Here is a 56234-nt window from a genome sequence, read left to right on the forward strand (position 1 = left end):
TGTTAAAGAGCGGTTGGTTAAGATCTTTCGTCTCAACCGAGGCGCGCATTCTACAGCAGCCTCTGTTGCTGTCAAGCGGTTATTTTCAGAAGTTTTCAAAGTTTCCCGTAAGAAACATCAGCAACTTCAACCACTTGCGCTTCCGATCTCTCGTTAGCGGGAGGCGAATTCTACAGCGTTAGTCGCTGCTGTCAACACCTCTTTTTCTCCGCTTTCGACCGAGAAGATCGAACCGTCAATAAGGCGACAATACCCTGCCTTACCAACTCCTTCTGGCTTCGATGAACTGAAGCGTAACCGCTGCCGAAAACTGCGTAACTCGTTGTTTACCAAGGAGTTTTCCGTTTCGACTGCGCCGGAAGTGGGGCGAATTATAGACGTCCAGAATCTGCCGTCAACCTCTAATTTCACATTTCTGTCATATCGGTCAAAACAGCCCGAAAACACAAAGGCCGACCTCAAGAGGTCGGCCTTCTGCCCTTCTACTTACAAGCTAGGGAATGCGAATTGCGAAGCTTCATGGCTTGCCCGTTGCGGCCAGCGCTGGGTAATAGCCTTGCGACGGGTATAGAACCGCACGCCATCCGGGCCATAAGCATGCAGATCGCCGAACAGCGAACGCTTCCAGCCGCCAAAGCTGTGATACGCCACTGGCACCGGCAACGGTACGTTGACGCCGACCATACCCACTTCGATCTCATCGCAGAACAACCGCGCCGCTTCCCCATCACGGGTAAAGATGCAGGTGCCATTGCCATACTCGTGATCATTGATCAGTTGCATCGCCTCTTCCAGGCTGTTGACCCGGACGACGCACAGCACCGGCCCGAAGATCTCTTCTTTATAGATGCGCATCTCTGGCGTGACGTTATCGAACAGGCAGCCACCCAGGAAGAAGCCGTCCTCATGACCGGCCACGCTCAGACCACGACCGTCCACCACCAGCTTCGCACCGGCGGCTACGCCGTCTTCAACATAACCGCTGACCTTGTCCCGCGCCTGACCGGTGACCAGAGGCCCCATGTCCAGGCCACAAGTTGTACCAGCGCCGATTTTCAGTGCCTTGATCTGCGGTGTCAGTTTGGCCACCAACGCATCCGCCACCTGGTCACCGACACACACGGCCACCGAAATCGCCATGCAGCGCTCACCGCACGAACCGTAAGCGGCGCCCATCAACGCGCTGACCGCGTTATCCAGATCTGCATCCGGCATCAATACCGCATGGTTCTTCGCCCCGCCCAGCGCCTGGACGCGTTTGCCGCGCTTGGTGCCTTCGGCGTAGATGTATTCGGCAATCGGCGTCGAACCGACGAAGCTCAACGCTTTGACTTCCGGCGCTTCAATCAGCGCGTCCACTGCGGCCTTGTCGCCATGCACCACACTCAGCACGCCTTTCGGCAGGCCGGCTTCCAGCAACAATTGAGCGATCAGCAGCGTGGAGCTTGGATCGCGCTCGGACGGCTTGAGGATAAAGCAGTTGCCACAGACGATCGCCAACGGATACATCCACAGCGGCACCATGGCCGGGAAGTTGAACGGGGTAATGCCGGCCACCACGCCCAATGGCTGGAAATCCGACCAGGCATCGATGTTCGGCCCGACATTACGGCTGTACTCACCCTTGAGGATTTCTGGTGCCGCGCACGCGAACTCGACGTTCTCGATCCCGCGCTTCAATTCACCGGCAGCATCTTCCAGGGTCTTGCCGTGTTCTTCGCTGATCAGTTGTGCGATGCGGGATTCGTTCTGTTCCAGCAGTTGCTTGAAACGGAACATCACCTGAGCGCGCTTGGCCGCTGGCGTATTGCGCCAAGCCGGGAACGCAGCCTTGGCAGAGTCGATGGCTTTCTGAATGGTTTCGCGGCTGGCCAACGGCAGCTTGTGGATAACCTGGCCGGTGGACGGGTTGAACACATCGGCCGTGCGACCGTCTTCGGTCACCAGTTCGCCATTGATTAAATGCGGGATGAGGCTCATGCGGGGCTCCTGAAATTGTCCACAGGCGTCCTTTGAAAGGACGCCTTTATATAGAAGAGGGAATCAGTCGATCTTGTTCAGCACTTCGCCGACCGCATCGAACAGACGATCAAGGTCCTGTGGCTTACTGTTGAAGGTTGGGCCGAACTGCAGGGTGTCGCCGCCGAAGCGCACGTAGAACCCGGCTTTCCACAGCGCCATGCCAGCTTCGAACGGACGCACGATGGCATCGCCGTCGCGAGGTGCAATCTGGATCGCACCGGCCAACCCGTAGTTGCGAATGTCGATGACGTTCTTGCTGCCCTTCACACCGTGCAGTGCGTTTTCGAAATGCGGTGCGACTTCGGCCACGCTCTGCACCAGGTTTTCCTTTTGCAGCAGGTCGAGTGCCGCCAGGCCTGCGGCGCAAGCCACCGGGTGGGCGGAATAGGTGTAGCCGTGCGGGAATTCCACCGCGTACTCAGGCGTCGCCTGGTTCATGAAGGTCTGGTAGATCTCGGAGCTGGCAATCACCGCGCCCATCGGGATCGCGCCGTTGGTGACTTGCTTGGCAATGCACATCAGGTCCGGGGTCACGCCAAAGCTGTCGGCACCGAACATCGAACCGGTACGACCGAAACCGGTGATCACTTCGTCGAACACCAGCAGGATGTTGTGCTGATCGCAGATCTCGCGCAGACGCTTGAGGTAACCCTGCGGCGGAACCAGCACGCCAGCGGAGCCGGCCAATGGCTCGACGAATACCGCGGCGATGTTCGAGGCATCGTGCAGTTCGATCAACTTGAGCAATTCATCCGCCAGCGCGATACCACCCTGCTCCGGCATGCCACGAGTGAAAGCATTGCTCGCCAACAAGGTGTGCGGCAGATGATCGACATCCATCATCGCCTGACCGAACAGTTTGCGGTTGCCGTTCACGCCGCCGAGGCTGGTGCCGGCGATGTTCACGCCGTGATAACCACGAGCGCGGCCGATCATCTTGGTCTTGGTCGCCTGGCCTTTCAGGCGCCAGTAGGCACGCACCATTTTCACCGCGGTATCTGCACATTCGGAACCCGAATCGGTGAAGAACACGTGATTCAGATTGCCCGGGGTCAGGTCGGTGATTTTCTCGGCCAACTGGAACGACAGCGGGTGACCGTACTGGAAGCCCGGCGAGTAATCGAGAGTGCCCAATTGCTTGGCCACCGCCTCCTGGATTTCCTTGCGGGTGTGCCCGGCGCCGCAGGTCCACAGACCCGAGAGCGAATCGTAGACCTTGCGGCCCTTGTCGTCTGTCAGCCAACTGCCCTCGGCCGCCACGATCAGGCGCGGGTCGCGCTGGAAATTGCGGTTCGCGGTGTAGGGCATCCAGTGAGCGTCAAGCTTGAGCTGGCTGGCCAGGGAAGTCGGGGCGTTTTCAGGCACGTTCATGGGCAAAACCTCGCAGGGCAAAATAAGCGGCGTGGAGATCAAAAGCGTTCTTGCAGCTAAATTGCCACGGGGATAAAGTCGGTGAAATCCAACTTTTCTAACCTTCAGTCAGGCCCGGACTAAACTATGAGTACCCGTCGCCCCGATCCGCTGGCGCAAGTCAGTGACTTTGATATCCGCCTGCTGCGGATTTTTCGCAGCGTGGTGGAGTGTGGCGGCTTCTCCGCGGCGGAATCGGTGCTGGGTATCGGTCGCTCGGCCATCAGCCAGCAAATGAGCGATCTGGAGCAACGCCTGGGGCTGCGCCTGTGCCAGCGAGGTCGCGCGGGTTTTTCCCTGACCGAAGAAGGCCGTGAGGTCTACCAATCTGCGTTGCAGCTATTAAGTGCGCTGGAAAGTTTCCGCACCGAGGTCAACGGCCTGCACCAACACTTGCGCGGCGAATTAACCATCGGCCTGACCGACAACCTGGTCACCCTGCCCCACATGCGCATCACCCACGCCCTGGCCCAATTGAAGGAACGCGGCCCCGACGTGCAGATCCAGATCCGCATGATTGCGCCCAATGAAGTCGAACAAGGCGTGCTCGACGGTCGCTTGCATGTCGGCGTGGTGCCGCAAGCCAGCGCGTTGTCGGGGCTGGAGTATCAGCCGCTCTACAGCGAACGCTCGCTGCTGTATTGCGCGGTCGGCCATCCGCTGTTCTATGTCGACGACAAACAACTGGATGATGAGCGCCTCAACAGCCAGGACGCCATCGCCCCGACCTTCCGTTTGCCCGCCGAGATTCAGGCCCATTACCAGGCGCTCAATTGCACCGCCAGTGCGTCGGATCGCGAAGGCATGGCCTTTCTGATCCTGACCGGGCGCTACATTGGTTACCTGCCGGATCACTACGCCAGCCTCTGGGTGCAGCAAGGCCGTTTGCGTGCACTGAAACCCAAGGCGCGCTTTTATGACCTGAGCCTGGCATCGGTTACACGCAAGGGCCGTCGCCCGCATCTGGTTCTGGAGAGTTTTTTGGAGAGTCTGGCGGCGACTCGCTGAAAGCTTGTGGGAGCGGTACCCAAGGTTTTATCGCCATAGGACTTGTCTGAGGCCCGTGGGTGCGCTATCAACGCATCTGGTTGCACCCATCTACCTGTTCGGAAGTGCCTATGACCTTTGAAGTCCCAGCCCACGGCGGCAAACCCGCCGGCCGCATTCGTCAGAAGAACGAAGAGACCATCATCAAAGCCGCCGAAGACGAGTTCGCCCGTCACGGGTTCAAAGGCACCAGCATGAACACCATCGCGCAGAAAGCCGGGTTGCCCAAAGCGAATCTGCATTACTACTTCACCAACAAACTCGGTTTGTACGTGGCGGTGCTGAGTAACATCCTTGAATTGTGGGACAGCACCTTCAATACCCTGACCGTCGAGGACGATCCGGCAGAAGCATTGACGCGATACATTCGCGCCAAAATGGAATTCTCCCGGCGCCAGCCACAAGCTTCGCGGGTCTTCGCCATGGAGGTCATCAGCGGCGGTGATTGCCTGACCGAGCATTTCAACCAGGACTACCGCACCTGGTTTCAAGGTCGGGCCGCGGTATTCCAGGCGTGGATCGACGCCGGCAAAATGGACCCGATCGACCCGGTGCACCTGATTTTCCTGCTGTGGGGCAGCACCCAGCATTACGCCGACTTTGCCACGCAGATCTGCCGTGTCACCGGGCGCACCAAGTTGACCAAGCAAGACATGGAAGACGCCGGCAGCAACCTGATTCGCATCATTCTCAAAGGCTGCGGCCTGACGCCGGCTATTTAAGACACCCATGCCTTTTACCCTCAGCGGTTTTTGCGAATACCGCGAAGAGATTCGCAAAAGCCGCTTCATCGCCCTCGCCGCGCCGATCGCCAGCGCAGCCGATGCCCAGGCGTTCATCGAGCAACACAGTGATTTGAACGCCTCGCACAATTGCTGGGCCTGGAAGCTCGGCGATCAATACCGCAGCACTGACGATGGCGAACCCGGTGGCACCGCTGGCCGGCCGATCCTTGCGGCGATTGAAGCGCAGGATTGCGATCAGGTCGCGGTCGTAGTGATCCGCTGGTATGGCGGCATCCAGTTGGGCACCGGCGGCCTCGCCCGAGCGTACGGCGGCAGTGCCAACAAATGCCTGCAAGGGGCACCGAAAGTCGAGTTGATCAGTCGGGTGCCGGTCAGTTGTGCCTGTGCATTTGGCGAGTTGGCGTTGGTGAAGCTTCGGGTCGCGGAGCTGGGTGGTTTGGTGGTGGAGGAAACCTTCACGGCCAATGGTGTGGAACTGCAATTGGCGATTGGCGACGGGCAGATAAGTACGCTGCAAACGCAGCTGGCGGACTTAAGTCGCGGGCGTATTTTGTTGCAGCGTTAAGATCAAAAGATCGCAACCTTCGGCAGCTCTACGCGCCTGTGGCCGCTGCGATCTTTTGGGGCACCCCGATTTTCTTTGCTCTCGACACTTGCCCACATCTGCTGTGCACCCGGCTGTGGATAACCTGAGCACATTCTGCTGTAACCCTTCTGTCATGCGGCTTTGCGGGCTTTGCTCATTTTTTGTCCAACTTGCCAGCCGCGACGTTTATTCCATGTAAAAACAATCAGTTAGAGCGGTTTATCGCCATTAGAAGAAAGCCCCTCAGTGCTTATGCCCACACGGCCGGCTTGCGCACAGATACTGTGGAACAAGCTGTGGATAACCCGTTCATGGCTGGCGCAGCCCCCTGTTCGACATAGCTTTCAGCTTATTGCTCGTTTTTTGACCAATTGATCACGCGCAAAACCGGAGCCTGATCAAAAGGCTTGCCCTCAAGTGGTGCCTCTCCAGGAATTGGAATAGGTCGAGGCAGCGTCCGCAACGCCTGTGCCAACAGGCTTTTGCCGATTTCCTGACTCAATGGCCAGGAAATTGCTTTATCCACAGGCATATCCTTTTGCGACCCGAGCCTGTCATGTCCAACCCCGCGCCTCCCCCCGATCAAACACCCCGCCTGCAATTGCGCAGAATCAGCAAACGTTACCCCGGTTGCCTGGCCAACGATGCCATCGACTTGAGCATTGCGCCCGGTGAAATCCACGCCCTGCTCGGCGAAAACGGTGCGGGCAAAAGTACCCTGATGAAGATCATCTACGGCGTCACACACGCCGACTCAGGGGAGATGATCTGGCAGGGCCAGCGCGTGACCATGCGCAATCCGGCCCAGGCCCGCAGCCTCGGGATCGGCATGGTGTTCCAGCATTTCTCGCTGTTCGAAACCCTGAGCGTGGCGCAGAACATCGCCTTGGCGATGGGCGCTGCGGTGGGTACGCCGAAGCAGCTTGAACCGAAAATCCGCGAGGTGTCCCAACGCTATGGCATGGCGCTGGAACCGGAGCGACTGGTCCACAGCCTGTCCATCGGCGAGCGTCAGCGGGTGGAAATCATTCGCTGCCTGATGCAGGACATCCGCCTGCTGATTCTCGATGAGCCGACGTCGGTACTGACCCCGCAAGAGGCCGACGAATTGTTCATCACGTTGCGCCGACTGGCCGCCGAGGGCTGCAGCATTCTGTTCATCAGCCACAAGCTCGGCGAAGTGCGTGCGTTGTGCCACAGCGCCACGGTGTTGCGCGGCGGACGAGTGGCCGGGCATTGCGTGCCGGCCGAGTGTTCGGACCAGCAACTGGCGCAGTTAATGGTCGGTGAAGCCGCTGAGCTGATTACTGACTATCCGAAGGTCAGGGGGGCTGATGCGTTTCTGAACGTGACTGGATTGTCCTGGCACAACCCGGACCCGTTCGGCTGCTCGCTCAAGGGCATTGATCTCGAGGTGCGCAGCGGCGAAATCGTCGGTGTCGCCGGGGTGGCCGGCAATGGCCAGGATGAGTTGCTGGCCTTGCTTAGCGGTGAAGAACGGCTGCCGGGAAATGACGGGGCGAAAATCAGTTTCGGCGGGCAACCGGTGGCGCACCTGCGGCCGGATGCACGACGCAAACTCGGCCTGGCCTTCGTCCCCGCCGAGCGTCTGGGCCATGGCGCAGTGCCGGAACTGAGTCTGGCGGATAACGCCCTGCTCACCGCCTTTCAACAGGGGCTGGTCAGCAACGGGCTGATCCAGCGCGGCAAGGTCGAGGCACTGGCCGAAGAGATCATCCGCCGCTTCGGGGTCAAGACACCCGATGCCCAGGCAGCGGCTCGCAGCCTGTCTGGTGGCAACTTGCAGAAATTCATCCTCGGCCGAGAAATCCTTCAGCAACCCAGATTGTTAGTGGCCGCGCACCCGACCTGGGGCGTGGACGTCGGCGCCGCCGCGACCATTCACCGAGCGCTGATTGCCTTGCGCGACGCCGGCGCGGCGATCCTGGTGATCTCCGAAGACCTCGACGAACTGTTCCAGATCAGCGATCGCCTCGGCGCCCTGTGCGGCGGCCGGCTGTCAGCACTGCAAGCCACCGTCGACACCCGCCTGATCGATGTCGGTGGCTGGATGGCCGGCCAGTTCGACGTACCTCAATCACCTGCACCCGTAACGCTTTAACGGAGTTTCACATGCTGCTTTCTCTCGAACCCCGTGGCCAGCAATCGCGCCTGATGTTGTGGTGCTCGCCGTTGCTGGCGGCTGTGTTGACCCTGGGCTGTGGCTCATTGTTGTTTATCGCGCTGGGCCACGACCCGTTGCTGACCTTGCACACCTTGCTGATTGCACCGATCAGCGACCTGTACGGCGTCTCCGAACTGTTGGTCAAAGCGTTGCCGATTCTGCTCTGTGCGTTGGGCCTGGCAGTGGCGTATCAGGCACGGATCTGGAACATCGGCGCCGAAGGTCAGTTGCTGCTCGGAGCCCTGGCCGGTAGTGCGTTGGCGGTGAACATCATCAGCCTGCAAAGCCGTTGGGCGCTGGTGTTGATCCTGCTCACCGGAACCCTGGCCGGTGCCGCGTGGGCCGGGCTGACCGCATGGTTGCGCACACGCTTCAACGCCAATGAAATCCTGACCAGCATCATGCTCAATTACATCGCTTTGAACCTGCTGCTGTTCTGTGTCCACGGACCGCTGAAGGACCCGGCCGGGTTCAACTTTCCGGAGTCGGCGATGTTTGGCGATGCCAGTCGTTTGCCGTTGTTGATGGAGGACGGTCGGGTTCATGCGGGCGTGTATTTCGCCTTGCTCGCGCTGGTCGCGGTATGGGTGTTGTTGCAGAAGAGCTTTGTCGGTTTCCAGATCAAAGTGCTCGGGCTGGACAAGCGCGCGGCGGGTTTTGTCGGCTTTCGCGAGAAGCGGCTGATCTGGCTGGCGCTGTTGATCAGCGGTGGCCTGGCGGGGCTGGCCGGGGTTTGCGAAGTCACCGGGCCCATCGGCCAACTGGTGCCGCAGGTTTCGCCGGGTTATGGCTATGCGGCGATCACCGTGGCGTTTCTCGGACGGCTGAATCCCATCGGCATTCTGTTTTCCAGCCTGTTGATGGCGCTGCTGTACATCGGTGGCGAAAACGCGCAGATGAGCATGAACCTGCCGCAAGCCATCACTCAATTGTTTCAGGGGATGATGCTGTTTTTCCTGCTGGCCAGTGACGTGCTGATTCTCTACCGACCACGTTTGAACCTGCGCTGGGTACGGCGCACCTCGACCACCGCCGTACAAGCTGGAGCCTTGTGATGGATATCGATCTGCTGAGCAATATTTTCTATGCCATGGTTCGCTGTGGCACACCGCTGTTGTTGGTGGCGTTGGGCGAGTTGATCTGCGAGAAGAGCGGCGTCCTCAATCTTGGGCAGGAAGGCATGATGCTGTTTGGGGCGGTGATCGGTTTTATCGTCGCCCTGAACAGCGGCAATCTCTGGCTCGGCGTGTTGCTGGCGATGTTCGCCGGGATGCTGTTGTCGTCGCTGTTCGCCCTGGTGGCGCTGGTGTTCAACGCCAACCAGGTGGCGACAGGGTTGGCGTTGACGATCTTCGGCGTGGGCCTGTCGACCTTCGTTGGCGCTGCGTGGGTCGGCAAACCGTTGGCGGGTTTCGAGCCGCTGGCGATTCCTTATCTGAGTGAAATTCCGCTGATCGGGCGGATGCTGTTTGCCCAGGACCTGTTGGTGTATCTGTCGTTTGCCCTGTTTGCGCTGGTGGCCTGGGTGATTGTGAAAAGTCGCGTAGGGTTGATTATTCAGGCGGTCGGCGAAAGCCCGGACGCCGCCAGTGCAATGGGCTTGCCGGTGTTGCGCGTGCGTACGCTGGCGGTGCTGTTTGGCGGGGCGATGGCGGGGTTGGCTGGGGCATATTTGTCCTTGGCCTATACGCCGATGTGGGCAGAGAACATGAGCGCCGGTCGCGGCTGGATTGCCCTGGCGCTGGTGGTGTTTGCCAGTTGGCGAGTGTGGCGGTTGCTGCTTGGAGCGTATCTGTTTGGTCTCGCCAGCATCCTGCATTTGGTGGCGCAGGGGTTGGGGCTGGCGATTGCGTCGAGTCTGCTGGCGATGCTGCCGTATGTCGCGACCATTGTGGTGTTGGTGCTGCTGTCCCGGGATGCCGTGCGCACACGATTGTATGCGCCGGTGTCGTTGGGGCAGCCGTGGCGGGCGGGGCATTAAATGGTGGCCCGTGAAGGCGTCCGAACCGGCAACACCTGAGCCACGCCCCACGCCAATTCAAAGAACAGGAAAATCGCCAATAGCGAACTCGCCCCATGGGCCAGGGCATAAGCCTGCCAAGCCGAAAACAGAAACCTCCCCACCGCGTCATATCGCCCAAACACCGGCTGCGGATCGCGAATCCGCAGCACGGCCCACACGCACACAATCGAACCCAACAGATTGGCCATCAGCATGTGCATCGGCTCGAACGGCGGTAGCTCGCCGGGCAGATTGAAAGTCTGACTCAGGTTTAACAGCACGCCATGCAACGCCGCAAAACTCCACGGCGTGGCAAATGCCGCCGTGACGATCAGGTCGTACCACCCGCTGCCACGCACCAGTTGACGATATTGCGTTGAAGTCCACATTGGCATTGCTCCATACATTCAGGGAGCAACAAGGCTAAAGCCTGGAGTATGCTCCAGGGTCAAGCCCTCTCAAGACATCAAGGAAGCCATTCATGTCCACGGCAAAAACCGCACTCATCATCGGCGCCTCCCGGGGACTGGGCCTCGGTCTGGTGAAAACCCTGCTGGCCGACGGCTGGCAAGTCACCGCCACCGTGCGCAACCCACAGGGTGCCGAAGCCTTGCAGGCGTTGGGCAAGGTACGGATCGAAAAACTCGACATGGACGACCAGCAAGCGGTCATCGCCCTCAGCCAGCAGCTCAAGGGCGAGGTGTTTGACCTGTTGTTCGTGAATGCCGGGGTCAAGGGGCCGGAGGTCCAGACGCCGGGTGGCGCGACCCTGGCCGAGGTCGGTCAACTGTTCTTCACCAACGCCGTGGCGCCGATCAACCTGGCCCAGCGTTTCGTCGCGCAGATTCGTGAAGGCAGTGGCGTGCTGGCGTTCATGAGTTCGGTGCTGGGCAGCGTGACCATGCCCGACGCGCCGGAGCTGGCGCTGTACAAGGCCAGCAAAGCGGCGCTGAACTCGATGACCAACAGCTTCGTCACGCAATTGGGCGAACAGAAACTCACCGTGCTGTCGCTGCACCCGGGCTGGGTAAAGACCGACATGGGTGGCGAAGGTGCCGACATCGATGTGGAAACCAGCACCCGCGGGCTGATCGATCAGGTGAATGCGTATGCCGGCAAGGGCGGGCATCATTTTGTGAACTACCGGGGTGAAACCATTCCCTGGTAATCGGGTGTTGGATTTGACGCCTTCGCGGGCAAGCCTCGCTCCTACAGGTCCGACGCATGACTCCGTAGGAGCGAGGCTTGCCCGCGAAGCTTTTTTGATTGAAACTCCGCACCTCGCCCCCCGCGGCGACCCTGGATCAGCAGACAGGGCAACACTGAGCTGGCAACCCTGAACCCCACTTTCAGAGGAGCCGGCCACTATGCCTGCGACCCGTACCTGGTTAAAAAACCCCCTCGCCATTTTCACGGCCAACGCGCTCGATGCCCGTGGCGGTCTGGTGCTGCAAGACGGTTTGATCGTCGAAGTGCTCGGCGTCGGCCAGCAGCCGTCAGCCCCCTGTGGACAAGTCTTCGATGCCCGCGAACATGTGATCCTGCCGGGGCTGATCAACACCCATCACCACTTCTATCAAACCCTGACCCGCGCCTGGGCGCCGGTGATCAATCAGCCGTTGTTCCCATGGCTGAAAACTCTCTATCCGGTCTGGGCGCGGCTCACGCCGGAAAAACTCGCCCTCGCCACCAAAGTCGCGTTGGCCGAGTTGCTGTTGTCCGGCTGCACCACTGCGGCCGATCACCATTACCTGTTTCCGGAAGGACTGGAAAATGCGATCGACGTGCAGGTCGAGAGTGTCCGCGAACTGGGCATGCGCGCCATGCTCACTCGCGGTTCGATGAGCCTCGGTGAAAAAGACGGGGGGCTGCCGCCGCAGCAGACTGTCCAGGAAGGCGAAGTGATTCTCGCCGACAGCCAACGCTTGATTGCCGAGTACCACGAACGCGGTGACGGCGCGCAAATCCAGATCGCTTTGGCGCCCTGCTCGCCATTTTCAGTAACCCCGCAAATCATGTCCGCCAGCGCCGAACTGGCAAACACCCTCGACGTGCGCCTGCACACTCACCTGGCCGAAACCCTCGACGAAGAAGACTTCTGCCTGCAACGCTTCGGCCTGCGTACCGTGGATTATCTGGACAGCGTCGGCTGGCTCGGCCCACGCACCTGGCTGGCCCACGGCATTCATTTCAACCCCGACGAAATCGCCCGCCTCGGCGCGGCCGGCACCGGTATTTGCCATTGCCCGAGTTCGAACATGCGCCTGGCTTCAGGGATTTGCCCAACCATCGAGTTGACCGACGCTGGCGCGTTGCTGGGCCTGGGCGTGGACGGTTCGGCGTCCAACGACGCCTCGAACATGATGCTCGAAACCCGACAGGCGCTGTACATCCAGCGTCTGCGTTATGGCGCGCAGAAGATCACCCCGGAACGCGTATTGGGCTGGGCCACCAAGGGTTCGGCGCAGTTGCTCGGGCGCAGCGACATCGGCGAACTGGCGGTGGGCAAGCAAGCGGATCTGGCGCTGTTCAAACTGGATGAACTGCGCTTCTCCGGCAGCCATGATCCGGTGTCGGCGCTGCTGCTGTGCGGCGCGGACCGGGCGGACCGGGTGATGATCGGCGGCAAGTGGCGGGTGATCGATGGGCAAGTCGAGGGGCTGGATCTGAAAGGGTTGATCGCCGATCACAGCCAGGCGGCTCGGCAGTTGATCGCCGGTACCTGACACACTCCCCCGCTCCCACAGCTTTGTGTGAGCTGTCCGCACCAGCGGATGGCATGAGTTGGAGCCTCTGCACCGGGTTGGCTCCGGTGATGTATTGAACATCAAAAGATCGCAGTCTTCGGCAGCGCCTACAGAGGCGTGAGGTATCGAAGGCTGCGATCTTTTTATTTTGTTGTCCTGTTGGTCAGCAATTTGCATTGACCCGATACACCTCACAACAAAATGGAGTTCCAGTTCATGCACAAACGTCCGTTGAAGCAGCTGCTTTGCGCTGTCGCCGCAGCCATCGGTTTGAGCGCCAGTCTGACCGCCAGTGCTGCCGCCCCGCTGAAAGTCGGCTTCGTCTATATCGGCCCGATCGGTGATCACGGCTGGACGTATCAGCATGAACAGGGGCGCAAGGCGCTGGCGGAGAAGTTCGGTGACCAGATCACCACCAACTACGTGGAGAACGTCGCCGAAGGCGCCGATGCCGAGCGGGTGATCCGCAACATGGCCAAGGACCAGTACGACCTGATCTTCACCACGTCTTTCGGCTACATGAACCCGACCCTGAAAGTTGCCAAGCAATTTCCCAAGGTGACCTTCGAACACGCCACCGGCTACAAGCAGGACAAGAACCTCGGCACTTACCTGGCACGCACTTACGAGGGCCGCTACGTCGGCGGTTTCCTTGCGGCGAAGATGACCAAGACCAAGAAAATCGGCTACGTCGCTTCCTTCCCGATTCCAGAAGTGATCCGCGACATCAACGCCATCCAGCTGGCGCTGAACAAGTACAACCCGGGCACCGAGATCAAAGTGGTGTGGGTCAATTCCTGGTTCGATCCGGGCAAGGAAGCCGACGCCGCCAATGCGCTGATCGATCAGGGCGTGGACGTGGTGTTCCAGCACACCGACAGCCCGGCGCCGATCCAGGCAGCAGAACGGCGTGGCGTGTATGCCGTCGGCTATGCATCGGACATGGCGCACTTCGGGCCGAAAGCGGTGTTGACGTCTATCGTCAACGACTGGGGCCCGCACTACATTCAGGCGACCCAAAGTGTGCTCGACCATGCATGGAAATCCCAGGATTACTGGGGCGGTTTGCAGGAAGGCACGGTTGAGCTGCCAATCAGCGACCTGGTGCCGGCCGCGGTGAAAACCGAAGCCGAGCGGATCATTGCCGACATCAAGAGCGGTGCGCTGCATCCATTCACCGGGCCGATCAAGGATCAGGCTGGCGTGGAGAAAATCCCGGCGGGCGTGAGCGCGACCAATGCGCAACTGGCGTCGATGAACTACTACGTGGAAGGCATGAAGGCCGAGATGCCGAAGTAATTCCGGTCAGGAACACAAAACCCTGTGGGAGCGGGCTCGCTCCCACATAACAGCTCATCTGCTGGATGCAGGACTTCGCATGAACCAACTCCCGATCATCGACATCGCCCCGCTCTACAGCGATGACGCTCAAGCCTGGCAATCGGTCGCCACAGGCATCGACCGCGCCTGCCGCGAATGGGGCTTTTTCTATATCAAGGGCCACCCGATCGCCCCGTCGCGCATCGAGGCGGTGCTCGAACATGCCCAACGCTTCTTCGCCCTGCCCGCCGCCGAAAAACTCAAGATCGACATCACCCGGACCCGCCACCACCGCGGCTATGGCGCCATCGCCACCGAACAACTCGACCCGAGCAAACCCAGCGATCTGAAAGAAACCTTCGACATGGGCCTGCACCTGCCCGCCGATCATCCCGAGGTGCTGGCGGACAAACCCTTGCGCGGACCCAACCGTCATCCGTCGATGCCCGGTTGGGAATCGCTGATGGAGCAGCACTACGTCGACATGCAAGCACTCGCGCAAACCCTGCTGCGAGCCATGACCCTGGCATTGGGCATCGAGCGTGACTTCTTCGATAGCCGTTTCAAAGAACCGGTCAGCGTGCTGCGGATGATCCATTACCCGCCGCGCCACACTGCCAGCTCCATCGATCAGCAAGGTGCCGGCGCTCACACCGATTACGGTTGCATCACCCTGCTCTATCAGGATGCCGCTGGCGGACTGCAAGTGCGCAACGTGCGGGGCGAATGGATCGATGCGCCACCGATGGAAGGCACGTTCGTGGTCAACCTCGGCGACATGATGGCGCGCTGGAGCAACGACCGTTACCTGTCGACGCCACATCGGGTGATCAGCCCGCTGGGAGTGGATCGGTACTCGATGCCGTTCTTTGCCGAGCCACATCCCGACACCCCCATCGAGTGCCTGCCCGGTTGCCAGGACGAACAGCATCCGGCGAAGTATCCGGCCACCACTTGCGCCGGCTTCTTGCTCTCGCGCTTTGCCGACACCTACGCTTATCGACGGGAACAGGAAGCCGTGTAATGAACCGGCTGGTCAGGTTTTACTCATTGTTTCGGCGGGCATCTGTAGAATGCCCTCATTGCACTTGATGAGATTTCAAAAATGTACGACTGGCTGAACGCTCTGCCCAAGGCAGAATTGCACTTGCATCTGGAAGGTTCGCTGGAGCCTGAGCTGCTGTTCGCCCTGGCCGAACGCAACAAGATCGCCCTGCCGTGGAGCGACGTCGACACCCTGCGCAAGGCCTACGCCTTCAACAACCTGCAAGAGTTTCTCGACCTGTATTACCAGGGCGCCGATGTGCTGCGCACCTCCCAGGATTTCTACGACCTGACCTGGGCCTACCTGTTGCGCTGCAAGGAACAGAACGTGATTCACACCGAACCGTTCTTCGACCCGCAAACCCACACCGACCGTGGCATCCCGTTCGAAGTGGTGCTCAACGGCATCGCCGCCGCATTGAAAGATGGCGAGCAGCAACTGGGGATCACCAGCGGTTTGATCCTCAGCTTCCTGCGCCACTTGAGCGAAGACGAAGCGCAGAAAACCCTCGACCAAGCGCTGCCGTTCCGTGATGCGTTCGTAGCCGTGGGCCTGGACAGTTCGGAGATGGGCCACCCGCCGAGCAAGTTCCAGCGCGTATTTGACCGTGCCCGCCACGAAGGCTTCCTGACCGTGGCCCACGCCGGTGAAGAAGGCCCACCCGAGTACATCTGGGAAGCCCTCGACCTGCTGAAAATCCAGCGCATCGACCACGGCGTGCGCGCCATCGAAGACGAGCGCTTGATGCAGCGGATCATCGATGAGCAGATCCCGCTGACGGTGTGCCCGTTGTCGAACACCAAGCTTTGCGTGTTCGATCACATGTCCCAGCACAACATCCTCGACATGCTCGAACGCGGCGTGAAGGTCACGGTGAACTCCGATGACCCGGCGTACTTCGGTGGCTATGTCACCGAGAACTTCCACGCGCTGTACACCGATCTGGGCATGACCCAGGATCAGGCCAAGCGTCTGGCGCAGAACAGCCTGGATGCGCGGTTGGTGAAACCTTAAAGGTCAGCCGATAAACCTGTGGGAGCGGGCCAGCCCGCTCCCACAGGTTCGGTGATTAATTGATGATTACCGGCTCGCTCAATTCTTCCAATGTCTTGCCCCGGGTTTCCATCCCGAAGATCCACACCACTGCCGCCGCAATCGCAAAGCACATCGCCCCCAGCGCAAACACCCCGCCCTGCCCCGTCATCGGGAACACCAGCCCGGTCACCATTGGCCCGAGCAGCGAACCCACGCGGCCGATGGCCGAAGCGAACCCCGAGCCCGTGGCCCGTGCCGACGTCGGGTACAACTCAGGGGTGTAGGTGTAGAGCACCGCCCACATGCCGAACAGGAAGAACTGCATCAGCAGTCCCGAGGTGATCAACAGGCTGACGTTGCCGCCGAACACCGCGCTCTGACCATAAAGAAACGCCATCACGCCGCCGCCGAGCAAGGTCACGACGCACACCGGTTTGCGCCCCCAACGCTCCACCAGCCAGGCGGCCATGAGGAACCCGGGAATCCCGCCGAGGGAAATCAGCACTGTGTAATACACCGACTGGGTCACGGCGAAACCCGACTGTTGCAGCAGCGCACTGAGCCAGGACGTCAAGCCATAGAAACCCAGCAAGGCAAAGAACCACACGCTCCAGATCATCATCGTGCGCCGGCGATACTGCACCGACCAGATTTCCCGCAGCGCGGAGAAGAAGTTGCCCGGTTGACTCGCCACCCGTGGCAGGCGAATCGGCTCAGGCAGATCCGAACGGCCCAATGAAGCCCGAACCCGTTCTTCGATGCGGTGTAAAACCGTGTCCGCTGCATCATGATGCCCGGCCTGTTCCAGCCATCGCGGTGACTCGGGTATGAAAAAACGAATCGCCAGGACGAACACCGCCGGCACCGCCAACACCAGAAAGATGTCGCGCCAGCCAATCACCGGCAACAGGAAGTACGACAGCACCCCGGCCGCGACGAAACCGAGCGGCCAAAAGCCGTCCATCAATGCGATGTAACGCCCACGCCGCTTGGCCGGAATCAGCTCCGACAGCATCGACTGCGCAATTGGAAACTCCATGCCCATGCCGATCCCCAAGAGGATTCGGAACAACGTCAGCATTTCGACGTTCTGCGCCGTCGAACACAGGTAGCTGGCAATGCCCCACAACACAATGCTCCACTGGAACACCGGTTTGCGCCCGAAGCGGTCGGCCAGCATGCCGGACAGCGAGGCGCCCACCACCATGCCGAAGAAACTCGAACTGGCCAGCAACCCGGCCTGCGCCGTACTCAGGCCGAACTCGGTTTTGATCGAGCCGAGCAGGAAGGTCATCATCGCCAGGTCCATGGAGTCGAAGAAAAACGCCAAGGCAATGATGATGAAAATGATGCGGTGATAACCACTGATGGGTAGCCGTTCCAGTCGTTCCGCCGCGCTGAAGCTTCGTGTTTCCATGCCACATTCCCCCAATCCGAAAGTCCCCGGATCGAGTGTGCGCGATAGCGACTGGGGGTTATTGCTGGATACGACCTGCCCACAGCTCTGAACGACGCCTGAAGCCAAGAATCCCGGACATCGCCCCCCAATGGCTCTAAAGCGCCATTTCCAGCTCGGTTTCCTTGGCGAAACGATGGATTTCACGTTGCCCCGTGGCCGTGATCTGCAAGGCTCGAGAATCACTGGGCAGGCTCAACCAGCCGGACTGCATGAACAGTTGCAACAAGGCCGCCCCCAAGGAACCACCCATGTGCGGGCGTCTTTCGCTCCAGTCCGGGCATGCGCAGGCGACTCTGCCGTTGCGATGGGCCAGCGCCTGGATGAACACACCGCGTGCTGCCAATTGCGTGGAACCCTTGTGAGTGATCATGACCCGCTGATCGAGTTGCTCGATCCAGCCGGCATCCAGCAGACGCTGGTAAAGATCGGCGGCCAGGGTGCCGCCCAGATGGTCGTCACAAAGCCTGGCCCGTAGCAGTGACGAAGGCGCCGCCTGAGGTTTGGCGATAGGACTCGTGCGTTTGAACACCTCTGGAATATCCCGAGGCGCACTGGCCAGGGTAGCGCTGGCCAAGGCTTCTATCGCGGCGCCGACTTCGGGCGCGGCAAGCCGGAAAAACCGTTTGCGCCCACGGGTTTCGACTTTCAACAGACCGCCGGTGGACAAGCGCCCCAGATGCGCACTGGCCGAAGACGGCGACAGGCCCGCCAGCAACGCCAGCTCCTCAGTGTGCCGTGCCGTGCCGTCCATCAAGGCCCACATCATTGCGCTGCGCTTTGGGTCAGCCAGCAACGTGGCAATCTGGCTGATGCAAGGTGCATGTTCCATGTATTCACTCCCTGTTGAATCGTTTCGTCTACTGCTCAGAGACATCTTGACCAGTAATGTGTCTTCGGCCAAGACGCGAAAACCGCCATAAGCCGGGCAAAGCCACCCACTCACCCAGGCCATTGCTTCGCGGGTGCAGCGAAGGTCCGGTGACGACCGTAGGGTCTGACCGACTCGAACGTGGACTCGCCATTGCGAGATCGACGGCGCGTACATGAGGCGGGCGCTAGTATAAGCGGGTTAACCGCCGGTTCCTGCCCTCGGGAATCCATTGGTGGTGATAGTTCCTGACAGAAATTTCGCTATTTGCCTGCGACTAATGATCGACACCCGATATCGTCGGAAATTGACTGCTTATCCGAGCGCATCGGCTGGCAAGCATTTCCCGCAAAAGGTTCACCGGCTTACTCAATTGTGCGCGATGGGCGCACAGTAAATTCAGCGGTGCGCGCTCACACAGCAATTCAGGCATCAGCACTTTCAAGCGACCGGCGAGCACATCGGTGGCGACATCGAGCCAGGACTTATACGCAATCCCCGCTCCCGCCACGGCCCACAGCCGCACCACATCGGCATCGTCACTGAAGCGATCGCCGCTGACGGTCAGGCTCACCTCGCGTTTGCCGTCATGAAAACTCCAGTGATCGTGGACCCGGCTACCGAGCATAAACAGCAGGCAATTGTGCTGCGCCAATTGCTCCAGCTGCCGTGGTTCGCCATGTCGGGCCAGATAACTCGGCGCAGCACACAGCACGCGACGGTTCTGCGGGGCGATGGGCAACGCCACCAGGCTCGAGTCTTCCGGCTCGCCGTAACGCAGAGCGATGTCCACCGGTTGGCGGAACAGGTCGGCGATGCGGTCGCCCAGCAGCAACCGTACGGTGAGTTTCGGATGCTCGCGCTGAAACTCGTCGAGCCATGGCAACAGCAGGTTGCGCCCGAAATCCGAAGGCGCCGACAGCTGCAAAATCCCACTGACCTGATCCTGCCCACTGGCCAGCAAGCGGCGACCTTCATCGAGGTTGCTCAAGGCAGCCCGGGCGTATTCCAGAAAGCCCTCGCCTTCGGCCGTCAGGCGCAGGCTGCGGGTAGAACGGGTGAGCAAGCGTGCGCCAAGTTGTTGTTCGATGCGCTTCAACGCCGCGCTGGCCACCGCCGCCGACATATCCATCCCCCGTGCCGCCGCCGACAGACTGCCCAGGTCCGCCGCCCGAACGAACAACTGCAAGTCATCGAAACGCAACATCTTTAGCCCCGATTATCAAAAAAATATTGAAAGAGACTGCTCTTTTAGCGGGTTTTATCTTGCAGAGAAATAACCAATCATCTGTGCCATCGAAATCATCTCTCTCCCAGGACCCCACTATGAAAGCCATTGCCTACTACGCCTCCCTGCCGATCAGCGACGAAAAATCCCTGCAAGATATCGAACTGCCAGAACCGGTCGCCGGCCCGCGCGACCTGTTGGTGGAGGTCAAAGCCATTTCGGTCAACCCGGTGGACACCAAGATTCGCCAGAACGTGCAGCCTGAAGCTGGCGCGGCCAAAGTGCTGGGCTGGGACGTGGCGGGTGTGGTCAAGGCTGTTGGCAGCGAAGTGACCTTGTTCAAGGCCGGCGACAAGGTGTTCTACGCCGGCTCCATCGTCCGTGCCGGCGGCAACAGCGAGCTTCATGTGGTGGATGAGCGCATCGTCGGCCATATGCCGAAGACCCTTGGTTTCGCCGAAGCCGCCGCCCTGCCGCTGACCGCCATCACCGCGTGGGAACTGTTGTTCGAACGCCTGCAAATACGCGAAGGCAAAACCGATGAGGGTCAGAGCCTGCTGATCGTCGGTGCCGCCGGGGGCGTTGGTTCAATCCTCACGCAATTGGCCAGCCAGCTCACCGGGTTGAAAGTCATCGGCACCGCGTCCCGTGCCCAAACCCAGAGTTGGGTGCGTGACCTGGGTGCCAATCAGGTGATAGATCACAGTCAGCCGCTGAGTGAAGCACTCAAACGTGCCGGGTTCGAGCATGTGACCCACGTTGCCAGCCTGACCCAGACTGACCAACACCTGGATCAATTGGTGGAGGCATTGGCACCACAAGGCAAACTGGCGCTGATTGATGATCCGAAGGCACTGGACGTGACCAAGCTCAAACGCAAGAGCCTGTCGCTGCATTGGGAGTTCATGTACACCCGCTCGCTGTTCGAAACCGCCGACATGATCGAGCAGCACAAACTGCTCAACCGCGTCGCCGGGCTGATCGATGCCGGCACACTGAAAACCACGGTCGGTGAGCACTTCGGAACCATCAACGCCGCCAACCTGCGTCGCGCCCATGAACGGCTGGAAAGCGGCAAGTCCAAGGGCAAGATTGTGCTTGAAGGGTTCTGACCCGAAGATCAAAAGATCGCTGCGCCAGCGATCTTTTGCCGTCAGTCAGAGAGTTGATCGTTGTCACAATTGCGATCGTATTCAGGTCTACAATCGAAAACTCTGCGAACAATCTTTTACGTGATGTCTTTTGCGAGACGTCTTTCACAAGAGGAACTCAGCAATGAAGATCCTGATAAAAGAATTGGCAACATCCCGCTGGCAGGTTCGCCTGGATCAACACGCTGTGACGTTCCGTAGTGAAGCCGAAGCCCTGGCCTTCACTAAAACGCTTGAAGCGCGCTTGCTCGCGCCCCATCAGATTCCCGGCCGTCAGCAGCGCACTGCTGGCTGAGTCCGTCCTCAGGCCTGGGCTTGTTCCAACGCCCGGGCATTCTGCAAACGCCGGGTGAGCATCGCCACGCTCACCACCACAATTGCGCACAGGCTGATGACCATGGCCATCGGCATGGCACTGCCATCGTGCAAAACACCCACCAGCGCCGCGGCCCCGGCGGCGACACTGAATTGCAGGCAACCGAGCATCGCCGAGGCACTGCCCGCCCGTGCACCCTGGCCGCTCATCGCGCAGGCCGAGGCGTTGGGCACGATACAACCCAGGCTGGCGATGCAGACAAAAAGCGGAATCAGCAACGGCCACAAGTGCGCAGGGTGCAGCGAGCTGACCGCCAACAGGGCCAGGCCGCCCGCCAGGTAGAGCCAGACAGTGCGCGCCAGCAAGAAGGCCGGACCGCGTCTCGCCAGCAACCGGGCATTGACCTGGGCCACCAGGATGAACCCCGCCGCGTTGATCCCGAACAGCCAGCCGAAATGCTCGGCCGGCACACCATAGAGTTTGATGAAGACGAACGGCGAGCCCGCGATGTAGGCAAACATCCCGGCGATGGCGACACCACCGGTCAGGGCATGACCGAGGAATATCGGGTCCGCCAGCAACCGACCATACTGGCGTAGAGCGCCCGACAACGGTTGGCGCGGCACATGGGCCGGTAGACTTTCCGGTAGCCCGAGGGCCACCGCCAACCCGGCCAGCGCACTGAAACCGGTCAGCACGAGAAAGATCGACTGCCAACCCGTCGTGTTGACCAACAACCCGCCCAGCATCGGCGCAAGAATCGGCGCCAGGCCCATCACCAGCATCAACTGCGAAAAGACCTTCGCCGAACCCACCGCATCGCATTTATCGCTGACCACTGCCCGGGCGATCACCATGCCCGCGCAACCACCCAGCGCCTGGACAAAGCGGGCGCCGATCAGCCACTCAAGACTCGGCGCGTAAGCACAGGCCAATGAGGCCACAGTGAATAAACCGACACCGGTCAGCAAGGGAAGCCGTCGCCCAAAGCGATCCGCCACCGGGCCGTACGCCAGTTGGCCGATGGACAGCCCGAGGAAATAGGCCGCCAGGGTCAGTTGAACGTGTTTTTCGTCGGTACCGAAAGCGAGCGCCATCGCCGGGAAGGCCGGCAGGTAGAAATCGATCGCCAGGGGACCGAAAGCGCTCAAGGCGCCGAGAATCAGGATTGTGCGCAGGTTCATCAGGCGTCCAGGTTGGGCAGACAGGTTAGCCATGGATCGGCAGGCTGACAGTCTAGCCGGACGTGGACGCCTTGAACATTCCGTTAGGTCGCTAACTATTAAAAATAGCTCTATTAAAAATAGCTCAGACCAGTTTTACCCCGTAACCCTCTTCAGTGATGGCGGCGATTACCTGATCGGCTGTCAGCACACTTTCTACGCCGACTTCTTTTGCCGCCAGATCGATGCGTACGCTGGCTGCCGGATCCTTGGCTTGCAGCGCCTCAGTGATAGCCTTGACGCAGTGACCGCAGGACATGCCTTCAACGTTGAACACTTGCATGGGACGTCTCCTTTAATGAAGCCCTTATATGAGGGTTGCGCGCAGTCTCGAGCTTGCCACCATGGCAAGGTCAAGTTCTGAATCAAGCTGCCGGGCTGGCAATCGGCGTCGCGCTCGGCCAAGCTGCGTCCATCTATGACTCGACATCAGGAGATTCAGCCATGCGCTGGTCAGCTCTCAGCCTGTTTGGCTTCCTCAGCCTCTTTGCCGCGACACCTTCGGTTCAAGCCGCCGGGGAGGACTACGGCGTGCTGATCATTTCCCGCGAGCGCCTGGAAGTGTCGACTTCCTGCGAGATCGGCGTGTACATCCAGGATCAGTTGGCCGGGCGGCTGTTCCAGGAACAGAGCACCTCGTTCAACCTGCCGCCGGGCAATGTGTCCCTGCGCCTCAAACTGCTGCCGGGTCAGGCGCCGGGCTGCAACCCGGGCATGCTCGCGCCGGGGTCGCAGGACATCAAACTCAAGGCTGGGGATGTGTTGAAGTTCCGGATTGCGATGACGCAGGAAGGGATGTACCTCAAGCCTGCGGCTTTGGAATACTGAGTCGGCTGCGATCTTTTGATCTGAGACATGGCACTTGACCTTGCCAGCATGGCAAGGTTGATCCTGTAGGCAATTTCTACAGGGAGCGTGACCGATGTCCGAATCCACCACTTTCGATCTGCCGATTGCCGGCATGACCTGCGCCAGTTGCGCCGGGCGTGTCGAGCGTGCCTTGAGCAAAGTCATCGGCGCCACGGCCGTCAGCGTCAACCTGGCCACCGAACAGGCCCGGGTGCAAGCGCCCAGTGACAGCCTGCCAGCCTTGATGGACGCCGTGCAGCGGGCTGGTTACAGCGTGCCGCAGCAGACCCTCGAATTGAGCATCGACGGCATGACCTGTGCGTCTTGCGTCGGCCGCGTCGAACGGGCGCTGGCCAAGGTGCCGGGGGTGAAAAGTGTCAGCGTCAACCTGGCCAACGAACGGGCGCACCTTGAGCTGCTCGGCCAGGTCGATCCGCAAACCTTGATCGGCGCCGTGACCAAGGCCGGTTATTCCGCCCGCGTCTGGGAAGTCGAACACCCGCAAACCGATAATCAACAACAACGCCTGCAGCGCGAACGCTGGGCCTTGCTGGCGGCCATCGCCCTCGCCTTGCCGCTGGTGCTGCCGATGCTGCTGCAACCTTTCGGTGTGCACTGGATGCTCCCGGCGTGGGTGCAGTTCGCGCTGGCAACGCCGGTGCAATTCGTCTTCGGCGCCCGCTTCTATGTCGCTGCGTGGAAAGCCGTGCGCGCCGGTGCCGGCAACATGGACTTGCTGGTGGCTCTGGGCACCAGCGCTGGCTACGGCTTGAGCGTTTACGAGTGGACCACCGCTGCCGGTCGCATGCCGCACCTGTATTTCGAAGCCTCGGCGGTAGTGATTGCCTTGGTGTTGCTGGGCAAATACCTGGAAAGCCGCGCCAAGCGCCAGACCGCCAGCGCCATCCGCGCCCTCGAAGCCTTGCGTCCAGAGCGAGCCATCCAAGTGATCGACGGCCGCGAGCAGGAGGTTGCGATCAGTGCCTTGCGCCTCAACGATCTGGTCATGGTCAAACCCGGCGAGCGCTTCCCAGTGGATGGCGAAGTGGTGGAAGGCCAGAGCCACGCCGATGAAGCGTTGATCAGCGGCGAAAGCCTGCCGGTGCCAAAACAACCGGGCGACAAGGTCACCGGCGGTGCGATCAACGGTGAAGGTCGGCTGCTGGTGCGGACCTTGGCGCTCGGCGCGGAAACCGTGCTGGCGCGGATCATCCGCCTGGTCGAAGACGCGCAGGCGGCGAAAGCGCCGATCCAGAAACTGGTGGATAAAGTCAGCCAGGTGTTCGTGCCCGTGGTGCTGCTGATTGCACTGGCGACCCTGGTTGGTTGGTGGCTGTATGGCGCGCCGCTGGAAACTGCATTGATCAACGCCGTCGCGGTGTTGGTGATCGCCTGTCCTTGTGCGCTTGGGTTGGCCACACCGACGGCAATCATGGCAGGCACCGGTGTGGCGGCGCACCACGGAATTCTGATCAAGGACGCCGAAGCCCTGGAACGCGCCCACGAAGTCAGCGCCGTGGTGTTCGACAAGACCGGCACACTGACCTCGGGCACGCCGCGCATCGCGCATTTGAGTGCCATTGAGGGTGACGAAGCCGCCTTGCTGCAAATGGCCGGCGCGCTGCAACGCGGCAGTGAGCACCCGCTGGCCAAGGCGGTGCTGGATGCCTGCGCCGAACGTGGCTTGACCGTGGCCGATGTCAGCGACAGTCAATCGCTGACCGGGCGCGGCATTGCCGGCAGCCTCGATGGTCGGCGATTGGCCCTGGGCAACCGGCGCTTGCTGGAAGAAAGTGGCTTGAATGCCGGGCCATTGGCCGACTCCGCAAGCGCTTGGGAAACCGAAGGCCGGACGCTGTCCTGGTTGATCGAGCAAAGCCCCGAACCTCGGGTGCTGGGCCTGTTCGCCTTCGGTGACACGCTCAAGCCCGGCGCCCTGCAAGCGGTGCAACGCCTAAGCGCCCGCAATATCAGCAGCCACCTGCTGACCGGCGATAACCGCGGCAGCGCCAAAGTCGTCGCCCAAGCGCTGGGCATCAAGGATGTTCACGCCGAAGTACTCCCGGCGGACAAAGCCGCCACCGTCGCCGCCCTGAAAAAAACCGGCGTGGTGGCGATGGTCGGCGACGGCATCAACGACGCCCCGGCCCTGGCTGCTGCTGACATCGGCATCGCCATGGGCGGCGGCACGGATGTCGCCATGCACGCTGCCGGCATCACTCTGATGCGCGGTGACCCACGGCTGGTTCCGGCGGCGCTGGAGATCAGTCGCAAGACCTACGCGAAAATTCGCCAGAACCTGTTCTGGGCCTTCGTCTATAACCTGATCGGCCTGCCACTGGCGGCATTCGGCTTCCTCAACCCGGTGCTGGCCGGCGCGGCCATGGCGCTGTCGAGCGTCAGCGTGGTCAGCAATGCATTACTGTTGAAAACCTGGAAGCCCAAAGACCTGGAGGACAACCGATGAACATTGGCCAAGCGGCCCGCCAGAGCGGTCTGAGCGCGAAGATGATCCGTTATTACGAGTCCATCGGCCTGCTCAAGGCGGCCCATCGCACCGACAGTGGCTACCGCGTCTATGGCGACGACGACCTGCACACCCTGGCGTTCATCAAGCGCTCTCGGGACTTGGGTTTTTCACTGGAAGAAGTCGGCAAACTACTGACCCTCTGGCAGGATCGCCAGCGCGCCAGTGCCGATGTGAAGGCCTTGGCCCGTCAGCACATCGACGAGCTGAACCAGAAGATTCGCGAACTTGGTCAGTTGCGCGACACCCTGCAAGACCTCGTAGAACACTGCCACGGCGACCACCGCCCGGACTGCCCGATTCTCAAGGAGCTGGCCTCGGGTTGTTGCGTCGAACCCGCTCACTCTTGAGCGCCAACCCCTTCACCACCAGCAATAGGGTGAGGGGAATGCCGTGGAACAACAGCACCACCGCGCCGGGTGTCCACCAGGAATAGAACGGCGCGGCGATCAACATGCCGACACCGAACCCGGTCATTTGCAGCAGCGTCAGAAAACTGAAAATCGGCAGGCGCAGGCTGTCCGGTTCACGTTGCAGGCGCGACATCAGGCCGACCTCCGAAAAACCGTCGCCTATCCCGGCGGGCAACGAAAACAGCAGCAAACCGTACAGGGTCTGCTGCTGAAACGTCAGGATGAAGCCGCAGGACATCAGCAACACGCCAAAGAAAAATCGCCGCTCAAGGTGCGCGTTGTCCGTGCCTTTCAGGCGACTGGCGATTCGCGCACCGATGAACTTGCCGCAGGCCCACACCGCCAGCATCAGGCCCAGGGTGGTGCTGGCCGACTCGGGTGTGAGCAGTTTTGAAATGATCGGAAGACCGACGTTGTGCGCGGCGCTGCCCAAGGTGTCGGCCATGGCGACGGCCAGCATCGCCGCCAGTACCGGCGCCGTGCGCAAACCCTGGCGCAAGGCCTGCCATTCGCCCTGTTTGTGAAGAGGTTCATCACAGCTGGGGGCCGGTCCGCAAAACCGCAGTGGCACAATCAACAGCGCCGCCAGCAGGTACGTGACCACGTTCAATGCAAATACCGTTTCAAAGCCAAATCCCGCCACCAACAACCCAGCCACCAGACTCCCGCTGACCATCGCCGCAGAGGACGCTGAGGTTATCCAGGCGTTGGTCTTGAGTAATTGCGCCTCTTCGATCAGGTGCGGCAATTGGCTGTTGAGGCCGATGGCGAACATCGAATTACCAAACCCCAGGCCAAACGCGATCAGCGGCAATAGCAACGCTTGTTGGCTGACCGGCAGCACCAGCAGCAGCCCCAGCAAACCGGCACGCAGCAGATCGAAGGCAATCAGCGGCAGGCGCCCGGCCCAGCGGCGATAGAACCGGGTACCGATCAGGCTGGCCAGGATCCCCCCGGCGACACGGCTGGCGAGGAAGATGCCGACGCTCATGGCGCTATTGCTGAGCAGGTAGACGTAGGTAGCCAGGGCGACCATGTTGAGGAAAGCGCCGAAGTCCGAAATCAGCCGGGCGGCGACGATCAACTGAGCATTGCGGATGGAGTTCACATTCAGTCCTTGAGTGTGCGGGGCATTGCTGGTGTAAAAAACCCGGCCAAAGCCGGGTTTTGGGTCAACCGATCACTGCATCCACGGCGGAGGCGGTTCTTCGGCTTTGCTTGGTGGCGCATCGTCCGCCGCCCGAATCGCTTGGCGACGCTCTTCGTCGAGACGAGCCGCCTCGATCTCGCGCATGATCCCGCCGACGTCCGCCAGTTCTTCCGGCTCGTCGAACTCGCCGGTCAACACGCTGGCCGGGTGCAAGGTGCCGGCTTCGTACAACGCCCACATTTCCTTGGCATACTTGGTGCGTTTCAACTCCGGTGCAAAACGACCGAAGTACGACGCCATGTTGCCCACGTCCCGCTCCAGCATGCTGAACGCGTGGTTGTTGCCCGCCGCATCCACTGCTTGCGGCAGGTCGATGATGACCGGGCCGGTCGGCGTCAGCAGCACGTTGAACTCGGACAGGTCACCGTGCACCAGACCGGTACACAACATCAGCACGATTTGCGAAATCAGGTAAGCGTGATACTCGCGTGCCTGGTCCGGCTCCAGCACCACATCGTTCAGGCGAGGCGCGGCATCGCCGTACTCGTCAGCCACCAGTTCCATCAGCAGCACGCCTTCGAGGAAGTCATACGGCTTGGGCACCCGCACCCCGGCACTGGCCAGGCGGAACAGCGCCGCCACTTCGGCGTTCTGCCAGGCGTCTTCGGTTTCCTTGCGGCCAAACTTGGAGCCCTTGGCCATTGCGCGAGCCTGCCGGCTGTTGCGCACCTTGCGGCCTTCCTGATACTCGGCCGCCTGACGAAAACTGCGTTTGTTCGCCTCCTTGTAGACCTTGGCACAACGCAGCTCGTTGCCGCAGCGCACCACATAAACAGCTGCTTCTTTACCACTCATGAGTGGGCGCAGCACCTCGTCGACCAGACCGTCCTCGATCAGGGGTTCAATGCGTTTTGGAGTCTTCATCAGCTTTTATTGTGGGTCCTTTATTACCAAACACGCGAAAGTCATTCGTTATACGGCAATCCTCTCATTCGGGGGAGGGGTTGCCGACCTATGAACGTTCCCATGAACATCAAGATGCACACAATGTGCCGGATTAATCAGGCAAAACTCATCGACCGCCCAGGATCATAGCTGAGCGAGAACCACTTGTTGACGACGGAGTGCCAAGGTATTTGCGACAGAATCTAACCTCGATCCCTGGCGTTCGCAGGATTTTTCTCAAAAGACCTCAATTTCCCCGCGCTTCAGCCGAAGTCATTAGAGAGAAAAGGAATTGTCTGACAATCGCCTCAACAACAATCAAGAAGGCGCGCTCAAGGATCGGGACATATCAAACGTTTTCGGCTGCCAATAATCCGCGAGTCATCAGCACTGCGTGGGCCTACAAGAAAAACTGGAGCGCGGATGAACATCAAACAGAAGTTGACCTGGGCGTTTGCAATCATCGCCTGCTTGCCCGTGGTGCTGGTCGCCACCCTCGTCGTGCTGAACTTGCGCAGCGACGCCAAGGACAATTTTGTCGACGGCAGTGGCCGCGAGATTCGTCAGGTCAGCAATGCCATGCAACTGTTCTTTGATGGCATCAGCCAGAACGTTGAGTACCTGGCGACCCAACCGCTGATCAAGAACTCCGACGACAGCCTCAAAACCTACATGAGCGCCAACGCCGAGAGCATTCCCCAAGGCGAAATGGACAAGAAGGTCTTCGCCCTCCTCCAGGATCTGGGCAACAGCCATCCGGCCTACGCCTATGCGATTCTCGGGACGGCGGCGGGCGGTTACGTGTCCTGGCCGGACGATGCGAAGCTGAGCAATTACGACCCGCGCCAGCGCCCTTGGTACAAGGCGGCCCAGGCCAAGCCGGGCAAGCCGCTTCGCACCGAGGCCTATTACTGGGCTCAGGATGACGCGACCTACGTCAGCACCGTGCGCACCATCGATAACAAACTGGGCAGCAATGGCGGCGTGGTCAGCATCGACGTGACGCTCAAGCAGCTCACTGAAATCGTCAAACAGATCAAACTCGGTGAAACCGGCTACCTGATGCTGGTGGAAAACACCGGCACCATACTGGTCGATCCCAAGCAGCCGGAACACAACTTCAAAGCCCTGAGCAGCCTCGGCGACGGCTACGCGCAACTCGGCAAGGCTGGCAAAGGGCTGGTTGAGGTTGAGCTCAATGGCGAGCGCTACATGGCCAACATCTGGCCGTCGGAGCAACTGGGCTGGACCTTTATCGGCCTGATCAAGCAGACCGACGTGATGAGCTCGGCCACTCAACTGACCTGGCTGATCGCGATCATCGCAGCAGTACTGGCGGTGTTCTTCGCCATCGTCGGCGCCAGTTTCGCCAGCCTGATCGTGCGGCCGATCCGCAGCGTGGCCAGCGGTCTGGAAGGCATCGCCCAGGGCGAAGGCGACCTGACCAAGAACCTGCACATCCGTGGCAGCGATGAAACCGCGCAACTGGCCAACTGGTTCAACCAGTTTCTGGCGGCGATCCGCAACCTGATTCAAAGCATCGGCGGCGCCGCGACCAAGATCCTCGCCACCTCCAAGAGTTCGACCCAAGTGTCCAGCGACATGGCCGAAGCCGCCGGGCGTCAGCGTGAAGCGGTGGACATGGTGTCCACGGCGTTCCACGAAATGGTCGCCACCGCCAACGAAGTCGCGCGCTCTTGCAGCCAGGCCGCCGAGTCGGCCGACAGCGGTCAGCGCCAGGCCCGTGAAGGCCAGCAGCAGATCGATGCCGCGGTGAGCAGTGTCGATCGCTTGAGCCAGGAAATCGAACAGTCGGCGCAATCGATGCAACAGCTTGAGCGCGACAGCAACGACATTCAGTCGATCCTCGGGACCATCCGTTCCATCGCCGAACAGACCAACCTGCTGGCCCTGAACGCTGCCATCGAAGCAGCCCGGGCCGGTGAACAGGGTCGTGGCTTTGCGGTGGTGGCGGATGAAGTTCGCGCCCTGGCCAAACGAACTGCCGACTCCACGGCGGAAATCGACGGCCTGCTGGGCAACCTGGCCAAGCGCACCAGTCAGGTGACACAGCAGATGCATGCAAGCCTGGAGGTGTCTCAGCAATCGGTGACCCGCATCGGTGAAGCGCGCAGCAGCTTCGGGCAGATCCGTGAGTCGGTGGATGTGATTCGTGACATGAACACTCAAATCGCTACGGCGGCTGAGGAACAGCATCAGGTGGCCGAGGACATCAATCGGCATATCAGCCAGATTCATGGCGATGCGCAGTTGGTGGCGGAATTGGCAAACTCGGCGCGGCTGGACTCTCAGAGCCTGGCAGGGTTGTCGAATGAGCTGGACGGGTTGGTTCGCCGCTTCAGAACCTGAAGTCACTGATCCAACTGGTCGAAATAGATACCTGTGGCGAGGGAGCTTGCTCCCTCGCCACAATTACTGTTTGAACAACTCACCAGGGGTAAACCCGAACAACCCCTTGAACGCCGCAATAAACGCCGACGTCGAGTCATACCCGCAAGACAGCGCGGCATTGGTCACGCTGTCCCCCTCCTCCAGCAAACTCAACGACGACAGCAGCCGCATGCGCTGCCGCCAACTGCGGAAGCTCAACCCGGTCTCGCGCTGAAACAGCCGCATCAGGGTTTTCTCCGACATGCCCAAACGCTCGGCCCATTCCTGCAAGGTCACCGTGCACTCAGGACTTTCGATCAGTTCGTTGCACAAACCCAGCAGTCGCTCATGCCGGGGCAGCGGCAAGGAAAACCCCACCTCCGGCAGACTCGCCAACTGATCGAGCAGCACGCCCACCAATCGCGCCTCCTGACTGTCGCCCTGTGGATACTCCACCGGCAACTGGCAAAAGCGCTTGATCAGCTCCCGCGCCAAAGGCGTGACTTCCAGTACCCGGCAACGCCCGTCCGCCCATTGGCAGTCCTCGCGGCGCACATACAGGCTGCGCATTTCGGCACGCATCGAGGTCACGACCTGATGCTCGAGATCCGCCGGAATCCAGATGCCCCACTGCGGCGGCGCAAAGAAACTGCCTTCGGCGGTGTGCACGCCGAGAACGCCGCTGATGGCGTAGGAAAACTGCACCCAATCATGACGATGAGGCGGCGTCCACGAACCGGCGTTCAGGCTTTCCGCCCGCGCATACAACGGACGCGGCAACACCGTCAGCGCCGGGATGGTCCGCTCGAGGGTAAGTTGTCCGTTAGTCGGCATTGATTGGCCTTATGTCGCAAGACGGCTGATAGGGCCGACGTTAGGCTAAGTCATCAATTCTTACAAATGGATTCGGTGCCGGTTATGCATGCCTTCAAACACCTCAAACGCGTGGTCACCGACTGGTTCTTGTGCGGCATGCTGATCGCCACGCTGCTGGCGTATTTCTTCCCGACCTTCGGCGCCACCGGCGGCGGGATGCATGCCGAGTGGGTGATCAACATCGGCGTGTTCCTGGTGTTCTTCCTGCACGGGGTCAACCTCTCCAGCGAGCAGATCCGCCACGGGCTGAAAAACTGGAAGCTGCACGTGATGGTCCAAGCCTTCACCTTTGCGGTGTTTCCGTTGATCTGGCTGCTGAGCGACACACTGCTGGGCTCACACATTCCATCGTTGCTGATGCTCGGTTTCCTCTACCTCTGCGCCCTGCCCTCGACCATCTCTTCGTCCGTGGCCCTGACCGGCAGCGCGGGCGGCAACGTACCGGCGGCGATTCTCAACGCGAGCCTGTCCAGTGTGCTGGGGATTTTCCTGACACCGTTGCTGGTGAGTTTCGTGGTCGGCAGCGGCGCTGGCGGCATCGACCTGGGTTCAACCCTGCTCGATCTGTGCGCGATGCTGTTGTTGCCGCTGGTGCTTGGGCAATTATTGCGGCCGTTGCTGGGAAAAATTTTCGCCCGGTACAAGCGCTACACCAACATCGCCGACAAACTGGTGATCCTGCTGCTGGTGTACTCGGCGTTCTGCAACTCGATGGTCTCGGGGATGTGGCAGCAACAGGGCAACAGCGTGATTCTCATGGCGTTGATCGGCAGTGCGATTCTGCTGGCGATCATTCTGTGGATGACCACCCGCACCGCCCACGCGCTGAAGTTCAGCCCCGCCGATGAGATCGCCGCGGTGTTCTGCGCCAGCAAAAAATCCCTGGCGGCCGGGGCACCGATGGCGGCGCTGATCTTCGGCGCCAACCCCGGCCTTGGGTTGATCCTGCTGCCGATCATGATCTACCACCCGTTGCAGCTGATCGTGTGCTCGGTGATGGCCGAGGGTTACGCCAACCGCAACCGGCAACTGGCCGCGCAGCAAAACGCGGCAGTGCTTAGCCCTCAATAATCAGCGCTCGATAATCGCCGTCACGCCCTGACCGCCGGCGGCGCAGATCGAGATCAACCCTCGGCCCTTGCCCGCCGCGTCCAGCAGCTTCGCCAGGTTGGCGACGATGCGCGCACCGGTGGCGGCAAACGGATGCCCGACGGCCAGTGAACTGCCTTTGACGTTGAGGCGACTGCGGTCGATGGAACCCAGCGGCGCGTCGAGGCCGAGACGGGTTTTGCAGTACTCCGGATCTTCCCAGGCCTTCAACGTGCACAGCACCTGCGCGGCAAACGCTTCGTGGATTTCGTAGTAATCGAAATCCTGCAAGGTCAGGCCGTTGCGCGCCAGCAATCGCGGCACCGCATACACCGGCGCCATCAGCAGCCCTTCGGCACCGTTGACGAAATCCACCGCCGCCGCCTCGCCATCGCGCCAATAGGCAAGCACCGGCAAACCGCGCTCCTTCGCCCATTCCTCGCTGCCCAACAGCACCACCGATGCACCATCGGTGAGTGGCGTGGAGTTGCCCGCGGTCAGGGTGCCCTTGGCACTTTTCTCGAAGGCCGGTTTCAGTGAGGCGAGTTTTTCCAGGGTCAGCTCCGGGCGCAGGTTGTTGTCCCGGGGCAGGCCGAGGAACGGCGTCATCAGATCGTTGTGCCAGCCTTCGGCGTAGGACGCCGCCAGTTTCTGATGGCTTTCGAGGGTCAGCCGATCCTGCTCGTCACGCGGGATGCCCCAGGTCTGGGCCATCAATTCACAGTGTTCGCCCATCGACCGGCCGGTGCGCGGCTCGCCGATACTTGGAAAGTCCGGGATCAGGTGTCGGGGACGCAATTGCAGGAAGGTCTTCAGTTTGTCAGCGGTGCTTTTGGCACGGTTGGCTTGCAAGAGAATCTTGCGCAAGTCTTCGTTGACGCCGATCGGTACGTCCGAGGCCGTGTCGACACCGCCGGCAATGCCGCATTCAATCTGCCCCAGGGCGATTTTGTTCGCCACCAACAACGTCGCCTCCAGCCCCGTACCGCAGGCCTGCTGGATGTCGTAGGCCGGCGTCGTCGGCGACAACCGCGAGCCCAATACGCATTCGCGGGTCAGGCCGTAGTCGCGCAAATACTTGAGCAAGGCCCCGGCCGCCACTTCGCCCATGCGCACACCGTGCAGGTTATAGCGCTCGATCAAGCCTTCCAGCGCTGCGGTGAACATCGCCTGGTTACTGGCAGTGGCGTACGGCCCGTTGGACCGGGCAAAAGGAATACGGTTACCGCCGATAATCGCGACGCGGCGCAGCTGAGTCATGAAAAAAGCTCCTTCTGATAGTCAATGGTGAACACACATCCCTGTGGGAGCGGGCTGCAATTCCTGAAAGACCTGCTAAACCCAAGCTCAAACCAACCTGCAATGTTCAAGCGTAGGCCTTATCTCGTGGATCGAACGACTAATTGCCATTCCTGGTCCACACTTTTAACCCCGGCTTCTGGAGCGTGATTCATGTCTGACCGCTATATCGACTTCGCCAATTCGTCCATCGGCCATCGTGTGGTCGGTGCCCTGGGTCTGCCGTCGCCGGTACGGCTGGAACGCTGGCAAGCAGGCCGATTGCGGCCTGTCGAGGGGGCGCTGTTGATAGGCGGTGGCCCGCTGACGGAAAAAATCAGCACCCTCGCCAACCGCTTGACCGACACGATTTACAGCTACGGCACCGACCCGACCCTGGCCACCGCGTGGATTCCCGGCCACGGCCAGAAACTCAAAGCCGTGGTGTTCGACGCCAGTGACCTGGTGCAGGTCGATCAGCTGAAACAGCTGCGCGAGTTCTTCCAGCCACTGATGAAAAACCTCGATCACCATGCGCACCTGGTGATTCTCGGTCGCGCGCCGGAGACCTTGAGCGACCCGTTCGCCGCCAGCACCCAACGGGCCCTGGAAGGGTTCAGCCGTTCGCTGGCCAAGGAACTGCGCAACGGCGGCACCTTGCAGCTGATCTATGTCGGCGAAGGGGCCGAAGATCAACTCGAAGGCCCGTTGCGGTTTTTCCTCTCGCCCAAAAGTGCGTTCATTTCCGGACAAGTCATACGTTTGAAGGCGTGTGCGACGCAGGTGATGGACTGGACACGCCCCTTGTCAGGGCGCAAGGCACTGGTAACCGGGGCAGCCCGGGGGATTGGCGCCTCGATCGCCGAAACCCTGGCCCGGGACGGTGCCGAAGTGATCCTGCTCGACGTGGCGCCGGCCAAAACCGACCTCGACGCCCTGGCCGCGCGCCTCGGCGGGCGCAGCATCACCCTGGACATCTGCGCCGAAAACGCCGCCACGCAACTGATCGAACACTTGCCCGACGGCGTCGACATCGTGGTGCACAACGCGGGCATCACCCGGGATAAAACCCTGGCCAACATGACCCCGGAATTCTGGGACGCGGTGCTGGCGGTCAACCTCAACGCGCCGCAAGTGCTGACCAAGGCGCTGCTCGACAGCGGCACCCTGCGCGACGACGGCCGAGTGATCCTGTTGGCGTCCATCAGCGGCATCGCCGGCAATCGCGGGCAAACCAATTACGCCGCGAGCAAGGCCGGGCTGATTGGCCTGGCCCAGGCCTGGGCGCCACTGCTGGCAGGGCGCGGCATCAGCATCAACGCGGTGGCACCAGGGTTTATCGAAACCCAGATGACCGCGCATCTGCCCTTCGGCGTACGCGAAGCCGGGCGGCGCTTGAGTTCGTTGGGCCAAGGCGGCCTGCCGCAAGACGTCGCCGAAGCCGTGGCCTGGATGGCACAACCAGGCACCGGAGCGTTTACCGGGCAAGCACTGCGCGTGTGCGGGCAAAGCGTGTTGGGAGCCTGACCATGACCACCGACTGGCACACACTCAATAGCGAACCGGGCCTGCAGACGCTGTATTTGAGAGCGGCGACGCGACGCAAAATCACTGGCACCGCACTGCCTGAGCTGGGTTATCACTGTTGGGTCAACGTCGATCCGAAACGCCTGGAGGCTTATCGCAAAGTGTGTGGTTTCGCCGACAACGGGCTGCTGCCACCGACGTATCCACACATCCTGGCGTTTGCCTTGCAGATGCAACTGCTCACCGCCAAGGCGTTTCCCTTCCCGCTGCTGGGGCTGATTCACTTGAGCAATCGCATTCGAGTCATGCGCCCCATGGGCGGCGTGAGTCGCGTGCGGGTCAGCGTGAAGGTGCAGAACCTGCAACCCCATGCCAAGGGCGCGACCTTCGAATTAGTGACGACGCTCGACGACCAATTGGGGCTGCTGTGGGAAGCTGAAAGCCAGATGCTCTGTCGCGGGGTCAAACTGGCAGGCGAGCCTGTCGAGCAAGCGTTTGCATCGACGCTGGCGCTGACCGAAGTGGCCCACTGGAAAGCACCGGCGGACATTGGTCGCCGATACGCCAAAGTGTCTGGAGACTACAACCCGATTCACCTGAGCGCGATCAGCGCCAGACTCTTCGGTTTCCCCAGCGCCATCGCCCATGGCCTGTGGAACAAGGCGCGCACCCTGGCAGCCCTGAGCGATCATCTACCGACGGCCAACGTCGAGATTGCGGTGCAGTTCAGAAAACCGGTGCGTTTGCCCAGCGAGGTGACGCTGATGTCCAGCGCGGCGGGGTCCAGTGGAGATTTCCAGTTGATGGGGGCCGGGGAGATCGAGCATATGGTGGGGCAGTGGCGGCCGGTTGCCTGATGGATTGTGGTGAGGGGGCTTGCCCCCTCGCCACAGTACACTCAGGAACTCATCAAACCCCGAGGCTGCGGAAACAAATTGTTCAACGTCTCCAACAACCGCACGTGATAGATCGGCTTGCGAAACAGATCCAGCACCTGCAAGCGCAACATGTCACTCACATCCTCCATATCCGCATGCCCCGACGTCACAATCACCGGCAAATGCTGACGAGCCGTGTGCTCACGCAGACGCTTGATCAACGAGATGCCGCTTTCCTCCGGCATCCGCAGATCAGTAATCACCAGCGCAATATCAGGATGGCGAGTCAAATGATGTAGGGCGAGCTTGACCGACGTTGCCGTAAAACACGTAAAGCCCTCGCCCTCCAGCAACTCCGCCAGTTCCAGTAACGCATCCTCCTCATCATCGACCAGAAGAAGCTGTTGCCGAGGGAGGGCTGGAGCGTTCATGGGGTAACACCTGCAATGGACTGAGCCTTGACGTTAGAGGCCCTTTACGGGATTGGCAAATGACTGCCCATTGCCAGCCTTCAAATCAAAGCGCGTTTTGAAGCGTGAGAAACATTGCGGAGACCCTCGTGGAGATGGGTGTCACAAACGCCGCAAGCGCGAGTGCCACCATGCCTGCAATGATCGCGTACTCGATGCCCGAAGCGCCTTCGGTGTCTTTGGCAAGGTCTTTGTAAAAAGCGATGTGGGATTTGATCTTCTGAACCGTCTTAGTGAAGAACATGACATGTCTCCTGAATGACAGCGGATGTTGCACGACCGCAACATGATGCCCCTATGCCAGCATCAGCATTGTCGGCAAACCCATGCCCAACAACTGTAAGAACGCATTAATACTTAAGCAGTAACCGGTTGATTAACGTCACAAAACAGTACTTTGGGCATCAGCCCGTTACTTTTGTCAGATATTTATCGCCCTGTGATGGCATTTTGCTTTGCCTGCGCTACCGTCAAATAGCGAAACAGTCCCACGCTCTTGACTGCCTGATTGCGAAGTCATCTCGTTAGAGTTCTTGGGGGCGTTACGCGCAGGAAAGGGAGAAAGCCTTCATGAACAGCCGCGTCACCCTTGGCCTGGCCGGGCTGTTCCTGGCAGGCGCCATCATTGCCGGTTACTGGGGGCTGGCGCTGAGTCGCCAACCGGCCCCCGAGCCTGTCGCGCAAATCGGCACATCAACGCCCTCGATACAGGTCTCGGTGGATGACCCGACCCGCCAACCGGTGGTGGTGCTGCTGCGTGATATCGCACCGTTCGAGCAGATCACCGCCGCCGACGTGACCCTGGAAAAACTGCGTACTGCCCCCGTCGGCAGCCTGACCCGTCTCGATCAAGCCATTGGCCGTACACCCTGGCACGCGCTCACCGCCGGCAGCTGGCTCAATGATCAGAGTTTCGAAGCCGGCGGTACGCTGGCGCGGATGATCCGCGCCGATGAACGCGCCCTCGCCGTGGCGGCGGATGATGTGATCAATGTCGGCGGCCAATTGAGCCCCGGCGACTATGTCGACGTCCTGCTGTTTCTGCGTATGGACACCAACAACCTCCAGCAGTCGGCCCAGGTCGTGGTCCCGGCGTTGCGCGTACTCGGGGTCGGCGAGCAGTTGGGGCTGACGAACGATGGCAAGCCTGCCAACCCGGCACTCAGCCATGAAGAGAAACTCAAGCAGGAACAACTGCGTTCCAGCGCCCGCACCGTGTTGCTTGCCGTCCCTGAATCCCTCTTGAGCCGCCTGATGCTCGCGGCACAGGTCGGGGTTTTGCGTCTGGCTGTGCGCAGCGCCGAGGAACAACGCCTGAGCCAATACTGGGCCGGCCGTGGTGACTCATCGGCGAGCCTGGCCAACGCCAACCGCGAGCTGGTGCAGTTCAGTCAACTGGCCCTGGCCGGCACTCCACAATCCCCCACCCCCAGAGGCGCAGCACCGCGCAAGCCGAGCGTGGAAGTCATTCGCGGCAATGCCGTCACCCAACAAACGCCCTGAATCGAGCGAGGACTCTCCATGCGCAGATGTTTCACGCCGCACTTCCGCGAAAACGGCCACGTCGATAAACACGGCGGATTATCGCAATGAGCCAAAGCCAGAACCTGAGCCAGACCTTCCTCGCGATCACACGCAACAGCACCGACTTGGAGTGGCTGCAAGGGGCGCTCGCCCCTTTGGGCCGGGTGATCAGCGCCGGTGGCGGCAACCTCGACGAGCTCCTGACGCTGGTGGACGTGACCTTCGCCAGCCTGGTGTTCGTGGGCCTGGACCATGAGCATGTGGTGGCCCAGAGCGCGTTGATCGAGGGAGCCCTGGAAGCCAAACCGATGCTGGCGATCGTGGCCCTGGGCGATGGCATGGACAACCAACTGGTGCTCAATGCCATGCGCGCCGGAGCGCGGGATTTTGTCTCTTACGGCTCGCGGTCCAGTGAAGTCGCCGGCCTGGTGCGACGCCTGAGTAAACGCCTGCCGACCGTGGCGCCGAACACCCAACAGGTTTCACAAGGTGGCCTGACCGTACTTTACGGCGCGCAGAGCAATGGCGACGGCGCGTTGCTCGCCAACCACCTGGCGCACGTGGTGCAAAAGAGCGGCCAGCAAACGCTGTTGCTGGATCTGGGGCTGCCCCGTGGCGACAGCCTGGCCTTGCTGGGGTTGGAGAGTTCGTTTCATTTCGGCGATGCATTGCGTCACCTCAGGCGCCTCGACGCAACGCTGATCGACAGCGCCTTCACCACCTGCGACGCCGGGCTGCGAATCCTCGCCTACGCCAGCAACGATGAACCGCTCGAACAGACCAGCGCCGCCGAGCTGTACATGCTGCTCAGTGCCTTGCGCCAACATTTCCAGCACATCGTGGTGAACCTCACCGGCCAGTCGGACAGTGAAGCATTGCGCACCTTCGTCAGCCATTGCGACAAGTTGCTGTGGTACACCGATCAAAACGTGCTCGACTGCCGACGCAACCTTGAGGTGCTCAGCCGCTGGCGCGAAAAAGGCCTGAAGCTCGACCACGCCAGATTGCTGGTGGACCGCTACCTGCGCAGCGTCGCGCCGGACTCCGACACTTTGGGCAAAACTTTCGGCATGGAGGTGATCGCGGTGTTTGCCTACAGCCCGGAAGTGCGGCTCAACGCCAAGAATCAAGGGCTGAGCCTGTTCGAGCTGGCCCCGCGCGAGGGCCTGACCCAAAGCCTGCGCGCCCTCGGCGAGCAGCTGGCCAAACGCTCCGAAAGCCCGGATAAGCCCAAGGCCGGCTGGTTCAACCGGTTGAGGGGCGTGCAATGAGCGGGGAAAAACTCTTCGGCGCGCCTTCGCACGGGCCGACCGGCAATACCGACCACGAAGGCCTGAAACTGGTGCTGCACCGCTACATCATCGACGCCATCGAAGAGTCCGGAAAAAACCTGCTGGAAGGGTCGCGGCCCATGCTGTCGCAGTTTGTCACCGACAAAGTCGCCGAGTACATCGCCCGTCTGCACCTGGCGATTTCCCGCTACGAGATGGAACGGCTGGCGGAAGAAATCGTCGACGAACTCACCGGTTTCGGTCCGCTGGAAGTGCTGTTGCGCGACTCGGCGGTGACCGAGATATTGGTCAACGGCCCGCACCGGGTGTTCGTCGAACGTGAGGGAGTGTTGCACCTCAGTGACCTGCGGTTCATCGACGACCACCACGTCGAACGAGTCATGCAACGAATTCTCGCGCCCCTCGGCCGACGGCTCGATGAGTCTTCGCCGATGGTCGATGCACGCCTGCCCGATGGCAGTCGGGTCAACGCGATCATTCCACCGATTGCCCTCGACGGCCCATGCCTGTCGATTCGGAAGTTCCGCAAGGACATGCTCAAAAGCACCGACCTGATGGCGATGCAAACCATCGACCAGGCGATCTTCGAGTTCATTCAGGAGGCCGTGGGCAAGCGTTGCAACATCCTGGTCAGCGGCGGTACCGGCACCGGCAAGACCACACTGCTGAACATTCTCAGCCAATTGATCGCCCCTCACGAACGGCTGGTCACCATCGAAGACGTCGCCGAGCTGCAACTCGGCCATCCTCACGTGGTGCGCCTGGAAACCCGGCCGCCGAATGCCGAAGGCCACGGCGAAGTGAAGGCCAGCGACCTGATTCGCAATGCGCTGCGGATGCGCCCGGACAGGATCATCCTCGGCGAGATTCGCGGCGTCGAAGTGGTCGACGTGCTCACCGCCATGAACACCGGGCACGACGGCTCCATGAGCACCGTGCACGCCAACAACGCCCAGGATGCGCTGTTGCGCCTGGAGACGCTGGTGGGCCTGACCGGGCGGCTCATCGCCGAACGCACCCTGCGGCAAATGATTTGCGCGGCGCTGGATGTAGTGATCCAACTGACACGCCTGCCCGATGGCCGCCGCTGCATCAGCGAAGTGGTGGAGGTCGTCGGTATTCGTGACGACGTCTACGTGACCAACACCCTGTTCCGCTTCGACCGACACACCGGCCGCGGTTTTCTGCGCGAGGCAGCCAACCCCGCCGGCGACAAACTGCGTCGCGAGTCGGCACTCTCTCCCTTGGCATATTGAGGGTCACGGTATGCTCAAACCGGCGCTGCTCATCCTGCTTTGTCTGACGCTGTTGGGGGTGTCGATCCGTTTGTTCTACAACAGTCTGCGCCAGGCCGGCATCGACCGAACCCTCGGCCGCCTGACCCAGGGACAACCGCAACTGACGGTGGCGAAATCATCCTGGTCTGGCCTGGAACGAGCCTTTCTACGCGCCGGCCTCGGCCGTCCCACCGAACGTATCGGGTCGTGGCTGCTGCTCTGGGCCTTTGGCGTCCTGCTGGGGTTTGCCCTCGCGGGCTGGATCGGTTTGTTGATGTTGCTGCTGGTGCCGCCCCTGGCTCTGCGGCTGTACATCAGCTGGCGATATCAGCGCCGGCTCAAGCGCATGATCGAACAACTGCCGACGCTGCTCGATCACACCGTGCGCAGCCTGAAGTCCGGACGCACCCTGGCCGATGCAGTGCTGGGCGCCATCAACGCCGCCGAAGCGCCACTCAAAGACGCCATGGGTCGGGTTCAGCGCAACGTGCACTTGGGCGTCAGCCTGCCGGACGCCGTTTCAGACCTCGCCGAGCTGTATGAGAAAGACGAATTTCGCCTGTTCGCGCTGGGCCTGAAGGTCAATCACCGCTATGGCGGCAATGCCAGTGAGCTGTTCGAAAACCTGATCAAAATGATCCGCGAACGAGACCAGGCGGCGCGCCAACTGCGCGCCATGACCGGCGAAACCCGCGTCACCGCCGTGGTGCTGGGCCTGATGCCTGTGGGGCTTGCCGGTTACTTTTTGGTGTCCAATCCGAAATACCTGCTGGCCATGTGGAACAGCGGCTCGGGACAACTGATGCTGGCGACCGCGTTCGGCTTGCAGGTCGTCGGCTGCCTGGCGCTGTGGCGCATGTTGCGAAGTGTATGAAAATCGCCCTGCTGCTGAGCGCACTGCTGTTTCTGGCGGCCACGCTGTTGCTGCTCAGTGGCCTGCTGGACCAGCACCGGCGTGCGCGCCAGGTAGCCCAACGGCTGGACGGCAAACCGCTGAGCGACCATCGCGTCAGTCACTGGCTACAACTGCTGGGCGACAGCCGCATCGGTCAGCGTTCGATCCAACTGGACAACGAAACCCAGACCCTGCTCAACCGCCTCGGCTGGCGCAGCGCCCGACAACGCTCGCTGTTCGCCGCCTTCCAGATCGGCACACCGGTGCTGGCGTTGGCCCTGTGCCTGTTGATCCAGGGCCTGTTCTTCCCGCAGGTGAACAACCACTGGATCACTCCAACCCTCGCCACCGCCCTCGGCTACCTGCTGCCCAAACGCTTACTCGCCGCCGCCGCGCAGCAGCGGCAAAAACAACTGGCGATCGAGGTATCAACCTTCATTCCACTGCTGCGCATCCTGTTCGAATCCGGCATGGCGGTGGAACAGTCCCTGCGAGTGTTGAGCATCGAAAGCAAACAACTGCTACCAGCCCTGACCCACGAATTGCGCCTGATACTGGCGCGGGTCGATTCCGGTCTAGAACTGGGCGAAGAACTGAACAAGGCCACCCAATTGCTCGCGGTGGACGAATTCACCGACACCTGCGTGATCCTTCAACAACTGATTCACCAGGGCGGCGGCGCGATGAAATCACTGCTGGGGCTCAAGCTGCTGCTCGATGACCGACGCCTGACACGCTTGCAGGAATACATCTCCAAGATGTCCGCAAAAATGTCCGTGGTGATGATGTTGTTTCTCTTCCCGGCATTGCTGATCGTGCTGGCCGGACCAAGCTTCACCGCGCTGGCGCGGGCGTTTGGTTCTTGAAAGACCGACAATCCTGTAGGAGCGAGCCTGTGGCGAGGGGGCTTGCCCCCGTTGGGCTGCGAAGCTGCCCAAAAATCTCTGGTGGTCCAAAGATCTTGTGAGTGCTACGCACTCAAACGGGGGCAAGCCCCCTCGCCACAGGTCGCTCCTACAAGGGGGTTAGCAGTGTGGCGCGGGTTTTGGTACGTCGACGTTATCCAGCACCCGATTCACCGCCAGCTCGGCCAGCATGATCACCTGCTGAATCGCCAGGAGCGTATGCCGCTGTGGGGCGTCGACATACGCAGCAATGTCGCTGGTCATGACGCTGGCTGAGGCCAGTGACTCGCAGACATGAGCGAGCAGGCTTTCGTTGTCCATGTCCGGGGCGACCAGAAACATCCTGCTTGGTTTGCGGCCTTCGGGTTGTTTGGGTGGTGGCTTGAGGTAGTGGTCGAGCGCGCGTTCGGCGGCTTCGTTGAGTTTTTTGGAATCAGGGGATTCGTAGGGGGAAACGTCGTCAGTTTCAGGGGGATTTGGTGTGGCTTTGAACATGATTACACCTCCGGGATGAAATGGAGCCACTTCCAAATTGCCGCGACGCAATTTGGGGTGGCAGCTGTACGCGGGTTCGCGGACCGACCCCTGAGGCTTGCTCGGCATACCCGAAGGTATCCCGCGCACAGTCGCCATGACACGAAACGACAGACACCAAAAAGTGTTGTTGTTCGGTGGAGCGATTATGCCTCAAGAATCGAGCCGCGACGCCCGGTCGCTGAATTGTCAGCGACGGACAAAGGCTAGAGACGCCGCTTCCGACGGGCAACCTGAAAAACATGTGGGAAGGTTCTGACGTTTTTACCGACCAATAAACATCGTTGCCTGTAAGGTTGCCTTCGCGGGCAAGTCGGATCGCCGCACCGCTCGCTCCTACAAGTGGGTCGGCGTATGTCTGGGAGAGATAGGTCGGCTGTCAGGCCGCCAGGATCAAAAGATCGCAGCCTTCGGCAGCTCACAGGGGAGCGGCATACACCCGCCAAACTACAGGCCGAGCGTTAGCTCGCCTGCCGCTTTTGATCTTGATTCACCCGCCCCTTCGGGAGGCTGAGTGGAGGTGTTCATCTGGGGATTGGCGCGCAGCGCCGTTCGACGCAGTCGAACACATCGCATGTAGGTTGAAGCGAAGCCAACCGTAGGGCGATGCCCCCAGATGAATACCGGAGCGAAGGAACCCCGAGCCTTAGCGAGGGGCCGGACGTTCGGGGCGAGACCTTTTGGTTACTTTTGGGGCGTTTGCCAAAAGTGCCTCGCCGTAAGGGCGAAACCATAAGTAGCCGTTACCGCAGAAATGGATATGTACCCGACCAACAAGAACCTGGTCGGCTACCAGGCCGCCAAGATCAAGAGACAGAAACTCAGTGCGCAGAAACCCGCCGCCCCCCAGCATTCCCGGGCGACAACGCCAACGCCACCTGCGTACGATTATGCATATGCGTCAACCGCAACACCTGCGACACATAAAGCTTCACCGTGTTCTCGGTAATCCCCAACTCACAGGCAATCTGATAATTGGTCTGCCCCTTGCCCACCAACTGCGCCACCTCCAACTGCCGCGGCGACAACTGATTGAACACCGCCGGCATCCCCACCACCCGCTCCGGTTCACCGACCACACTGTCAACCGAACCTGACACAGGTTCCGGGGACGCCCCCCGACGAACCTTGTCCAGATCCTGATAAAGCTCATCGATCGATTCACAAAGATACTGCAGCTTCTGACTCAAATGCCCCAACTGCAGATTTCTCTGCCGCTCCTGCAAGGCCACCTCCTGACGCTGCAAACCTTCGAGCAACTCAGCCAGATCAATCGGCTTCTGATAGTAATCGGCGAACCCGATACGCAAAGCCTTGATCACATCCTGCTTGTTCGCATACCCGGTGAGCATGATCGCCTCGAACGCCCGGTGCTTGCCCGACAACCGCTGCAGCGCCTGGACAAGCTGGATGCCATCCATGTCAGGCATCTGCAAATCACACAACACCAAGCCAATATTCACGTCTTCGCTGAAACGCTCGATCGCCTGATGGCCAGAGACGCAAGGCACGCAGCGATAACCATTGAGCTCGATGAACTCGCAAAGCTCTTCGACAATCAACGGCTCATCATCAACCACAAGAACTTTTACTGCCGAGGTAAGCTTGTTCACGTGCCACTCCATGCCAAGTCTGGCTTGGCTGCTCCTGCACCGACACCGACACCGACACCGACACCACAGGCTGTACAACAACTGTTTTGAAAGTAGACGCACTTTCCAACTATGTACATAGAACAGGGGGACGCCTGCGATTAATGCATCCAGGCCAGTGTGAGCAGCACACCCACCAGCACGAACGGCGCAAAGGGCTGCTTTTTTGACGTCCCAGGCTCCAGGTAACGAAGACGCGCCCTAAGCCCCTGACCCATATGCAGCCAGAGTCTTGGCGCCAGCAGCAGCCAGAGCGCACTTGCCACCCCAGCGCCGATGAAACCGCCGAGCAGGTGCGTACCGTCCGTCGCAAGGCCCAGCGTCGCCATCAGCTTCACGTCGCCTGCCCCCATGCGTCGCACTGCATAACCGGGCAAGGTGAAGGCCAATGCCAACAACAAAGCCCCGCCGCCCTGCACCGCCTCGGCCCCCAGCCACGTAGTCCCTGTCCACAATAGATAGATAAGCGCCAGCACACCTGCGCCAACGGTCAGGCCGTTGCCGATGTGGCGTTCTCGGGCATCCTGTGCTGCGCAAAGCGTCAGCCAGATGAGTAGGACAAGGCTCTGCATCCGGTAAAAAACGTCCGTTTTGGCTGAATGATTCTATGCTGACACTACGCAGTAATTGTCAGGGTAGACGCACTCATGAAAACAGGCCTCCCCCGCCAACAAAAAGGTGCCGTGGCGATTGAGTTCGCCTTGGTGTTCGTGATTTTTTTCGCCGTGTTTTATGGGTTGGTCAGTTACAGCCTGCCGCTGTTACTGATGCAATCGTTCAATAAATCCACGGCCGAAGCGGTGCGTCGCAGCGTGGCGCTGGACCCAAGCACCGCCAATTACGACACCGCCGTGCGAACCGTTGCCACCACCGAACTGACCCGGCAGCTGGCCTGGATTCCCGCCGCGCTGAACTTCAACGTGGCCACCGACGCCAGCGCCACCTACACCGGCGGCGTGCTGACGGTCAGCATCAACTACCCCACCAGTAAACTGAATCAAGTGCTGCCGTTTCTGGTACTGCCGGGAATCGGTTCGGTGCCCAATCTGCCGCCGACCCTCACGGCCCAATCGAGCCTGCAGTTTTGAGCTCCGGGGACAAACTCTTCGGGCGTCTGCTTAATCGTCACCCGCCACAGACCCCGAACGCGCCAGACCCTGCGAGCGTGCAGCGTGTCGGCTTGCAGCTGCATCTGAATGATGAAGGTCGAGTGATTCAGCTGAGCGGTCCGTTGCGGCATCTGCTGGCGCAACAGATACCCGACGCGCAGTCACCGCACCTGCTCGATTACCTCATGCCCCATAGCGCCCTGTCGGTCGAAGGCACGCCGGCCGAGTGGCAGGGACAAAATCTGGACCTGGACTTTTTTAGTCTCGCCGGGCAACCGCTGCACTTGCGCGGCTGGGTGCAGCCGTTGGGCGAAGAATGGTTGTTGCAGTTGATCGACATCGGCGATCTGTTGCTCGAACGTCGACAAGCGCGCAGTCGTGAACAGTGCCAGTTGCTCGCGGCGCAGGTCAGCGAGCAGTTGCGCCTGTGCAGCCTGACGCGCCTGCCCGAGGTATTGGCCGAACAACTGCAAGGTCTGGCCCAGCGTTTTCAGATCCCGTGCATGGCCATGGCCTTGCTCGATGAACAGGCCGAGGGTTGGTTGATTCACCAGCAGTACGCGGCCTTCGATGCACCAAGGTTGTGGGAAACCCATCAACGCCTGGGCACCGGCCTCGACAGTTTGAATGGCTCAGTCCCCCAACAGTTGACACCCAGCGAGCACCCACGCCTGCAAAGCATCTTCGGCAATACCGAAGGGTTCGCGGTGCCCTATCGCAATGCCCTGGGCGTGGTCGCGTGGTTGCTCTGTGGTTTCTACCCGGTGCAAGAACGTGCTCCCGACTTGAGCGAGCGCGACTGGTTGCAACTCACCGCCGCCCTGGCCGGCCCGCTGCTGGAGCGCTTGCGCGAGCATCAGCACCACCTGCAACTGGAGCGGCTGGAATCTCTACAAGCCTTGCTCGGTACCGGTTGGTGGGAGGTCTTCAGCGACCATGCCGAAGTGCAATTGGCGCCGTCGCTCGCCAGTACGCTGAACCTTGCGAGCACTCGTTTTCCGCTGCACGACTGGCTCGAACAGATTCATCCCGCCGACCGTGAAGAGCTGACGATTCGCCTGCAATCCTTGCAAGACGAAGGCGCGCCGTTGCTGTTGTGCGTACGTCTGCATCGCCCCGACACGGCGCAAGCGCCGATCTGGTATCGACTGCAAGGCCAGGCGTTGGGCATCGGCAAAAACCGTCGGCTGGTGGGTTTCATGCTCGACATCAGCGACATCAAAAACCAACAGCAGAACGCCGCTGCCGCCCATGCCCGGCTGGACAACCTGATCGCCAGTTCACCGGCGGTGATCTACGTGCAGCGCTATGTCGAAGGGGCGCTGCAACCGACGTTTTTCAGCGACAGCCTGTTGCCGCTGCTCGGTTGGTCGCTCGCCGACTGCGCCGCAGGCTCGCTGGTGGAGCGGGTCCATCCTGAAGACCGCGACGGCTATTTCGAGCGTACCCGGCAACTGCTGCGCGAGGGTTCGGTGAGCGCCCGTTATCGACTGCGCGACAGTCACGGCGATTACCACTGGCTGCTCGACGAAGCCAAACTGCTGCGCGATGACCTCGGGTTGCCGGTGGAAGCCGTGGGCCTGTGGCTGGATGTCACCGAGGCGACCCTGGCCACCGAGAAAGTCAAACAGAGTGAAGAGCGCTACCGGATCCTGGTGGAAGACTCCCCGGCGATGATCTGCCGCTACCGCCCCGACCTGACGCTGACCTTCGGCAACCGGCCTCTGGCGACCTATCTGGAATGCCAACCCGAGCAGCTGCCGGGGGTGAACCTGGGCAGCTGGATGTCGTCGGAGCAGCGCGAAGCGTTCCTCCAGCGCCTCAGTCGACTGAGCCCGGAGTTCCCGGTCAGCACTGCGGAGATCAACCTGCAACTGCCGGGACGGGAACACGCCTGGTGGGTCTGGTCGGATCGCGGCGTGTTCGACGACCAGGGTCGTTTGCTGGAAATTCAGGCCGTGGGCCGCGACAACACTGAGGTCAGGCGCGCCCAGCAGCAGCTTACCCAGAGCGCGAAAATGGCCACCCTCGGCGAAATGGCCACTGGGCTTGCCCATGAGATCAATCAGCCGCTGAACGTGATGCGCATGGCCATTGTCAATGTGCTCAAGCGCCTGAGCAATGGCGATGCGCAAATCGATTACCTGACTGACAAGCTCAATCGCATCGACGCACAAGTCCAGCGCGCCGCGAAGGTGGTGGATCACATGCGGGTGTTCGGCCGGCGTTCGGAGGTCGAGCAGCAGCCGTTCAATCCGGTTCAAGCCATCGAGGGCACGCTGGCGCTGCTGTCCGAAGGCCTGCGCGGCAAAGGCATTGAGCTGCGGGTCAGCGAGAGCGGTTTTGATGTGCAGGTGCGCGGTTACGTCGATCAGCTGGAACAGGTGCTGATCAACCTGATGGTCAATGCACGGGATGCGCTGCTGAGCAAACGCGAGGCCGACCCGGCGTTCAAACCGTGGATTTCGCTGTACGCCGAACGTGATGAGCATTCAGTGCGGCTGTGGGTCGAGGACAACGGCGGCGGCATCGACCCACGGTTGCTGGAGCGGATTTTCGAGCCATTCTTCACCACCAAACCGGTGGGCGTCGGTACTGGGCTCGGGTTGTCGGTGAGTTACGGCATCGTCGAGAACATGGGCGGACGGTTGAGCGTAAGAAACGCGGCCGAAGGCGCGCGATTCTGCATCGAGTTGCCGATTGTCCCGGGCGATCAGATCACCAGCGACGCGCGCCCTGAGTGACAACTGAGGTTGGCGCCGACGTCGACCTTGTTCAAGTCGACCCCAAGGCTTATCAGCACAGTGTTGATCAGACTGTCGAGCAACGGGTTGAGCACGCCGTTGATTGCGCTGACCAGCAAACTGGTCACGCTGCTCAGGATCGCCCCCAGACCGCCGACGAGACTGCCTGACGGGCCATACATATCGACGTGAAGGTTGACCGGGGTGTTGAGCAAGTTGCTGACAATGCTGCTGGTGGAAAATGAGTAGTAAAACGGCGGCTGGTTGATGTCCGGCAGGCTGTTGGCCGGTGGTGCGGAATAGACATGGGGCATGTTGGTGTTCGCCGCCACACTGGTGTCGGCAACGACATCGATGCCACCACCGACGCCTGGCACACGCGGATCGCAGGTGATGGGCACGAACAAAAACCTGCGACAGGTTTTGATCCCGATATCGATCAGTTTCAACGGCAGCACCGTGACCGTCGGTGGTGCGGTGTTGCTGCCGAACATACTGGCGGCATCGATCCGGCCGATTTTCAGGTTCACCAGCGATGCGCTGGTGTTGGTGGTCAGGGTTTTGTTGGTGTTGCTGATGCAGCTGTAAGCCGTGACGTAACTATCGGCACTGGCGACGTCCAGCGCCACGTCGAGCCGTATCGGCCCCGGTAGCACGATGACGTCGGGCGTCTGACAGGGCACGCCGATGGCACAGGTCAGTGAATTGAGCACCGCCACCAGGTCGAGATTGAGCAAGGCGTTGAGGGTGTTGGTCAGCGGTCCTGCCAGATCCGCCGCGGCATTGACCAGCGCCGCGATGGCGTCCAGCGCCGGCAAGTCGATCGACAACAACGTGCGAAGCTGTGCGGTTCTCACGTAGATCCGATTGGGCCCCAGCGGATCCAGCGCGGCGTTTTTCGGATTGCCGATCGCGGAGAGTTGCGGCGGCTCCAACACCTGCACCCGAGCGGTGATTTGCGCCAGCCCTGCCAGATTGATCGGCACTGTCGCCACCACACCGTTTTTCTTGTTGGCCAGTTGCACGACGCCTTCGATCAGGTTGAACACACTCACAGTCGTCGCGAACGTTGAGACGTCGCTGCCGTTCTCGACGTGCAGCAGATTGCCCAACACCACAGTCGTGGAGCCAGCGGCCACCTTGAGGGCTTGTAGACCGACAATGGTCGCCGTCGCACCGAGGGTGCCGCCGGGGTCCAGCACATTGACGGCGGTCTGGATCAATTGGCTGACGGCCACCGAAGCGCCCAATACCTGGTTATACCCGGCGGCGTTGAGGCCGAGGTCGACCTTCAGTCGATCAAGGTAACCCAGCAGCCTGATGTTGGTGTTCACCAACCCATCCCACCCTGCCACGGACACGTTCAGACTGCCGCCGAGCAAACCGCCGAACAGCGCATTGAGGGTGGCCGACTTGCTGCTATCGATGCTCAGCGCTGTGGTGCGCAGGGTCAGCGATGCCAGCGGTGGCGGCAGCGCCGCAACGGCGGTCGCCGTCAGGTTGAGGGTGGCCCCGGCCGGCGCACCGCCGAACAGGGCGCCAACGCCACCGGCGAAACTCTGCGGCACTGAATGACTGACGATCACCCGAATGGCTTCGCTGCTGCTTGGGTTAGCCACAAAAACCCGAAGACTGTTGGCGTCCAGGCTCAAGGTGCCACAGGCTACCGCCAGGCTGCGCGTGGGGTCAGGAAGGGTGAAGCCGTTGCGGTTTACGCTGGCGGTGGCATAGGCGGTAGCGCTGGCACCCACGGCGCAATCACCGTTGCGCGTGGCAGCCTCCAGTGCGGCCATGTCCGCTATCCGCTGCAAGCTGCGTTTTTCCAGGTACAAGCGGCCACTGTCGACCACGATCAGCAGGAACACCAGGGCCATGCCGAGGGTCAGCACTGCCATCAAACCGATCGCTCCCCGTTGCCGGGCCGGGCTACGAAACTGCAAGCAGGGAGACATGGCGCACTCCTTTGCCGGCACACCGCCGAGGGCTACCTCCATTGATGAACAGCAGTGTAGACAAGGGTTTGCTGGATTGCTGGCAACTAGCCACTCCACCAACAAAAACTCCATGTGGGAATGGGCTTATTGTGGGGCGTGTGCGGCGAGGGGGCTTGCCCCCGTTGGGGCGCGAAGCCCCCCCTAAAACCAGCAACCACAATCTTGAACTTAGAAAGTGGTGACTGGTTTTACGACTGCTTCGCAGCCGAACGGGGGCAAGCCCCCTCGCCACAGGCTCGCCCTACAGGGGGCTGTGGTGTTGGTTAGTTCAGGGTTCAGCGCGGTGGATAGTTAGCCAATATGCGCCCAACCGTCTGGCGTATCGTATTGCTGCGGTCCTCTGGCTTGGGTGTGCGGCTGAGAGTCTGCTCGTCGCTGCCGCGCCACACCAGTTTGCCGTCCTTGCCATCGAGCAGGTCGATCTGGATGGTCGCCACCTTGTAGCTGACGTTGCGGGTTTCGTTGTACATCGGCCCGCCCCAGTAGCCGTTCCATGGGCCACCATAACCGCCGCCATAGGAGGTGGTCACTTGTTGCTGGCGATCTTCAACGATCAGGTAGGTCTGCACCTTAAGGTCTGCCTTGGCGCCGGCGGCGGCCGGACGCAAGCCACGCTGATCCAGTTGATCGGCAACGGCCTGGCGGATGCGTTGCTCGGTCAGGTCACTCTTGATCCTTGGGTCGTCGGGACGGTATTGCACGGCGGGCTCTTTCCAGCTCCAGCTGCGATAGGCGGCAAAGTCGCGGCTGGCATCGAAGTCATGATTGACCTCGTTGGCGGCGCAGCCAGTGAGCAGCGCGGCGATGGCCAGTAAAACGAGACGGCGGAACATGATTTTTCTCCGATTGAAGACATGCACCTGCGGGGCGCTCCCTTAATAGGGAGCTAACTAGGAGGATACGCCGACATGGCCTTTTCGACAGCTTCGCGCAGGGCATCGGCACGTTCGCTCTGGTTGCCCTGACTGCTGGTTTCGGCACTGGCACTCCACACCGGTTGACCGGTGCTCGCGTCGAACAGATCGACCCGCACCACCACAACCTGTACCTGATAAGTACGGACGACCGGCACGCTGTTGTACATGCCGTAACCCGTGCCGTAGCGGTTGTAACCACCGCCGTAATACCCGCCGCCATAGCCGCCACCGTAACCAGAGCCGTCCTGCACCTGACGCAAGCGGGTTTCCAGCCGCAGGTCGGCGCTGACCAACAGGTCCGCCGGGCGGTTGTCGTGCAGTGGGCGCAAGCCGCGCTGGTCTAGGGCATTGCTGACGACTTCGGCCACCTGCTCCGAATCGGCCCAGGCCGTGCCCGCAGGCAGGCGCCCGTTGAGCCAGGCCCAGCTGCGGTAGCGACCGTAATCCCGTGGCGCCGCCGGGTAGGCGCTGCGGTCGAAAGTGCCGGCGGCCTGGGGCGGTGCCGGTGGCAGGGGATTGGACGTCGCGATGTAAGGGTTGTTGCCCTGACAGGCCGCCAACCCCAGACAGATCACCAGTAACCCTGAACGACTATTCATTGCCCACTCCGGTCAGATCGGCCGACAGATCCAGTGCAAGTAGCGCCCAAGCCCGGCGAAGCTTGGGTGACGGCGGTGAGCCAATTCCATTTCCAACAAGTCGAGCAGTTCGGCGCGGGCCTGGAATTCCACCGGCATGTAGTCATGAAAAACCCGCACTCCACTCTGGGTTTCGACCCGCCACAGACCCTCAAGTTGCGCTGCCAGCTCCCGTGGATCAAGCGGCTGTTGCGGCGTCAGGCTCTGCTTCTCGCCGGCCATGTCGTTCTTGCGCATCTTGCGGAAATGGCCCTTGAGCAGGTTGCGGTAGATCAGCGCATCGCGGTTGTAGAACGCCAGGGACAACCAGCCATCCGGCTTCGTCAGCTGATGCAGCACTGGCAAAATCGCATGGGGTTCGGCCAGCCATTCCAGCACGGCGTGGCACAGCACCAGGTCGTAGGGTTCGGTGAGCTGACCAAGCAACTCCTGCCACGGCGCCTGAATGAATGTCGCGGTCTGCCCGGCTTCGGCAAAACGCTGGCGAGCGCCTTCAAGCATCGGCTCGGCGGGTTCGGCCAGGGTCACCTGGTGACCGCGCTGGGCCAGCCACAACGACATGTGGCCCAGGCCGGCACCGATGTCCAGTACACGCAACGGGCGGTCCGGCAGGGTTTCGGCCAGGTCGGCCTGCAGCACCGCGAGGCGGATCGCCCCTTTGGCGCCACCGTAGATTTTTTCAGCGAAGCGGGTCGCCAACTGATCGAAATGACGGTCGCTCATCAGCTGAACCGCCGTTCGCTGTCCGCGAGCTTGTTGCGTACTACTTCATTCATGTCCAGCCCCAACTCGCTGCACAGCAGCAGTAAATACAGCACGATGTCGCCGATTTCCTGCCCGGCATGGGCCAGTTTGTCCGCCGGCAACTGGCGCGACTGGTCTTCGGTCAGCCACTGGAAGATTTCCACCAGCTCGGACATTTCCACGCTCGCGGCCATGGCCAGGTTTTTCGGGCTGTGAAATTGCCGCCAGTCATTGCGGTCACGAATGGCGTGCAGGCGTTCGGTCAGTTCAACAAGGTTCATCGGGCTCTCCTGAAGGCGTATAGCTTCAGGGGGATGACGGGTGAAGGCAAGTGGCAGCGTTGTACCTGCGTACTTGCGCCATACTCAAAAAAATCGCAGCCTTCGGCAGCTTCCACGGGAACCCGGGAGCACGATCAATAGCCCAAGGCTCGGATCCGGCAACCACGCCACCACTCCATCAGGACGTACACATGCAGGTAGACAGCTTTTTCGAATGGCTCGGCCAGGCAATCGGTTCGGTCATCCGTTTTATCATCGATACCCTCAGTGGCCTGTTCAACCTGTTGAGCAACGCCAGCAGCAATTTTGTCGATGGGCTAGCCCAGGCATTGGGCATGGACACTTCGATCATCAGCATCATCACCTTGATCCTCGGGCTGATGCTGCTGTGGGCGGCGATCCGCGCCTTCATGAACGCGTCGATCATCATGGGGATTATCTGGTTGCTGCTGGGGTTGTGGTTGCTGAGCTGGATCATTCACTAAGGCTGCCACACAGGCTCGCTTCCACAATGGATCGGTGCGAATTCCGAGTTCGTCGCTACAATGCAGGCGCCCCCAAGGAGCCTGCATGTCCAACCTGATTGCCGACTGGCGCGACCGTCCGACCCATCGCCGCGTCTGGGCGCTCGCCGCCCCGATGATTCTCTCGAACATTTCCGTACCGCTGGTGGCGCTGGTCGACAGTACCGTCATCGGTCACCTGCCCTATGCTCATCAGCTCGGCGCCGTCGCGGTGGGCGCCAGTCTGTATACCTTTCTTGCCTGGGCCATGGGCTTTCTGCGCATGGGCTCCACCGGATTTGCCGCCCAGGCGGCCGGGCGTGGGGATGGCGCTGCGTTGCGGCAGATTTTGCTGCAAGGTCTGTTGTTGGCCATGGGCCTGGCCATTCTGTTGGGAGCGTTGGGCGTGCCGTTGAGCGGGGTCGCGTTGCACTTCATGCAACCGTCGGCAGAGCTGGATCAACTGACCCGCGAGTTCTTCCACACACGGCTGTTCGGCCTGCCGGCGGCGCTGGCCAGCTATGCGCTGGTCGGCTGGTTTCTCGGCACCCAGAATGCCCGGGCTCCGCTGGCGATTCTGCTGAGCACCAACCTGGTCAACATCGCACTCAACCTGTGGTTTGTGCTCGGCTTGGAGTGGGGCGTGGTCGGCGCGGCACGGGCCTCGGTGATCGCCGAGTGGACCGGCGCGTTGATCGGCCTGTTCATGACCCGCAAAGCCCTGCGCGCTTATCCCGGCCATATCGCCTGGGCCGCATTGGCGTTGTGGCAGAGCTGGCGCCCATTGTTGGCGGTCAACCGCGACATTTTCATCCGCAGCCTGGCGTTGCAGTCGGTGTTCTTCCTGATCACCGTGCAGGGTGCACGACTGGGCGATGCCACGGTCGCCGCCAATGCGCTGCTGCTCAACGGCCTGCTGCTGACCGCTCATGCGCTGGACGGTCTGGCCCACGCCGTGGAAGCCCTGTGCGGACACGCCATCGGTGCTCGCGACCGTGATGCCCTGCGCCGCTCACTGGTGGTGGCGTGCGGCTGGTCGTTGCTGGCAAGCCTGGGGTTTGCCCTGCTGTTTCTGTTCGCCGGGCACCTGTTCATCCAGATGCAGACCAACATCCAGAGCGTGCGCGACACCGCCTTCATCTATCTGCCGTACCTCGCCGCGCTGCCGCTGATTGCGGTCTGGAGTTACCTGCTCGACGGCCTGTTCATCGGCGCCACCCGCGCCCGGGAAATGCGCAACGGCATGCTGTTGACCGTGATCCTGCTGCTGCCCTTCGCCTGGATGCTGCAAGGCTTGGGCAACCATGGACTGTGGATAACCTTCCTGTTGTTCATGATGCTGCGCAGCCTGACCCTTGGCACATTCGCCTGGTACTTGCACAAGAACGACGGCTGGTTAAAAGGATGACGAGCGACACATCTACAACTCATTCAGGGTTGATCGTTCTGCCACAGATTGCGCAGGCTATCGAGACGCTCCTGCTGGGTGGTTCCCGATAACGACTGCCCCGGCACGGCGTCAGGGTGCTGCAAGCGCAGCCATAACCAGCCATCGAGCACCGGGCGCTCACTGAAACCCAGCGCCAGCCCTTCCTGCAGGTGAGCCCACAAGCTGTTGTAGTCGGTGCCGGCGGATCGGCTCCAGCGCCAGGCATGCTGCTCCAGCAGGCAGGTCTGCAAGGTGTCTCGCTGACGCGAACTGAGGTTTTCTTCGATGGCCAGCGGCCTGACGGCAAGCCGTGGATTGAACAACTGCTGCCAGCCCAGACAGCCAATGGCCCGATCGGCCCAGGTGCCGCCGAACCAGCGTAACTGATCGATCGGACCGAGCCAGCGACTCAGCTCCTGCGCATCGCAGGCATCGAAAAAGTAACTCGCCGTTTGAGGGTTGTAGTAACTCAACAAGGCCCGGTGATGCAGGCTGAAGGTGACGGTGAGCATGCGGCGCAAATGCTCCAGCAGCTGTGATGAAGAGGCGTCACTGACCAGCAGCAACCCGCCCCATATGTGTGGCTCACTTGAGTACAGCTCGGCGAGTGCCGGGCATTCGCGAAGGTCGACCAACACTGGCCCGTGCTCACGCAACGGATGAAACTCGCTGCCTTCGAACAGCCAGAACCATCGGACATGAGCAAACTGTTGCCGCAACATCGCACCGGCCTGAGGCACGCCCGGTACATCGAGCAACAGCCATTGCGGGGTCGAGTCGGGCGCCTGAACGGCAATCATGCCGCACCGCTCTGACCAGGCTGCGTCGCTGCCCGGCAAGTGCATAAGGATTGCGCGCAATGACTGAAACTGCCCCCACCTGGCAGTAGACACAGGAGCACCAAGGGTTCACTGGATTGCAGCAAGCCCGATAAACCATCAACCGCGTGGCTGGCTTCAGTGGTCGAGGCGGATAGCAGGTCGGCCATGGCTGACTCTGCGCTGGACGGTGGT

General features: G+C 60.9%; 54 protein-coding genes and 1 pseudogene (1 of these 55 running past the window's edge). 30 read left to right on the forward strand and 25 right to left on the reverse strand.

Annotated elements, in window-relative coordinates:
* Positions 1–486: 486 nt before the first annotated feature.
* A complete protein-coding gene (locus JUI81_RS04670; protein ID WP_019582319.1) occupies positions 487–1980 on the reverse strand; it encodes a CoA-acylating methylmalonate-semialdehyde dehydrogenase in 1494 nt (497 codons plus the stop codon).
* A 63-nt stretch (positions 1981–2043) separates the two neighbouring features.
* Complete coding sequence (locus JUI81_RS04675; protein WP_018928366.1) at positions 2044–3393, reverse strand: aspartate aminotransferase family protein; 1350 nt, start codon at positions 3391–3393, stop codon at positions 2044–2046.
* A gap of 126 nt (positions 3394–3519) precedes the next feature.
* Between JUI81_RS04675 and JUI81_RS04680 the strand changes: the two genes are divergently transcribed.
* The 3 genes from JUI81_RS04680 to JUI81_RS04690 all read left to right on the forward strand — a co-directional run bounded on the left by JUI81_RS04680 (position 3520) and on the right by JUI81_RS04690 (position 5790).
* Entirely contained in the window at positions 3520–4440 is a 921-nt protein-coding gene (locus tag JUI81_RS04680) for a LysR family transcriptional regulator (protein ID WP_007940170.1), read from the forward strand.
* Positions 4441–4550: 110 nt separating this feature from the next.
* A complete protein-coding gene (locus JUI81_RS04685) occupies positions 4551–5201 on the forward strand; it encodes a TetR/AcrR family transcriptional regulator (RefSeq protein ID WP_018928367.1) in 651 nt (216 codons plus the stop codon).
* A gap of 7 nt (positions 5202–5208) precedes the next feature.
* Positions 5209–5790: a YigZ family protein gene (locus JUI81_RS04690; RefSeq protein WP_019582316.1), complete on the forward strand. Its 582-nt coding sequence runs from the start codon at positions 5209–5211 to the stop codon at positions 5788–5790.
* Between the two features lie 370 nt (positions 5791–6160).
* On the opposite strand, the gene JUI81_RS04695 is transcribed toward JUI81_RS04690, so the two are convergent.
* Entirely contained in the window at positions 6161–6337 is a 177-nt protein-coding gene (locus JUI81_RS04695) for a hypothetical protein (RefSeq protein WP_156043991.1), read from the reverse strand.
* 30 nt (positions 6338–6367) lie between these two features.
* On the opposite strand from JUI81_RS04695, the gene JUI81_RS04700 reads away from it, so the two are divergent.
* Genes JUI81_RS04700 through JUI81_RS04710 form a run of 3 tightly spaced genes read left to right on the forward strand, consistent with a single transcriptional unit; the run spans position 6368 to position 9977 of the window.
* Positions 6368–7933: an ABC transporter ATP-binding protein gene (locus tag JUI81_RS04700; RefSeq protein ID WP_204123862.1), complete on the forward strand. Its 1566-nt coding sequence runs from the start codon at positions 6368–6370 to the stop codon at positions 7931–7933.
* Positions 7934–7944: 11 nt separating this feature from the next.
* Positions 7945–9051 (forward strand): ABC transporter permease, encoded by a 1107-nt coding sequence (locus JUI81_RS04705; protein WP_019582314.1) that lies wholly within the window; start codon positions 7945–7947, stop codon positions 9049–9051.
* Positions 9051–9977, forward strand: coding sequence for an ABC transporter permease (locus JUI81_RS04710; RefSeq protein ID WP_019582313.1), 927 nt, complete (start codon positions 9051–9053; stop codon positions 9975–9977). The genes JUI81_RS04705 and JUI81_RS04710 overlap by 1 nt, the downstream gene beginning before the upstream one ends.
* Here JUI81_RS04710 and JUI81_RS04715 read toward each other — a convergent pair.
* Positions 9974–10387, reverse strand: coding sequence for a hypothetical protein (locus JUI81_RS04715; RefSeq protein WP_204123863.1), 414 nt, complete (start codon positions 10385–10387; stop codon positions 9974–9976). The two genes, JUI81_RS04710 and JUI81_RS04715, sit on opposite strands and share 4 nt — an antisense overlap.
* Before the next feature lie 92 nt (positions 10388–10479).
* Between JUI81_RS04715 and JUI81_RS04720 the strand changes: the two genes are divergently transcribed.
* From JUI81_RS04720 to JUI81_RS04740, 5 genes are all read left to right on the forward strand, one after another.
* Positions 10480–11166, forward strand: coding sequence for an SDR family oxidoreductase (locus JUI81_RS04720; RefSeq protein ID WP_019582311.1), 687 nt, complete (start codon positions 10480–10482; stop codon positions 11164–11166).
* A 199-nt stretch (positions 11167–11365) separates the two neighbouring features.
* Positions 11366–12724, forward strand: coding sequence for an 8-oxoguanine deaminase (locus JUI81_RS04725; protein ID WP_204123864.1), 1359 nt, complete (start codon positions 11366–11368; stop codon positions 12722–12724).
* 237 nt (positions 12725–12961) lie between these two features.
* Positions 12962–14044 (forward strand): BMP family ABC transporter substrate-binding protein, encoded by a 1083-nt coding sequence (locus JUI81_RS04730; protein WP_028940367.1) that lies wholly within the window; start codon positions 12962–12964, stop codon positions 14042–14044.
* Positions 14045–14123: 79 nt separating this feature from the next.
* Positions 14124–15089: a 2-oxoglutarate and iron-dependent oxygenase domain-containing protein gene (locus JUI81_RS04735; RefSeq protein ID WP_204123865.1), complete on the forward strand. Its 966-nt coding sequence runs from the start codon at positions 14124–14126 to the stop codon at positions 15087–15089.
* An 81-nt stretch (positions 15090–15170) separates the two neighbouring features.
* Positions 15171–16124, forward strand: a complete 954-nt coding sequence (locus JUI81_RS04740) for an adenosine deaminase (RefSeq protein WP_019582307.1) — start codon at positions 15171–15173, stop codon at positions 16122–16124.
* 55 nt (positions 16125–16179) lie between these two features.
* Here JUI81_RS04740 and JUI81_RS04745 read toward each other — a convergent pair whose 3' ends face one another.
* The 3 genes from JUI81_RS04745 to JUI81_RS04755 all read right to left on the reverse strand — a co-directional run bounded on the left by JUI81_RS04745 (position 16180) and on the right by JUI81_RS04755 (position 19679).
* Positions 16180–17562 (reverse strand): MFS transporter, encoded by a 1383-nt coding sequence (locus JUI81_RS04745; RefSeq protein ID WP_028940369.1) that lies wholly within the window; start codon positions 17560–17562, stop codon positions 16180–16182.
* Between the two features lie 136 nt (positions 17563–17698).
* A complete protein-coding gene (locus tag JUI81_RS04750; protein WP_028940370.1) occupies positions 17699–18433 on the reverse strand; it encodes a helix-turn-helix transcriptional regulator in 735 nt (244 codons plus the stop codon).
* A gap of 316 nt (positions 18434–18749) precedes the next feature.
* On the reverse strand, positions 18750–19679 hold the full coding sequence (locus JUI81_RS04755) for a LysR family transcriptional regulator (RefSeq protein WP_019651868.1): 930 nt from the start codon (positions 19677–19679) through the stop codon (positions 18750–18752).
* A gap of 119 nt (positions 19680–19798) precedes the next feature.
* On the opposite strand from JUI81_RS04755, the gene JUI81_RS04760 reads away from it, so the two are divergent.
* Together JUI81_RS04760 and JUI81_RS04765 are read left to right on the forward strand one after the other, a co-directional pair.
* Positions 19799–20812, forward strand: coding sequence for a zinc-binding alcohol dehydrogenase family protein (locus JUI81_RS04760; RefSeq protein WP_204123866.1), 1014 nt, complete (start codon positions 19799–19801; stop codon positions 20810–20812).
* A gap of 163 nt (positions 20813–20975) precedes the next feature.
* Positions 20976–21146: a hypothetical protein gene (locus JUI81_RS04765; protein ID WP_018928382.1), complete on the forward strand. Its 171-nt coding sequence runs from the start codon at positions 20976–20978 to the stop codon at positions 21144–21146.
* A gap of 8 nt (positions 21147–21154) precedes the next feature.
* On the opposite strand, the gene JUI81_RS04770 is transcribed toward JUI81_RS04765, so the two are convergent.
* Both JUI81_RS04770 and JUI81_RS04775 read right to left on the reverse strand, forming a co-directional pair.
* Positions 21155–22351 (reverse strand): multidrug effflux MFS transporter, encoded by a 1197-nt coding sequence (locus JUI81_RS04770; RefSeq protein ID WP_019582302.1) that lies wholly within the window; start codon positions 22349–22351, stop codon positions 21155–21157.
* A gap of 124 nt (positions 22352–22475) precedes the next feature.
* Positions 22476–22673 carry a heavy-metal-associated domain-containing protein gene (locus JUI81_RS04775; RefSeq protein ID WP_204123867.1) on the reverse strand — a complete coding sequence of 66 codons (198 nt, stop codon included), beginning with the start codon at positions 22671–22673 and terminating at the stop codon, positions 22476–22478.
* A gap of 161 nt (positions 22674–22834) precedes the next feature.
* On the opposite strand from JUI81_RS04775, the gene JUI81_RS04780 reads away from it, so the two are divergent.
* From JUI81_RS04780 to cueR, 3 genes are all read left to right on the forward strand, one after another.
* Positions 22835–23218 carry a hypothetical protein gene (locus tag JUI81_RS04780; RefSeq protein WP_018928385.1) on the forward strand — a complete coding sequence of 128 codons (384 nt, stop codon included), beginning with the start codon at positions 22835–22837 and terminating at the stop codon, positions 23216–23218.
* A 94-nt stretch (positions 23219–23312) separates the two neighbouring features.
* Positions 23313–25706, forward strand: a complete 2394-nt coding sequence (locus JUI81_RS04785; protein ID WP_204123868.1) for a heavy metal translocating P-type ATPase — start codon at positions 23313–23315, stop codon at positions 25704–25706.
* Complete coding sequence (gene cueR, locus JUI81_RS04790) at positions 25703–26116, forward strand: Cu(I)-responsive transcriptional regulator (protein ID WP_007940146.1); 414 nt, start codon at positions 25703–25705, stop codon at positions 26114–26116. Before JUI81_RS04785 ends, cueR begins: the two co-directional genes overlap by 4 nt.
* Here the strand turns inward: cueR and JUI81_RS04795 are convergent.
* Both JUI81_RS04795 and JUI81_RS04800 read right to left on the reverse strand, forming a co-directional pair.
* Positions 26070–27287: an MFS transporter gene (locus JUI81_RS04795; RefSeq protein WP_204123869.1), complete on the reverse strand. Its 1218-nt coding sequence runs from the start codon at positions 27285–27287 to the stop codon at positions 26070–26072. The two genes, cueR and JUI81_RS04795, sit on opposite strands and share 47 nt — an antisense overlap.
* 72 nt (positions 27288–27359) lie before the next feature.
* Positions 27360–28253 carry a PA4780 family RIO1-like protein kinase gene (locus tag JUI81_RS04800; protein ID WP_018928388.1) on the reverse strand — a complete coding sequence of 298 codons (894 nt, stop codon included), beginning with the start codon at positions 28251–28253 and terminating at the stop codon, positions 27360–27362.
* A 444-nt stretch (positions 28254–28697) separates the two neighbouring features.
* Here JUI81_RS04800 and JUI81_RS32135 point away from each other — a divergent pair.
* A pseudogene (locus tag JUI81_RS32135) lies at positions 28698–29786 on the forward strand (cache domain-containing protein); the annotation flags it as partial.
* Between the two features lie 129 nt (positions 29787–29915).
* On the forward strand, positions 29916–30644 hold the full coding sequence (locus JUI81_RS32140) for a methyl-accepting chemotaxis protein (RefSeq protein ID WP_370694720.1): 729 nt from the start codon (positions 29916–29918) through the stop codon (positions 30642–30644).
* Between the two features lie 63 nt (positions 30645–30707).
* On the opposite strand, the gene JUI81_RS04810 is transcribed toward JUI81_RS32140, so the two are convergent.
* Positions 30708–31499, reverse strand: coding sequence for a helix-turn-helix transcriptional regulator (locus tag JUI81_RS04810; RefSeq protein WP_018928390.1), 792 nt, complete (start codon positions 31497–31499; stop codon positions 30708–30710).
* Positions 31500–31583: 84 nt separating this feature from the next.
* Here JUI81_RS04810 and JUI81_RS04815 point away from each other — a divergent pair, with 84 nt between their 5' ends.
* Positions 31584–32612, forward strand: coding sequence for a bile acid:sodium symporter family protein (locus JUI81_RS04815; RefSeq protein WP_239077661.1), 1029 nt, complete (start codon positions 31584–31586; stop codon positions 32610–32612).
* Here the strand turns inward: JUI81_RS04815 and JUI81_RS04820 are convergent, their stop codons facing one another.
* On the reverse strand, positions 32613–33890 hold the full coding sequence (locus JUI81_RS04820; RefSeq protein ID WP_204123871.1) for an acetyl-CoA C-acetyltransferase: 1278 nt from the start codon (positions 33888–33890) through the stop codon (positions 32613–32615). It abuts the gene before it with no gap.
* A gap of 192 nt (positions 33891–34082) precedes the next feature.
* On the opposite strand from JUI81_RS04820, the gene JUI81_RS04825 reads away from it, so the two are divergent.
* The gene (locus JUI81_RS04825; RefSeq protein ID WP_018928393.1) at positions 34083–35435 is read left to right on the forward strand and encodes a 3-oxoacyl-ACP reductase; all 1353 of its coding nucleotides are present in this window, start codon (positions 34083–34085) and stop codon (positions 35433–35435) included.
* 2 nt (positions 35436–35437) lie between these two features.
* The gene (locus tag JUI81_RS04830; RefSeq protein WP_019582294.1) at positions 35438–36292 is read left to right on the forward strand and encodes a MaoC/PaaZ C-terminal domain-containing protein; all 855 of its coding nucleotides are present in this window, start codon (positions 35438–35440) and stop codon (positions 36290–36292) included.
* Positions 36293–36333: 41 nt separating this feature from the next.
* Here JUI81_RS04830 and JUI81_RS04835 read toward each other — a convergent pair whose 3' ends face one another.
* Complete coding sequence (locus JUI81_RS04835; protein ID WP_019582293.1) at positions 36334–36744, reverse strand: response regulator; 411 nt, start codon at positions 36742–36744, stop codon at positions 36334–36336.
* An 85-nt stretch (positions 36745–36829) separates the two neighbouring features.
* On the reverse strand, positions 36830–37027 hold the full coding sequence (locus JUI81_RS04840; protein WP_019582292.1) for a Flp family type IVb pilin: 198 nt from the start codon (positions 37025–37027) through the stop codon (positions 36830–36832).
* A 326-nt stretch (positions 37028–37353) separates the two neighbouring features.
* Here JUI81_RS04840 and cpaB point away from each other — a divergent pair, with 326 nt between their 5' ends.
* The 5 genes from cpaB (at position 37354) to JUI81_RS04865 (ending at position 42637) form a co-directional block, all read left to right on the forward strand.
* Positions 37354–38286, forward strand: a complete 933-nt coding sequence (gene cpaB / locus JUI81_RS04845) for a Flp pilus assembly protein CpaB (RefSeq protein ID WP_019582291.1) — start codon at positions 37354–37356, stop codon at positions 38284–38286.
* A gap of 86 nt (positions 38287–38372) precedes the next feature.
* On the forward strand, positions 38373–39578 hold the full coding sequence (locus tag JUI81_RS04850; protein ID WP_204123872.1) for a pilus assembly protein: 1206 nt from the start codon (positions 38373–38375) through the stop codon (positions 39576–39578).
* The gene (locus tag JUI81_RS04855) at positions 39575–40855 is read left to right on the forward strand and encodes a CpaF family protein (protein ID WP_204123873.1); all 1281 of its coding nucleotides are present in this window, start codon (positions 39575–39577) and stop codon (positions 40853–40855) included. The genes JUI81_RS04850 and JUI81_RS04855 overlap by 4 nt, the downstream gene beginning before the upstream one ends.
* 10 nt (positions 40856–40865) lie before the next feature.
* A complete protein-coding gene (locus tag JUI81_RS04860) occupies positions 40866–41750 on the forward strand; it encodes a type II secretion system F family protein (protein WP_204123874.1) in 885 nt (294 codons plus the stop codon).
* Complete coding sequence (locus tag JUI81_RS04865) at positions 41747–42637, forward strand: type II secretion system F family protein (RefSeq protein ID WP_204123875.1); 891 nt, start codon at positions 41747–41749, stop codon at positions 42635–42637. The genes JUI81_RS04860 and JUI81_RS04865 overlap by 4 nt, the downstream gene beginning before the upstream one ends.
* A 159-nt stretch (positions 42638–42796) precedes the next feature.
* Here the strand turns inward: JUI81_RS04865 and JUI81_RS04870 are convergent, their stop codons facing one another.
* The 3 genes from JUI81_RS04870 to JUI81_RS04880 all read right to left on the reverse strand — a co-directional run bounded on the left by JUI81_RS04870 (position 42797) and on the right by JUI81_RS04880 (position 45434).
* Complete coding sequence (locus JUI81_RS04870; RefSeq protein WP_019582286.1) at positions 42797–43171, reverse strand: DUF6124 family protein; 375 nt, start codon at positions 43169–43171, stop codon at positions 42797–42799.
* An 860-nt stretch (positions 43172–44031) separates the two neighbouring features.
* Complete coding sequence (locus JUI81_RS04875; protein ID WP_275406296.1) at positions 44032–44823, reverse strand: response regulator transcription factor; 792 nt, start codon at positions 44821–44823, stop codon at positions 44032–44034.
* Positions 44824–44963: 140 nt separating this feature from the next.
* Complete coding sequence (locus JUI81_RS04880) at positions 44964–45434, reverse strand: prepilin peptidase (protein WP_096481238.1); 471 nt, start codon at positions 45432–45434, stop codon at positions 44964–44966.
* Positions 45435–45509: 75 nt separating this feature from the next.
* Here JUI81_RS04880 and JUI81_RS04885 point away from each other — a divergent pair, with 75 nt between their 5' ends.
* Together JUI81_RS04885 and JUI81_RS04890 are read left to right on the forward strand one after the other, a co-directional pair.
* Complete coding sequence (locus JUI81_RS04885; protein ID WP_096481240.1) at positions 45510–45950, forward strand: TadE/TadG family type IV pilus assembly protein; 441 nt, start codon at positions 45510–45512, stop codon at positions 45948–45950.
* Positions 45947–48715 carry an ATP-binding protein gene (locus JUI81_RS04890; RefSeq protein WP_204123877.1) on the forward strand — a complete coding sequence of 923 codons (2769 nt, stop codon included), beginning with the start codon at positions 45947–45949 and terminating at the stop codon, positions 48713–48715. The genes JUI81_RS04885 and JUI81_RS04890 overlap by 4 nt, the downstream gene beginning before the upstream one ends.
* Here the strand turns inward: JUI81_RS04890 and JUI81_RS04895 are convergent.
* The 5 genes from JUI81_RS04895 to JUI81_RS04915 form a co-directional block, all read right to left on the reverse strand.
* Complete coding sequence (locus tag JUI81_RS04895) at positions 48685–50667, reverse strand: pilus assembly protein TadG-related protein (protein ID WP_204123878.1); 1983 nt, start codon at positions 50665–50667, stop codon at positions 48685–48687. The genes JUI81_RS04890 and JUI81_RS04895 overlap by 31 nt on opposite strands.
* A gap of 317 nt (positions 50668–50984) precedes the next feature.
* Complete coding sequence (locus JUI81_RS04900; protein ID WP_204123879.1) at positions 50985–51542, reverse strand: DUF4136 domain-containing protein; 558 nt, start codon at positions 51540–51542, stop codon at positions 50985–50987.
* Positions 51543–51595: 53 nt separating this feature from the next.
* The gene (locus JUI81_RS04905) at positions 51596–52225 is read right to left on the reverse strand and encodes a DUF4136 domain-containing protein (RefSeq protein ID WP_204123880.1); all 630 of its coding nucleotides are present in this window, start codon (positions 52223–52225) and stop codon (positions 51596–51598) included.
* A gap of 12 nt (positions 52226–52237) precedes the next feature.
* A complete protein-coding gene (locus JUI81_RS04910) occupies positions 52238–52987 on the reverse strand; it encodes a methyltransferase domain-containing protein (protein WP_019582282.1) in 750 nt (249 codons plus the stop codon).
* Positions 52987–53289 carry a MazG-like family protein gene (locus JUI81_RS04915; RefSeq protein WP_007937232.1) on the reverse strand — a complete coding sequence of 101 codons (303 nt, stop codon included), beginning with the start codon at positions 53287–53289 and terminating at the stop codon, positions 52987–52989. Before JUI81_RS04915 ends, JUI81_RS04910 begins: the two co-directional genes overlap by 1 nt.
* A gap of 191 nt (positions 53290–53480) precedes the next feature.
* Between JUI81_RS04915 and JUI81_RS04920 the strand changes: the two genes are divergently transcribed.
* The gene (locus tag JUI81_RS04920) at positions 53481–53774 is read left to right on the forward strand and encodes a hypothetical protein (protein WP_019582281.1); all 294 of its coding nucleotides are present in this window, start codon (positions 53481–53483) and stop codon (positions 53772–53774) included.
* A gap of 85 nt (positions 53775–53859) precedes the next feature.
* Entirely contained in the window at positions 53860–55200 is a 1341-nt protein-coding gene (locus JUI81_RS04925; protein WP_019582280.1) for an MATE family efflux transporter, read from the forward strand.
* 23 nt (positions 55201–55223) lie between these two features.
* On the opposite strand, the gene JUI81_RS04930 is transcribed toward JUI81_RS04925, so the two are convergent.
* Together JUI81_RS04930 and JUI81_RS04935 are read right to left on the reverse strand one after the other, a co-directional pair.
* Positions 55224–56021 carry a DUF4123 domain-containing protein gene (locus JUI81_RS04930; RefSeq protein ID WP_204123881.1) on the reverse strand — a complete coding sequence of 266 codons (798 nt, stop codon included), beginning with the start codon at positions 56019–56021 and terminating at the stop codon, positions 55224–55226.
* Positions 56018–56234, reverse strand: the 3' end of a protein-coding gene (locus JUI81_RS04935) for a contractile injection system protein, VgrG/Pvc8 family (protein WP_028940124.1). It continues 1106 nt past the right edge of the window; only the last 217 of its 1323 coding nucleotides appear in the window; the start codon falls outside the window, past its right edge — the gene reads right to left on this strand; it ends in the stop codon at positions 56018–56020. Before JUI81_RS04935 ends, JUI81_RS04930 begins: the two co-directional genes overlap by 4 nt.

It is taken from the genome of Pseudomonas sp. 008 (assembly GCF_016861935.1).
Lineage (GTDB): Bacteria > Pseudomonadota > Gammaproteobacteria > Pseudomonadales > Pseudomonadaceae > Aquipseudomonas.

Bases quoted from the DNA above. Each gene is read 5' to 3' on its own strand.
- JUI81_RS04670 (WP_019582319.1), bottom strand. From the start codon at position 1,980: ATGAGCCTCATCCCGCATTTAATCAATGGCGAACTGGTGACCGAAGAC.
- JUI81_RS04675 (WP_018928366.1), bottom strand. From the start codon at position 3,393: ATGAACGTGCCTGAAAACGCCCCGACTTCCCTGGCCAGCCAGCTCAAG.
- JUI81_RS04680 (WP_007940170.1), top strand. From the start codon at position 3,520: ATGAGTACCCGTCGCCCCGATCCGCTGGCGCAAGTCAGTGACTTTGAT.
- JUI81_RS04685 (WP_018928367.1), top strand. From the start codon at position 4,551: ATGACCTTTGAAGTCCCAGCCCACGGCGGCAAACCCGCCGGCCGCATT.
- JUI81_RS04690 (WP_019582316.1), top strand. From the start codon at position 5,209: ATGCCTTTTACCCTCAGCGGTTTTTGCGAATACCGCGAAGAGATTCGC.
- JUI81_RS04700 (WP_204123862.1), top strand. From the start codon at position 6,368: ATGTCCAACCCCGCGCCTCCCCCCGATCAAACACCCCGCCTGCAATTG.
- JUI81_RS04705 (WP_019582314.1), top strand. From the start codon at position 7,945: ATGCTGCTTTCTCTCGAACCCCGTGGCCAGCAATCGCGCCTGATGTTG.
- JUI81_RS04710 (WP_019582313.1), top strand. From the start codon at position 9,051: ATGGATATCGATCTGCTGAGCAATATTTTCTATGCCATGGTTCGCTGT.
- JUI81_RS04715 (WP_204123863.1), bottom strand. From the start codon at position 10,387: ATGTGGACTTCAACGCAATATCGTCAACTGGTGCGTGGCAGCGGGTGG.
- JUI81_RS04720 (WP_019582311.1), top strand. From the start codon at position 10,480: ATGTCCACGGCAAAAACCGCACTCATCATCGGCGCCTCCCGGGGACTG.
- JUI81_RS04725 (WP_204123864.1), top strand. From the start codon at position 11,366: ATGCCTGCGACCCGTACCTGGTTAAAAAACCCCCTCGCCATTTTCACG.
- JUI81_RS04730 (WP_028940367.1), top strand. From the start codon at position 12,962: ATGCACAAACGTCCGTTGAAGCAGCTGCTTTGCGCTGTCGCCGCAGCC.
- JUI81_RS04735 (WP_204123865.1), top strand. From the start codon at position 14,124: ATGAACCAACTCCCGATCATCGACATCGCCCCGCTCTACAGCGATGAC.
- JUI81_RS04740 (WP_019582307.1), top strand. From the start codon at position 15,171: ATGTACGACTGGCTGAACGCTCTGCCCAAGGCAGAATTGCACTTGCAT.
- JUI81_RS04745 (WP_028940369.1), bottom strand. From the start codon at position 17,562: ATGGAAACACGAAGCTTCAGCGCGGCGGAACGACTGGAACGGCTACCC.
- JUI81_RS04750 (WP_028940370.1), bottom strand. From the start codon at position 18,433: ATGGAACATGCACCTTGCATCAGCCAGATTGCCACGTTGCTGGCTGAC.
- JUI81_RS04755 (WP_019651868.1), bottom strand. From the start codon at position 19,679: ATGTTGCGTTTCGATGACTTGCAGTTGTTCGTTCGGGCGGCGGACCTG.
- JUI81_RS04760 (WP_204123866.1), top strand. From the start codon at position 19,799: ATGAAAGCCATTGCCTACTACGCCTCCCTGCCGATCAGCGACGAAAAA.
- JUI81_RS04765 (WP_018928382.1), top strand. From the start codon at position 20,976: ATGAAGATCCTGATAAAAGAATTGGCAACATCCCGCTGGCAGGTTCGC.
- JUI81_RS04770 (WP_019582302.1), bottom strand. From the start codon at position 22,351: ATGAACCTGCGCACAATCCTGATTCTCGGCGCCTTGAGCGCTTTCGGT.
- JUI81_RS04775 (WP_204123867.1), bottom strand. From the start codon at position 22,673: ATGCAAGTGTTCAACGTTGAAGGCATGTCCTGCGGTCACTGCGTCAAG.
- JUI81_RS04780 (WP_018928385.1), top strand. From the start codon at position 22,835: ATGCGCTGGTCAGCTCTCAGCCTGTTTGGCTTCCTCAGCCTCTTTGCC.
- JUI81_RS04785 (WP_204123868.1), top strand. From the start codon at position 23,313: ATGTCCGAATCCACCACTTTCGATCTGCCGATTGCCGGCATGACCTGC.
- cueR (WP_007940146.1), top strand. From the start codon at position 25,703: ATGAACATTGGCCAAGCGGCCCGCCAGAGCGGTCTGAGCGCGAAGATG.
- JUI81_RS04800 (WP_018928388.1), bottom strand. From the start codon at position 28,253: ATGAAGACTCCAAAACGCATTGAACCCCTGATCGAGGACGGTCTGGTC.
- JUI81_RS32140 (WP_370694720.1), top strand. From the start codon at position 29,916: ATGGTGTCCACGGCGTTCCACGAAATGGTCGCCACCGCCAACGAAGTC.
- JUI81_RS04810 (WP_018928390.1), bottom strand. From the start codon at position 31,499: ATGCCGACTAACGGACAACTTACCCTCGAGCGGACCATCCCGGCGCTG.
- JUI81_RS04815 (WP_239077661.1), top strand. From the start codon at position 31,584: ATGCATGCCTTCAAACACCTCAAACGCGTGGTCACCGACTGGTTCTTG.
- JUI81_RS04820 (WP_204123871.1), bottom strand. From the start codon at position 33,890: ATGACTCAGCTGCGCCGCGTCGCGATTATCGGCGGTAACCGTATTCCT.
- JUI81_RS04825 (WP_018928393.1), top strand. From the start codon at position 34,083: ATGTCTGACCGCTATATCGACTTCGCCAATTCGTCCATCGGCCATCGT.
- JUI81_RS04830 (WP_019582294.1), top strand. From the start codon at position 35,438: ATGACCACCGACTGGCACACACTCAATAGCGAACCGGGCCTGCAGACG.
- JUI81_RS04835 (WP_019582293.1), bottom strand. From the start codon at position 36,744: ATGAACGCTCCAGCCCTCCCTCGGCAACAGCTTCTTCTGGTCGATGAT.
- JUI81_RS04840 (WP_019582292.1), bottom strand. From the start codon at position 37,027: ATGTTCTTCACTAAGACGGTTCAGAAGATCAAATCCCACATCGCTTTT.
- cpaB (WP_019582291.1), top strand. From the start codon at position 37,354: ATGAACAGCCGCGTCACCCTTGGCCTGGCCGGGCTGTTCCTGGCAGGC.
- JUI81_RS04850 (WP_204123872.1), top strand. From the start codon at position 38,373: ATGAGCCAAAGCCAGAACCTGAGCCAGACCTTCCTCGCGATCACACGC.
- JUI81_RS04855 (WP_204123873.1), top strand. From the start codon at position 39,575: ATGAGCGGGGAAAAACTCTTCGGCGCGCCTTCGCACGGGCCGACCGGC.
- JUI81_RS04860 (WP_204123874.1), top strand. From the start codon at position 40,866: ATGCTCAAACCGGCGCTGCTCATCCTGCTTTGTCTGACGCTGTTGGGG.
- JUI81_RS04865 (WP_204123875.1), top strand. From the start codon at position 41,747: ATGAAAATCGCCCTGCTGCTGAGCGCACTGCTGTTTCTGGCGGCCACG.
- JUI81_RS04870 (WP_019582286.1), bottom strand. From the start codon at position 43,171: ATGTTCAAAGCCACACCAAATCCCCCTGAAACTGACGACGTTTCCCCC.
- JUI81_RS04880 (WP_096481238.1), bottom strand. From the start codon at position 45,434: ATGCAGAGCCTTGTCCTACTCATCTGGCTGACGCTTTGCGCAGCACAG.
- JUI81_RS04885 (WP_096481240.1), top strand. From the start codon at position 45,510: ATGAAAACAGGCCTCCCCCGCCAACAAAAAGGTGCCGTGGCGATTGAG.
- JUI81_RS04895 (WP_204123878.1), bottom strand. From the start codon at position 50,667: ATGTCTCCCTGCTTGCAGTTTCGTAGCCCGGCCCGGCAACGGGGAGCG.
- JUI81_RS04900 (WP_204123879.1), bottom strand. From the start codon at position 51,542: ATGTTCCGCCGTCTCGTTTTACTGGCCATCGCCGCGCTGCTCACTGGC.
- JUI81_RS04905 (WP_204123880.1), bottom strand. From the start codon at position 52,225: ATGAATAGTCGTTCAGGGTTACTGGTGATCTGTCTGGGGTTGGCGGCC.
- JUI81_RS04910 (WP_019582282.1), bottom strand. From the start codon at position 52,987: ATGAGCGACCGTCATTTCGATCAGTTGGCGACCCGCTTCGCTGAAAAA.
- JUI81_RS04915 (WP_007937232.1), bottom strand. From the start codon at position 53,289: ATGAACCTTGTTGAACTGACCGAACGCCTGCACGCCATTCGTGACCGC.
- JUI81_RS04920 (WP_019582281.1), top strand. From the start codon at position 53,481: ATGCAGGTAGACAGCTTTTTCGAATGGCTCGGCCAGGCAATCGGTTCG.
- JUI81_RS04925 (WP_019582280.1), top strand. From the start codon at position 53,860: ATGTCCAACCTGATTGCCGACTGGCGCGACCGTCCGACCCATCGCCGC.
- JUI81_RS04930 (WP_204123881.1), bottom strand. From the start codon at position 56,021: ATGATTGCCGTTCAGGCGCCCGACTCGACCCCGCAATGGCTGTTGCTC.